Below are 57671 nucleotides of genomic sequence, written 5' to 3'. Positions count from 1 at the left end.
TGGCGACCCTGCTCCCCGGTGCCGAGTTCTCCACCCGCGCCGAGTGGCCGAACGCCCGCAGGCTGATCGACGCGGGCGTCACGGTCGCGTTGTCCACCGACTGCAACCCCGGCTCGTCCTTCACCTCGTCCGTGCCCTTCTGCGTCGCGCTCGCCGTACGGGACATGCGGATGACCCCGGACGAGGCCGTGTGGTCGGCGACGGCGGGCGGCGCGAAGGCGCTGCGCCGGGACGACGTCGGCCGGCTGGCGCCGGGCGCGTACGCGGACCTGGCGCTGCTGGACGCCCCCAGCCATGTCCACCTCGCCTACCGTCCCGGCGTCCCGCTGGTCACAGGCGTCTGGCGGCGCGGCGTCCGCGAGGTCTGAGGGGCGAAGCCCCGGGCGCCGGAAGTCCGGGCGTCGGAAGCCCGGGGTCGGAAGACCGAGGGCCGGGGGCCCGGAGACCGAGGGCCGAGAGGCCGGGGACCGGGCGCCCGGAGACCGGGCGCCCGGAGACCGGGGGCCCGGAGACCGGGCGCCGGAGGTCTGAGGGGTCTCGGTCCGAGGCGTCGTGGTCCGAGGCGTCGCGGTCCGGGGGTGGAGGGGCGAGGGGGCCCGTCAGGCGGCACCCGCGCGCCATCGCTGTCCGGTGCCGCCGTTCAGCGGCACCAGCGACAGCCCGCCGTCGCCGTCCGGCGTGACCGCTGTCTCGATGGCCACGGCCGGGCGGATGACGCCGTCGCCGTCGACGGTGAACCGCAGGTTGTCGCCGTGGTCGCCGTCGAGCGACGAGCACGCCCAGATGCCCACGCCCTTGTCGACGGAGCCGCGGCTGTCCAGGCAGAAGTCGTCGTCGGCGGCCGACCGGAGCGCACCGAGGTCGGCGTCGACGCGCCAGCGCTGGGTGGAGGAGGAGGTGCAGGGCGCCGTGACGACGTCCGTGCCCTTCTCGAGGTCACCGTCCCGGATGTCCAGGCACAGGCCCGAGGCGACGTTCACCACCTGGGCGTAGCCGCTGCCGGGAGGCCGGAACGTGACGGTCGGGGTCGGCTTCGGGCTCGACGGCTTCGGCGGCTTCGGCGACTTCGAACGGTGGGCCGGGGAGGGTGACGCGGAGGTCGCCGAGGGTGAGGGCGCGGCGGCCGACGGGGTGACCGGGACCGTCGCCGTCACCGTCACCGGGGGCCGGCCGGACGGTGTGGAGACGGAGCCCGCCGTGTCCGTGGAGGGCGTTCCGGTCGTGGAGAGCAGGAAGAACAGGACCGGCGCCAGGGCCACGCCGAGCGCCGCGGCCGAGGTCAGGACGAACCGGCGGGACGGCGGCCAGGGCAGCGCCGGCGCCCTGTGTCCGGTCGGGGGCGCGGAGGGGGCGGGCTGCGTCCCGGACACGTCGTCCGCGGCATACGCCGTACCGGCCCAGGGCAGCAGGCCCTCGGCCAGGGCGGAGCGGGGGTGGTCGCGCAGGGCGGTCAGTTCCCCGTACGCGGTCGAGCAGTGCCCGCAGTGCGCCATGTGGGCGTGCAGGTCCTTGCTGGAGCGGGGGTTGTCGGGCCGCACCGACTCCTCGATCAGCCGGCGGAAGTCTCCGCAGCGCGGATCGTCGGAGGCGGCCAGCCGGGACTTCAGACAGGCCTGGCCCAGCGACTGGAGCGCCTGGTCCGTGCCGTAGGTGATGTCGCCGGGGGCGAGGCCGAGCAGGACCGCCGTGCGTTCCGCGGGCTCACGCTCGACGATCGCGTACCAGATGAGGCCCTGGGCCCGGGACGGGAGGGACTGGAAGGCGGGGAGCAGGGAAGGGACGGGACCGTCGGGGCCCGCCGTGCTGAGGACGAGGAGGAGGCCGGGGTCCAGTCCCGCGGCCCGCTGGTCCCGGGCCCACGAGGCGGCCACCCGCCCGGCCAGCAGCAGGAGTTGGTGCCGCCAGGGGACGTTCGGGTCGATGCCGCGCGCCGTCTCGCGGGCCGCGAGGGTGAAGGTCTGCGCCGCGAGCTGTCCGGCTCCGGACTCACCGGTGGTGCACAGCCGCGCGTAGGCGAGGACCGAGGCGCGGTGGCGTCCGCGGAGCTCCTGGAGGGCGGCGTAAGCGGTCGAGGTGCCGCCGCGCAGCAGCTCGGTCAGCCGTGTGTCGGACGCGTCCGCGGGCAGTCCGTTGCCCTCGGCCGCGTCGTTTCTGTCGGCCGGGTCGCCCTGCGCCATGTTCGTCCGCCTCCTTGCACGTGGTGCTCCACTCGCCCCGTCCTGACGTACCAGCCAGTTTGGGGTGCCCATAGTGGCGGGGATGGCCCTCCGGGGAAAGAGTTGAAGAGTGGAATTTCGCGGACCGGCGCCGAACTGTTCTGTCCGGCGCCGACGTTCCCTGGGCGGCACCGAACCTTCCCGCGTGGTGCGGAAGCCGCCCGGCGGCGCGGAAGTCGCCTGTGCGGCGCGGAAGTTCTCCGGAGACGGGGCGGGCGGCCGGAAGGAGACCGGGGTGGCCGGAAGACGGAGCGGTCCGGCGCCGTCGGCGCCGGACCGCTCCGATGCGCGGCCTCACGGGCCGCGAAGCCCTGTCACTCCTCGACGGTCAGGCCTTTCCGGAGTCGCACGAGGGTGCGCGACAGCAGCCGGGAGACATGCATCTGGGAGATGCCGAGTTCGTCGCCGATCTCGGACTGGGTCATGTTCGCCACGAACCGCAGCGAGAGGATCTGCCGGTCGCGCTGCGGGAGTTCCGCGATCAGCGGCTTGAGGGACTCCACGAACTCGATGCCCTCGAGTCCGTTGTCCTCGTAGCCGATGCGGTCCGCGAGCGCGCCCTCGGAGTCGTCCTCCTCGGGCTGGGCGTCCAGCGAACTGGCCGTGTAGGCGTTCGACGCGGCCATGCCCTCGACGACCTCGTCGTTGCTGATGCCGAGGCGTTCCGCCAGCTCACCCACGGTGGGGGCGCGGTCCAGCTTCTGGGCGAGCTCGTCGCCTGCCTTGGCCAGGTCGAGCCGGAGCTCCTGAAGCCTGCGGGGTACCCGAACCGACCAGGAGGTGTCGCGGAAGAAGCGCTTGATCTCGCCGATGATCGTCGGCATCGCGAAGGTGGGGAACTCGACGCCGCGGCTCAGCTCGAACCGGTCGATCGCCTTGATCAGGCCGATCGTGCCGACCTGGATGATGTCCTCCATCGGCTCGCTGCGGGAGCGGAAGCGGGAGGCGGCGAACTTCACCAGCGCGAGGTTGAGTTCGACGAGCGTGTTGCGGACGTAGGAGTAGTCGTGCGTGCCCTCTTCGAGGGACTCGAGCCGCGCGAAGAGTGTCTTGGACAGGGCGCGTGCGTCCACCGGCCCCACCTCGTCGTACGGGGGGATCTCCGGCAGTCCGGCGAGTCCGTCGACTTCGTCGGTTCCGGCGTCGTCGACGTGCTCCGGGCGTTCCAGAGAAGGTGTCGACGTCGCCGTCTGGGTCTGCGATGCGTCGAGCCGGGGTGACATGGGTGTCCTCCATCGTTCTCGGCATATGGCCGCCGATGCCAATACGTGCACTGCGGTGTGCGGCGCCTCCAAAGCCGGCCGTGTCGGATAGGTGTCTCTACTAGCCCTACCCGCTTTCGTGAACTCGCCGCAAGTGCCTTCTGTGGCGAAATGTCCACTTCAGGGGGGTTGTTCGGGTGTCGGGTGACGTAGAGAAGGCGTAGTGTTCGAGTGCGTACATCGGTAGTAGCGACGCTCGGGAGAGAGACGGCATGGACCGCGGGACGGTCGGCAGCGCACAGTCTGGCCGGCTTCTTGTCGAGGTGCGGGAAGAGGGCACAAGTGCCGTCGTGACCCCCGCGGGTGAGTTGGATCACCACACGGCCGATTTGTTGCGTGAGCCACTCGAAGGGTGCCTCGAAAAGGGGTACGCGCGGCTCGTCGTCGACTGTTCGCGCCTGGAGTTCTGTGACTCCACCGGGCTCAATGTGCTGCTCGGCGCCCGGCTGAAGGCCGAGGCCGCGGGTGGCGGGGTCCATCTGGCCGCGATGCAGCCCGTGGTGGCCCGGGTCTTCGAGATCACCGGGGCGGAGGCCGTCTTCACTGTCCACGACACGCTTCAGGCGGCCCTGGCCGACTGATCCGGCGGGCCTTTGATCATGAAGCCGTTATGTCCCAGTTGCCCCTGCGTGATCGACGCGTTACTCGCGTCACAGGTTCCGTGCCGAAAAAGTGGGTGTTCGGACGGTTCCGTCGGGCAGGAGACATCCTGGACGGGTCGGCGGCGCACGTGTCGGCAGTCGGCGCGGCGCAAGTCGTTGATCCACAAGCGGCGAAAGCCGTTGATCCATCCGTACTGAGTACTGCGTACTGAGTCTTGAATCGTGAACCGGTGAATCGGTGAGGTGAAGCGCTGATGAGCACCACCCGGCCCTGCTCGCCGGGCGACCGCGGCCCGGAGTCGGGCGACGGCGGCGCTTCCGGGGTGTCCGCGGCAGGCGTGACACCCGTGGACGGCGGGGCGCCCGGCGACGCCGCCTCCCCGGACGGCGCGGCCCTCGCCCCCACCGGCCGCCAGGCCCGGAGACTGGACTTCGACGGTGAGAGCGGCGTCGTACCGCTCGCCCGCGACTTCGCCCGCCAGGCGCTGAACGCGTGGGGCTGGCTGCCCGCCGCGAGCGCCGACCGGCGGGCGGCGGCCGAGGACGTCCTGCTGGTCGTCTCCGAGCTGGTCACCAACGCCTGCCTGCACGCCGAGGGCCCGGACGAACTCCGGATCTCCTGCGACAACAAGGTGCTGCGCGTCGAGGTCTCCGACCGGGGTGCGGGCCAGCCCGCCCCGCGGACCCCGCACCGTGCCGGGCGCCCCGGCGGCCACGGCATGTTCATCGTGCAGCGGCTCTGCCTGGACTGGGGGGTCGTGCGGACCCCCGGTGTCGCGGGCAAGACCGTGTGGGCGGAGCTCGGCGCACCCGCCTAGGGGGCCCTCCTTCGGTTACCCGCGGTTCGAACCCTTCTTCGTACGTCACCCGGTGCGCGCCGGATCCCCACGGATCCGGCGCGCACTTTGTCTTCCCTCCACAAGTCCCCGGGCGTACCTTGACGGCCGATCTGATGTTCCGTCAGGAAATCGCCAAGGATGCCGTCAGGAATGAGGGGCAGGCCCGTGTCGTACCGGACGTACCAGAAACGAACCGCCGCGCTCGCGTTCGCCGCGGCCCTGGCCGGCTCGGCGGTGCTGATGGCCGCCCCCGTAGCCCAGGCCGACGTGGTGGACGTCAACTACCAGTGCAAGACGCCGATCGGGGACAAGAGCGCCGTCTCGCCCATCGACATCAAGGGCGTCAAGAGCGGCAGCGGCTACAAGCTCACCATGTCCTGGCAGAAGGGTGTCTCCTCCAGCCCGGTCGAGCTCGGCAAGGGCGCGATGACGCCGAGCGCCGTCATCAAGGTGGGCGGCGCGGACAGCGGGACGGTGGCGGTCAGCGGACCGGCCAACGCGGCCGCGATCCCCGCCAACACCCCTATCAAGATCAATGACTTGAGCGGCACGTACACGCCGAAGAAGTCCGGCAAGGTCACGTTCACCGCGGGCGTCCTCACCATCAAGGCCCTCGGCACCACGACGACGTGCACGCCCTCCAACAGCCCCAAGCCCTCGCTGACCCTCGACGTCACGGCCGCCGGCGGTTCGGGTTCGTCGAGTTCGGGTTCGTCCGGTTCGGGTTCCAGCGGGACCCAGAGCGGCGCCGACTCCGGCGGTCAGCTTCCGCAGACCGGCCCCGAGGACTCCGCGATCGCCCTCGGCACCCTCGGCGGCACGGTCCTGCTCGCGGGCGCGGCGGGCGTGCTGTGGCTGACGCGCAGGCATCAGGCGGTACGCCGCTGACCTTCCCGCACCACGACCTGGAGCCGCCGCATGCCGTACGCACTCCCCGCTGCCCGCGCGCTGGGCCTGACCCTGGTGCTGCTGGGCGCGGCACCGACGGCCCTGGCCGCCGAGGGCTGGTCCGTCGTGCCGGCCGCGGGCGGGGCGGCCGACGGGCGGCCCTCCGTCTACGCGGAGGGCGCGCCCGGCACGGTCCTCCAGGACTCCGTGTCCGTTCTCAACCCGGGCACGCGCCCCCTCACCGTCCGGCTGCGCGGCGCCGACGCGGACAACACCGCGGACGGGGCCTTCACCGTCCGCGAACGGCCGACGGACACGGGCGCGTGGATCGCCTTCGCCGGACGCGCGGACGGCCGCCGGACCGCGGTGCGGGACCTGTCCGTACGGGTACCGCCGCGCACCCGCGCCGATGTGCCGTTCACGGTCGCCGTCCCGGCCGGCGCGGCGCCCGGCGACCATCCCGGCGCGATCGTCGCGAGCGGCGGCGGCCGCACCACGGCGGTCCGGGTCCAACTGCGGGTGGCCGGACCGGCGTTGTCGGCACTGACCGTCGAACACGTCAGGGTGCGCGGCGGCCGGATCTCCTACGAACTGGTGAACCGCGGCACCACGGTCCTCGCTCCGCGGCTCGCCGTGCGCGCGGACGGTGTCTTCGGCACCCTGCTCGACCGTGCCCCGCGCGCCCTGCCCGTCGAGCTCCTGCCGGGCCGCCGCGTCACGCTCCACGAGCCGTGGACCGGCCCTCCGGCGCTCGACGCGGTCGACGTGCGGCTGACGGTGACGGCGGCGGGCGGCGTGCGCTCCACGGCGACCGCGTCGGTCCGGTTCGTGCCGTGGGGCGCGGTGGCCGGGGCCGGGGGCGCCCTGGCGGCGGTGGGCGCCTTCTTCGCCGTACGGCGTCGGAGGCGGACCGGGGCGTGGGGGCCGTGGCGTCGCGGGCGCCGGACGGGTGACGACGGGGCGAGGGAACAGCCCCGCACGGAAGTCGAGTTGACGGGAGCGGTGTCGTGAGCGTCCTGGGCGGCAAGGTGCGGATGGCGGTGCTGGGGGCGGTGCCGGCCCTCGTCCTGGTCCTGTTGGCGGGGACGGCCTCGGTGTTCCCGGCGTCCGCCGCCGCGGGACCTAGCGTGAAGCTGTCCAAGTCCGAGGCCGGGAGCGGTGGTTCGATCACCGTGACCGGCAGCGGCTGGCGGCCCGGGGCGCTGCTGATGATGCTGATCTGCGGGCAGTCCGTGCCCTCGCGCGGGGTGATCGGCGGCACCAACTCCTGCGCCAACGCCGACGGCCGGGCCGTCACCACCGACGCCAAGGGCGGCTTCAGCAAGAAGCTGCCGGTCGCCGAGCCGCCCAAGCCGTGCCCGTGTGTGGTGCATGTCGCCACCGTCACGGGCGAGAAGGCCGAGGCGGACGCCCTCTTCATGGTGGCCGGGCACTCGGTCGAGCCGCTTCCGAAGGAGGAGAGCGGCGGCCGGCTCTCGGTGCTGACCGACACCCGGCTCGACGGGTCGAGCGGTCTGCTGACCTGGTTCGGCTCACCTCCCGCGCGCACCCTCGTCCTCACCGTCGGCAACGTCGGTACCGCCCCCGTGAAGAACCCCGTCTTCCAGGTCGGCACCGCCCACGGGGTGTTCGCCCCGCAGTGGGAGGAGCAGGAGTGGCGGGGCTCCATCGCGCCCGGCCGCAAGGCGCGGATCGAGCTCCCGGTCGAGCTGGCGGCCGGGGCGCACGGCGACTACACGGTCTCGCTGAAGTACGGCGGGAAGGTGCTCGCCGAGCAGCCGTGGGGCGTGGGGCGCCCCTGGGGCGTCACCCTCTTCTGGATCCTGCTCTGCGTGGTCGTCCCGGCCGCGGTGTTCCGGGTCGGCATGGCCGTGGTGGACCGGGTGCGCCCGCACAGGTCGACCGGCCGGGCCGGCCGGCACCGGGGTCTCCGGCTGGCCGAGCTCACCCTGCGCCTGCCCAAGGCGGGCTCCACCCCGCAGACACCGGAGAGCGCCTCGGCCTCTCCGGTCCCGGCCCTGCCGTGGTTCACCCCGGACAACGATCCGGGGACCGCGACGAACGGTCAGCTCTCCGCACCGCAAGAGAACGGTCCGACGACGCAGACGAGAAAGGGACACACGTGAGCACGCAACGGAGAGTGGTACCGGCCGGCGGACGCAGAGCGAGCGCGGCCGGGGTCGCGCTGATGCTCGGCGGTGCGGGCATCCTGCTGGGCGTGGCCGCCGCCCCGGCCCAGGCCGCCGAGGTGTCGTACAAGACGGAGTGCGTTCCGCCCTCGATCTCCGGGCTGCCCCCGGTGCAGGGCACCACGAAGGTGGAGATCACCGCGCCCGCCGAGGCGAAGGTGGGCGACGAGGTCACCATCACCTGGAAGTTCACCCAGGCCGCCTCGAAGAACCCCGATGTCCTCGACCTCGACAAGGACACCGTCAAGCCCACCGGCACGCTCAAGGCGGGCGGCGCGCAGACGGCGGACATCGCGATGGAGGGGCCGCGCCAGAACCCCGCGATCCCCAAGAACAGCGACATGAAGCTGTCCGACATGACGGGCAAGCTGAAGCTGACGGCGGCGGGTGATGTCACGCTCACCCCGGACGCGTACAACATCAACGTCAGCAAGCCGATCTCCACCGACACCAAGTGCACGCCCAAGGAGACGGTGAAGTCCTCCGCGACCATCAAGGTGACGGGCGGCGGGACGGGCGGCACCCCGACCCCGACCCTCCCGACGGGCCTGCCGACCCTCCCGACGGGCCTGCCGACCCTGCCGACCGGTCTGCCGACCCTCCCGACCGGCTCGGCCACCCCGTCGCCGAGCGGCAGCGGGACCGACGGCGGCGGTGACAGCGGCGGCTCCGACGGGCAGACCGACTTCACGGGCAAGGAGGTCTCCGTCCCCTACGCGTGCAAGACGCCCATCGGAGACAAGAACGCCACCTCTCCCGTGCAGATCAACGCCAAGAAGAACGGCGGGAGTTACGACCTCACCGTGCAGTTCAAGAAGTCCGTGATGGACAGCCCGGCCGACATCCCCGCCGACTCGGTCAAGCCGTCGATGGAGGTGGCCCTCGGAGGCGCCGACAAGGGCACCGTGCATGTCGAGGGCCCGACCAACTCCGCGGCGATCAAGTCCGGCGACCCGATCGAGGTCCCGGACCTGACGGGCACCTACAAGCCGGGCGCGACCGGTGAGTCGACCCTCTCCCCGGGCGTGCTGACGGTGAAGGCCCTGGGCACGACGACGACCTGCACCCCGACCAAGTCCGAGGTCTCCCTGACCCTGGACACCTCGGAACAGGCGAGCGGCGCTTCGGGCGGCGGGTCCACCTCGTCCGGCTCCGGCTCCTCCGGTACCTCGGGCGGCCTCGCGGAGACGGGCTCCGGCAGCCACAGCGCGCTCAAGGCGCTCGGACTGGTGGCGGGCACGGTCATCCTGCTGGGCGGCGCGGTGTTCACGTTCATGCCGGGACGGCGGACGCGCTGACGGGTGAGAACCCGGCCCGGCACGTCCTTCGCGGGCGGGCGGGTCCCGCGGGCCCTCCCCGGCAGGCCGCCCGCCGAGACGGCGAAGGGCCGCCGCACCGGACGGTGCGGCGGCCCTTCGCCGTGGGTACGGCCCGACGTCAGTGGACGTCGCCCATGAGCTGCTTGACCTTCTTGCGGTACATCCACACCGCGACACCGGCGATCACGGCGAGCGTGGCCTCCAGAGCGACGATGCCCGTCTTGTTGAGGTCGACCTCGGCGATGGAGAGCAGACCGGTCGTGGCGTCACCGGCGGTGACGGCCAGGAACCAGACACCCATCATCTGGGAGGCGTACTTCGCCGGAGCCATCTTCGTGGTGACGGAGAGGCCGACCGGGGAGAGCATCAGTTCACCGACGGTCTGCACGAAGTAGATCGCCACCAGCCACATCGCGGCCGCCTTGTGACCGCCCTCGGCGATCGTCAGCGGGGCCAGGAAGAGGAAGAACGACGCACCGACCAGGATCAGACCCGAGGCGAACTTCGTGGCCGTGCTCGGCTCCTTGCCACGCTTGTTCAGCCACAGCCACGCCCAGGCGAAGACCGGGGCGAGCGCCATGATCATGACCGGGTTGACGGACTGGTACCAGGAGACCGGGAACTCCCAGCCGAAGATGGTGTTCTCGGCGGAGGAGTCGGCGAAGATCGACATCGTCGAGCCGCCCTGGTCGTAGATCATCCAGAACACGGCCGCGGCGACGAAGAACCAGACGTACGCGGACATCCGCGACTGGTCGGCACGGTTCAGGGACTTGTCGCGCTTGATGCGCCCGATGACCATGACCGGGATGATCAGACCGGCGAGCGTGATCGGGACCAGCAGCCAGTTCAGCGTGTAGTGGCCCGAGAAGCCGACGATCGCGTAGAAGACGACGGCGACGGCGGCCCACAGCGCGGACTTGCGCAGCGTCGTGGCCTTCTCCTCGGCCGACAGAGGCGTGGGGACCTCGTGCGAGCGGGCGCTGAGGTGACGGCCGCCGAGCAGGTACTGGGCGAGACCGAGCGCCATGCCGAGCGCGGCGAGGGCGAAGCCCAGGTGCCAGTTCACGTTCTCACCGACGGTGCCGATGATCAGCGGAGCGGCGAAGGCACCGAGGTTGATGCCGATGTAGAAGAGGGTGAAGCCACCGTCGCGGCGCGGGTCGTCCGGGCCGTCGTAGAGGTGGCCGACCATCGTGGAGATGTTGGCCTTCAGCAGACCCGAACCTATGGCGACGAGACCGAGGCCGCCGTAGAACGTGCCGGAGGAGGGCAGAGCCAGCGTGAGGTGGCCCAGCATGATGATCAGACCTGCGACGGCGACCGTCTTGCGGGGGCCGAGGACGCGGTCGGCGAACCAGCCGCCCGGCAGGGCGAGCAGGTACACCAGGGACAGGTACACCGAGTAGATCGCGGTCGCGCTGGCCGCGCTGAGGTGCAGACCGCCAGGTGCCACCAGGTACAGCGGGAGCAGTGCCTTCATGCCGTAGTAGGAGAAACGCTCCCACATCTCGGTCATGAAGAGAGTGGCCAGTCCGCGGGGGTGGCCGAAGAAGGTCTTCTCGGAACCGGGGGTGCCCGGAGTCACCGAGTCCTTCGTCAGGCTGGACGCCATGGTCGTTCCTTGCTGGTCGGGACGCGCTGTGGGGGTCCTCCCGCTCGACCGGAGTCGAGAGCCTGGAGGAGTCGCGCGCCCATGGGGGGCGGCCGGCACCGGCGGGGTTCGGCGTCCGTCCCCACGCCCACGGGGAGTCCGCTCCGGATTACGAAGCGGTGGACGGCGACCACCGGGATCCACGCCCGTCACGCGTCAGTGCGCTCGGGCCCGGCCACAGGTCATTCCTTTCAAGGCTGGCGAATACCAGCCCGCACACAAAAGAGACCTTCAGCATCAAGCCAGCGCCAAAGGTCCTCATGTGGTGCTACAGGCGTTCGGTCACCATACGACATGGCAATGCGGCATATGGAAGGACTTGAGAGATGGATCACAGGCGATCATGGAACCGCAGGCGATCATTCGAAGGTCCTCGGCATGATTGCATCCCACACCCACAGGTAAGAAACACTCGGATGGCGGGTGTGAATCACGGAGGCCGATCACTGCCCGGGCGCCGCGCGCGGCGGACTACCATCACCCCATGACCCGTGTACTGCTCGCCGAGGACGACGCGTCCATCTCGGAGCCGCTGGCCCGTGCCCTGCGCCGGGAGGGTTACGAGGTCGAAGTGCGCGAGGACGGACCCACCGCGCTCGACGCCGGGATGCAGGGCGGTGTCGACCTGGTCGTCCTGGACCTCGGGCTGCCCGGCATGGACGGCCTGGAGGTCGCCCGCCGACTCCGCGCCGAGGGGCACACCGTGCCCATCCTCATCCTGACCGCGCGCGCCGACGAGGTGGACACCGTCGTCGGTCTAGACGCGGGCGCCGACGACTACGTGACCAAGCCGTTCCGGCTCGCCGAACTCCTCGCCCGGGTACGGGCCCTGCTCCGGCGCGGCTCGGCCGAGCCCCAGCAGCCGCCCGCCACCCACGGCGTGCGCATCGACGTCGAGTCGCACCGCGCCTGGATGGGAGACGAGGAACTCCAGCTCACGGCCAAGGAGTTCGACCTCCTGCGGGTGCTGGTGCGTGACGCCGGCCGCGTGGTCACCCGCGACCAGCTCATGCGCGAGGTCTGGGACACCACCTGGTGGTCGTCCACCAAGACCCTCGACATGCACATCTCCTGGCTGCGCAAGAAGCTCGGCGACGACGCGGCGAACCCCCGCTACATCGCGACGGTACGAGGAGTCGGCTTCCGCTTCGAGAAGAGCTGAGGCCCCACCGGACCGGGCACCGGCCGGAAGCGCCGGCTCCCGGCGCTCGAGGCCGGCCGTGACTCCGGTCCCGCATCCCCCGCGAGGACGCGGCCCCGCGTCGTCGGCGGGCCGGGTCCGGAACCCCGCGCAGGGGGACCTGGCGGGGCGGTGAGGCCTCCTCCCGGTCCGGACCCCGTGTCGCGCGTACGGGGGCACGCCGCCCGAGCCCGGCTCCTCTCCGGCACCCGTGCACAGGACGGGGCGGGGCGGCGGCGGAAAACCGCGCCCCGGCCCGGCGCCCCGCCGGGGCGACCCGGCGAACGTGCACACTGGTCCCCGTACAGCCACCTGCCCGGAGGGCCCCGTGCGTCGCCGTCTGATCCAGTCCACCCTCGCCGTCGTGCTCGTCGTGATCGCAGTCTTCGGCGTCTCCCTCGTCCTCGTCGAGACCCGCACGATCAGCAACAGCGCCCAGGAGCGCGTGGACTCCGAGGCGCTGCGCCTGGCCAGCATCGTGGACAGCCGCATCCTCGGCGACGAGAACATCTCCAGCGCCACGTTCAAGAACCAGGTCACCGACCAGCGCTACGCCGTCATCAGGATTCCGGGCCGCGATCCCATCGAGATCGGCAAGGAGCCCACCGGCGACGTCATCCACTACACCGCCAAGGGCGAGGAGGGCGAGACGGTCACCGTCCAGGAGCCCCGCTCCTCGGTGACCAAGGAAGTCGGCCGCACGCTCCTGATCATCGGCGCGGTCGCCCTGCTCGCGATCATCGCCGCCGTCCTCCTGGCCGTACGCCAGGCCAACCGGCTCGCCTCCCCGCTCACCGACCTCGCCGAGACGGCCGAACGGCTGGGCTCGGGCGACCCCCGCCCGCGCCACAAGCGGTACGGCGTCCCCGAGCTGGACCGGGTCGCCGACGTCCTGGACGGCAGCGCCGAACGCATCGCGCGGATGCTCACCGCCGAGCGCCGGCTCGCCGCCGACGCCTCCCACCAGCTGCGGACGCCCCTCACGGCGCTCTCCATGCGTCTGGAGGAGATCACCCTCACCGACGACCCCGACACGGTGAAGGAGGAGGCGACGATCGCGCTGACGCAGGTGGAGCGCCTCACCGACGTGGTCGAGCGCCTGCTCACCAACGCCCGCGACCCGCGCACCGGCTCCGCCGTCTCCTTCGACCTCGACGAGGTCATCAAGCAGCAGCTGGAGGAATGGCGCCCGGCCTACCGCAGCGTGGGCCGCGCGATCGTCAGCTCCGGCAAGCGCCATCTGCAGGCGGTGGGCACCCCGGGCGCGGTCGCCCAGGTCCTCGCGGCACTGATCGAGAACTCCCTCATGCACGGCGGCGGCACGGTCGCCCTGCGTACCCGCGTCACCGGCAACCAGGCCGTCGTCGAGGTCACCGACGAGGGACCCGGCGTCCCCACCGACCTCGGCGCCCGCATCTTCGAGCGCACCATCAGCGGCCGCAACTCCACCGGCATCGGTCTCGCCGTCGCCCGCGACCTCGCGGAGGCCGACGGCGGCCGCCTGGAGATGCTCCAGGCCCAGCCCCCGGTCTTCGGCCTGTTCCTGTCCCGCACCCCGCTGAAGCGGCCGGCGCGGATCCCGGAGGACGGCGAGGAACGGACGGTCAGGTAGGAGTGGGCTGTCAGGCAGGAGCGGGCGGACAACCGCCCTCACCGGGCCCGGCCGGTCCCCCTGTCCCGGTGTCCGCCGGGGTCAGTTCACCCGTGCCCCGGCCCGCCGCGGCTCGGGCTCCTCGTCCAGGAACGATTCCGCACTGGCCACCGCTTCCCGGGCCGGAAGCGTCCGGAACACCCAGGTGCGGTAGGACCAGAAGCGGAACAGGGTCGCGACGCCGATGCCGAGGAACTTGAACATGTTGCTCTGCAGCGGGCTGTCCCAGCCGAAGCCGTACGTCGCCGCGTAGAGCACGCCGTTCTCGATGACCAGTCCCACCGCGCTGAACAGCAGGAAGAGCGTCAGCTCCTTGGTGCGGCCACCCTTGTCGCGGTCCCGGTAGGTGAAATAGCGGAACCCGATGTAATTGAAGACGATGGCGACGACGGTGGCGATGACACTGGCCCGCACGACCTGCAGGCCCGTGACATGGCGTACGAGGTTGAACACGAGCAGGTTGACCAGCAGGCCCGCGCCACCCACCGCACCGAACTTGGCGACCTCACGAAAGAGCAGGTCGAAGCGGCGGCGAAACGCGCTGCGAGGCCCCGCTTGAGGCCCCGAGGTAGCACTGCCCATGGTGTCGCCAGCCCCCGTCGGTGGGTCATGTCGTCAACTGAGTGGATGAATACGTCAACCAGGCCATGCTAACCAGCGCCCCTGCGCGGCGCCTGTGCATGGGCTCACAGGTAAGAAAAGACAAGGTCACCGGTACGGAAAATCGGGCGTATCGGTGCGGAAACCAGCCACCGCGGCGTGGCCGATACTCTTGGAGCGTGACGTTCCCGGTAGTCGGCATGGTCGGCGGTGGCCAGCTCGCTCGTATGACACACGAGGCGGGCATCCCGCTCGGCATCAAGTTCAAGCTCCTCAGTGACACTCCCCAGGATTCCGCGGCGCAGGTCGTCGGTGATGTCGTCGTCGGCGACTATCGCGACCTCGACACGCTGCGTGACTTCGCGCGGGGCTGTGACGTGATCACCTTCGATCACGAGCACGTCCCGACCGAGCACCTGCGGGCCCTGGAGGCGGACGGCATCCCCGTCCGCCCCGGCCCCGACGCGCTCGTGCACGCCCAGGACAAGGGCGTCATGCGCGCGAAGCTCGACGCGATCGGCGTGCCCTGCCCGCGGCACCGCATCGTGACCGACGTCGAGGACGTCGCCGCGTTCGCGGCGGAGGGCCTCGCCGAAGGGGCCGAGGGTGACGGCTTCCCGGTCATCCTGAAGACCGTCCGCGGCGGCTACGACGGCAAGGGAGTCTGGTTCGTCCGCTCCCTGGAGGAGGCCGCCGACCCGTTCCGCGCGGGCGTGCCCGTCCTCGCCGAGGAGAAGGTCGACTTCGTACGGGAGCTCGCGGCGAACGTCGTCCGCTCCCCGCACGGCCAGGCGGTCGCGTACCCCGTCGTCGAGTCCCAGCAGGTCGACGGCGTCTGCGACACGGTGATCGCCCCGGCGCCCGGCATCGACGAGGAGCTGGCCCTCCAGGCGGAGGAGCTGGCCCTGCGCATCGCCAAGGAGCTCGGCGTCGTCGGACACCTGGCCGTCGAGCTCTTCGAGACCCACGACGGACGCATCCTCGTCAACGAACTGGCCATGCGCCCGCACAACTCGGGCCACTGGACCCAGGACGGCGCGATCACCTCGCAGTTCGCCAACCACGTCCGCGCGGTTCTCGACCTCCCGCTCGGCGACCCGCGCCCGCGGGCCCGGTGGACGGTCATGGCGAACGTCCTCGGCGGCGACTACCCCGACATGTACTCCGCGTACCTGCACTGCATGGCCCGCGACCCGCAGCTCAAGATCCACATGTACGGCAAGGACGTGAAGCCCGGCCGTAAGGTCGGCCACGTCAACACCTACGGCGACGACCTGGACGACGTGCTGGAGCGCGCCCGTCACGCTGCCGGCTACCTGAGAGGGACCATCACCGAATGAGCCCGGTTGTAGGCATCGTCATGGGTTCGGACTCCGACTGGCCGGTCATGGAGGCCGCCGCGCAGGCACTCGACGAGTTCGAGATCCCCTACGAGGTGGATGTCGTCTCCGCGCACCGCATGCCGCACGAGATGATCGCGTACGGCGAGCAGGCCGCGGAGCGCGGGCTCAAGGCGATCATCGCGGGCGCCGGCGGCGCGGCCCATCTGCCGGGGATGCTGGCGTCCGTCACCCCGCTGCCCGTCATCGGCGTGCCCGTCCCGCTCAAGTACCTCGACGGCATGGACTCGCTGCTCTCCATCGTGCAGATGCCCGCCGGTGTGCCCGTCGCGACCGTCTCCGTCGGCGGCGCCCGCAACGCCGGTCTGCTGGCTGCCCGGATGCTCGCCGCCCACGACGAGGAACTCCTCGGCCGGATGCGGGAGTTCCAGCAGGAGCTGAACGACCAGGCCACCGAGAAGGGCAAGCGGCTGCGCGCCAAGGTCGAGGGCGCCGGCGGCGGTTTCGGCTTCGGGAAGTGACGCGTATGTCCTCGTCCTCCTCGTCCTCCCTGTCCTCGGTCGACCTGGCCCGTGCCCTGCTCGACGAGTTCCCTGTCGTCGACGGGCACAACGACCTGCCCTGGGCGCTGCGCGAGCAGGTCCGCTACGACCTCGACGCCCGGGACATCTCCGTCGACCAGAGCGCCCACCTGCACACGGACCTGGCCCGGCTGCGCTCCGGCGGCGTCGGCGCCCAGTACTGGTCGGTGTACGTCCGCTCGGACCTGCCCGGCGCGGTCACCGCGACGCTCGAACAGATCGACTGCGTACGGCAGCTGATCGACCGTCACCCGGCGGACCTGCGGGCCGCGTTGACCGCCGCCGACATGGAGGCGGCGCGTGGCGAGGGCCGTATCGCCTCCCTCATGGGCGCGGAGGGCGGTCACTCGATCGACAACTCCCTCGCCGCCCTGCGCGGGCTGTACGCGCTCGGCGTCCGCTACATGACCCTCACCCACAACGACAACATCGCCTGGGCGGACTCGGCGACGGACGTTCCCGTGGTGGGCGGCCTGTCGGCCTTCGGCCGTGAGGTCGTACGGGAGATGAACCGCGAGGGCATGCTCGTGGACCTCTCGCACGTGGCCGCGACGACCATGCGCGACGCGCTCGACACCTCCGTCGCGCCGGTGATCTTCTCCCACTCCTCGGCGCGCGCGGTGTGCGACCACCCGCGCAACATCCCGGACGACGTGCTGGAGCGGCTGCCCGCCAACGGCGGAGTGGCGATGGTGACGTTCGTGCCGAAGTTCGTTCTTCAGGCGGCGGTCGACTGGACGGCCGCGGCGGACGAGAACATGCGCGCGAACGGCTTCCACCATCTCGACACCACCGCCGAGGGCATGAAGGTCCACCGCGTCTTCGAGGAGGACAACCCGCGCCCCATCGCCACGGTGTCGACGGTCGCCGACCACCTCGACCACATGCGGGAGGTCGCCGGAATCGACCACCTCGGCATCGGCGGCGACTACGACGGCACGGCGTTCACCCCGGACGGCCTGGACGACGTCTCCGGCTACCCGAACCTGATCGCCGAGCTCCTCGACCGCGGCTGGTCGCGCACGGACGTGGCCAAGCTGACCTGGCAGAACGCCGTGCGCGTGCTGGGAGCGGCGGAGGACGTGGCCCGCGACCTGCAGTCCAGGCGGGGCCCGTCGAACGCGACGCTGGAACAGTTGGACGGCTGACGGCTGACGGCTGACGGCTGACGGCTGACGGCTGACGGCTGACGGGGCTCAGGGCTCCAAGGCTCCCGAAGGCGCCCGGGCTGCATGCCCGGGCGCCTTCGGCATGCGCGCGAGGCCAGTGCCGGGTAGCTTCCCCTGCCGCATCCGTCGATCACGGACCGCCGCCCGTCCAGGGCCGGCGCCCGCTCCGGCGCGGGGGCACCGGGTCCGCGCCCGCGCGTGACGCGTCGGGCGCGCCCAGGGACGTACCCCCGAACGCGCCGTCCACCAGGAAGCCCCCCGGGCCCCGTGTCACGGTGGCGGTACCGCGATCACCGCCGTCCACCTCACGGAGCCTGTCATGGCAGACCTGCAGGACGAACTGCACACCGCCGTCGAGGTGGGAGAGCTCGACCCGCCCGCTGCCTGGCCCGAGTCCGAGCCGCTGCCCTCCGACGCCCGCCTCGACGGCGGCACCCCTCTCCTCACCGCTGTCGGCCCCGGTGTCCCGGACCGCGGCCCGGGAGCCGACCCGTTGGCGCGGGCCCGCATGTTCCTGGCGGACAACCCCGTCGCCGACGGCTACAGCGGGCTGGCGTGGGCGCTGCGCCACCTGCCCTGGTTCGATCTCGAGCTGGGCGAGAGCGCCGTGGACACCGACGTACCGCGCCTGCGCGAAGGGCACGTGGGCGCCCTGTTCTGGTCGCTGCACCTGCCGGAGGGCCTCGCCGGGGACCGGGCCGTCGGCGCCACCCTGGAGCAGCTGGACCTGGTGCAGACGGTGGTCCACGCCCACCCCGAGGGCCTGCGCATGACCCGCGGCGCCGCCGAGATCGCCGACGCCCGCAACTGCGGCCGCGTCGCGGTCGTCCTCGGCCCCGCCGGAGCGGCCGCGCTCGGCGACTCGCTCGGCATCCTGCGTGCCCTGCACGCGCTCGGCCTGCGCGTCCTCACGCTCGCCGGCGCCTCCTGGGCGAGCGAGGCGGGCCTGACCCGGTTCGGCGAGGAAGTGCTCCGCGAGATGAACCGGCTCGGTGTGCTCGCCGACCTCTCGGGCACCTCTGACGCCACCATCGGCCGTGCCCTCGCCGCCTCCAAGGCCCCGGTCCTGTTCACCCGCTCGGCCGCCCGCGCGCTGCGCCCCCACCCGTCGAACCTCCCCGACGAGGTCCTGGCCGAACTGGGCGTCGCCAAGGGCTTGTGTCTGGTCCCGCTCACGGCCGAGCAGACCGGCCCGTCCGTCCGGGACGTCGCCGACCACCTCGACCATGTCCGCAGGCTCGCGGGAGCGGAGTGCGTCGGGCTCTCGGGCACGTACGACTCGGGGGCCGCGCACCCGCAGGACCTCGCCGACGCGTCCTGCTATCCGCATCTGATCGCGGAGCTCATCACCCGCGGCTGGTCCGCGTCCGACCTCGCCCTGCTCACCTGGGGCAATGTCCAACGCGTCCTGCGCGGCGCGGACTTCACGGCCCGCGCCGCCCAGCAGCGCCGCGAGCCGTCCTCCGCGAAGATCGCCGACCTGGACGGCTGACCGCCGCCGGCCCGCCGGGCTCACCCCGGGGGAGCGGGGTGAGCCGGGCGGGAGGCTAGAAGGTGTCCTGGGCCGGGTCGATCAGGCAGAGGCAGAACGGGTGCCCCGCCGGATCGGCGTACACCCGGAAGTCCTTCCTGCCGTCCTCGTCGTCCAGATCCAGCGGGCGGGCGCCCAGCGCGAGCACCCGCTCCTGCGCGGCGTCGACGGCCTCCCAGGTGGACCCGGCGTCGAAGTCGAGATGGAACTGCTGCGAGTCCCGGTCGGCACTCGGCCACTTCGGCGGAACGTGTCCGGGCGCCCGCTGGAAAGCCAGCCGCGGCCCGTCCGGGATCCGCAGGACGACCCAGTCGCCGTCCTCCGCCTGTGGCTCGCCGCCCGCGACGCGCGCGTAGAACGCGGCGAGTGCCCGGGGATCGGGGCAGTCGAGGACGACGGAACGCAGACGTGCGACGGGCTGATCCATGACGTGCTCCTCGCTCGGGTGCGCTCAGCAGGCGCAGAGGCAGAACGGGTGCCCCGCCGGGTCGGCGTACACACGGAACGAACGCGACCTGTCCTCGGTGTCCAGCGGCCTGGCGCCGAGCGCCAGCACCCCCTTCTCCGCCAGGTCCAGGTCCTCGACGGTCAGGTCCAGATGGAACTGCTGCGAGGCGTCGGGCGCGGGCCACCTCGGCGGCACGTGTCCGGGGGCGGCCTGGAACGCCAGCGTCCGGCCGCCGGGCAGCTCCAGGTCGGTCCAGTCGTCGTCGCCCGTGACCGAGCCGCCGAGCACCTCGGCGTAGAACGCGGCCAGTGCGCGCGGGTCGGGACAGTCCAGGACGACGGCACCCAGCTTGGCGAGAGCCATGACTTCCTCCGTGGGATTCCAGCAACACCGATGAGTTACCCGTAACCCGCTTCAAGAGGTAACGGTTACTGCATGCTCCCGCATAAGAGGTAACGTCGCAAGCATGAATGACCGAGCGCCCGCACCCGGCGGCCTGGCCCTGGTCCAGGCCCTGGTGAACACCCTGGACCTCGAGTCGGGCGCCGACTCCCTGGACACGGCCGAAGGACTGGCGCGCTTCGGCCTGGCGGCGGGCGAGGCGGAAGGGGCGCGCGAGCTGCGCGAGTCGCTGCGGGCGGTGTGCCTGGCGCACGCGGGTCATCCGGCGCACCGCGACGTGACCCCGCTCGGGGAACTCCTGGCCCGTGCACCCCTGTGTGTGACGGTCGACGAGGAGGGCGGCGGCGCGCGTCTGGTCCCCGCCACCGCGGGGACCTCCCCGGCCCCTCTGGCCTCCCGGATCGCCGCCGCCATCGCCGAATCGCTGGTCGAGGGCGGCTGGCCGCGCCTGAAGGCCTGCGAGGCCCCGACCTGCCACTGGGCGTACTACGACCGCTCGCCCGCGGGGCGCGGCCGCTGGTGCTCGATGTCGGTGTGCGGGGCGCGCGCCAAGATGCGCCGCTACCGCGCCAAGTAGCACCCGGTCGGCCCTCGGTTCACGGGAAGCCGGACCGGGGCCGGCGCGGGGCGCCGGACGGAGTCCGTAGGTCACCGGTCACCGCACAGCGAAGTGGTGCAGAATGCAACCGACGCCGGTCCGGCCGACTGAGCCTCGGCCGGACCGGCGTCGCCCGCGACAGCCTGCTCAGGCGGTGGGCCGGCCCATCGCCCGGTACGTCCAGCCCGCCCGGCGCCACACCTCCGGGTCCAGCGCGTTCCGCCCGTCCAGCAGCACCCGGGACGTGACCGCCTCGCCCAGCACCGCCGGGTCGAGCTCGCGGAACTCGCGCCACTCCGTCAGATGCAGGACGACATCCGCGCTCCGTACGGCCTCCACCGCGGAATCGGCGTACCCGAGCGTCGGGAAGAGCCGCTTGGCGTTCGCCATGCCCTTCGGGTCGTAGACGGTGACCTGGCCGCCCTGGAGGTGGATCTGCCCGGCGACGTTCAGGGCCGGGGAGTCGCGCACATCGTCCGAGTCGGGCTTGAAGGTCGCGCCGAGCACGGCGACGCGCTTGCCGAGGAACGAGCCGCCGCCGAGCGCCTCGCGGGCCATCTCCACCATCTGGCCGCGGCGCCGCATGTTGATGGTGTCGACCTCGCGCAGGAAGGTCAGCGCCTGGTCGGCGCCCAGCTCACCGGCGCGCGCCATGAAGGCGCGGATGTCCTTGGGCAGACAGCCGCCGCCGAAGCCGATCCCGGCCCGCAGGAACTTCTTCCCGATCCGCTCGTCGTGCCCTATGGCCTCGGCCAGCTTGGCCACGTCGCCGTCGGCGGCCTCGCAGACCTCGGCCATCGCGTTGATGAAGGAGATCTTCGTGGCGAGGAAGGAGTTCGCGGACGTCTTCACCAGCTCGGCGGTCGGGAAGTCGGTCACGACGAAGGGCGAGCCGTCGGCGACCGGCGTCACGTAGACCTCGCGCAGCAGCTTCTCGGCGCGCTCGCTGCGCACGCCCACCACGATCCGGTCGGGGTGCAGCGTGTCGTTCACGGCGAAGCCCTCGCGCAGGAACTCGGGGTTCCAGGCCAGCTCCGCGTCCTCGCCGGCGGGCGCGAGCTCGACGAGCCGGGCCGCAAGCCGGGCCGCCGAACCGACGGGCACGGTGGACTTGCCGACGACGAGGGCGGGGCCGTGCAGATGCGGCGCCAGCGACTCGAAGGCCGCGTCGACGTACGACATGTCACAGGCGTACTCGCCGTGCTTCTGAGGCGTGTTCACACAGACGAAGTGGACGTCTCCGAAAGCCCCGACCTCGGCCCAGTCCATGGTGAAGCGGAGCCGGCCCGTGGAGCCCTCGATCCCGGCCACGTGCTTGCGCAGCAGGTCCTCGAGACCGGGCTCGAACATCGGGACCTCGCCCCGCTGGAGCATCTCGATCTTCTCCGGCACCACATCGAGCCCGAGCACCTCGAAGCCGAGCTCGGCCATGGCGGCGGCGTGGGTGGCGCCGAGGTAGCCGGTGCCGATCACGGTGATCTTGAGGGCCATGGATGCTCCTGAGGTGTGCGGCGTAGGTGCGCGCCCGAGCATAGTCGGGGCGTGGGGGAGCGCTTTCACGGGCACTTTTCCCCCTGTCGCCAAGCTCACGTATCCCTCCCGCGGGCGGGCCCTTAAAATTTGTGTTACTTAACGGTAGTTAGCGTCGCCAGCACAGCATCCCTTGGAGCGTGAGAGACCTTGGCCGGATCGGCTGATTTCGACCTGTACCGCCCGTCCGAGGAGCACGACATGCTCCGGGACGCGATCCGCTCGCTGGCCGAGGCGAAAATCGCGCCGTACGCCGCGGCGGTGGACGAGGAGGCCCGCTTCCCGCAGGAGGCGCTGGACGCCCTGGTCGCCAACGACCTGCACGCCGTGCACGTCCCCGAGGAGTACGGCGGCGCGGGCGCCGACGCCCTCGCGACGGTCATCGTGATCGAGGAGGTGGCCCGCGTCTGCGTGTCCTCCTCGCTGATCCCCGCGGTGAACAAGCTGGGCTCGCTGCCGGTGATCCTCTCCGGCTCCGAGGAGCTGAAGAAGAAGTACCTGGGCCCGCTCGCCAAGGGCGACGGAATGTTCTCGTACTGCCTCTCCGAGCCGGACGCAGGTTCGGACGCCGCCGGCATGAAGACGAAGGCCGTGCGCGACGGCGAATTCTGGGTCCTGAACGGCGTCAAGCGCTGGATCACCAACGCGGGCGTCTCCGAGTACTACACGGTCATGGCGGTGACCGACCCGGCGAAGCGCTCCAAGGGCATCAGCGCGTTCGTCGTCGAGAAGTCCGACGAGGGCGTCTCCTTCGGCGCTCCGGAGCGCAAGCTCGGCATCAAGGGCAGCCCGACCCGCGAGGTCTACCTCGACAACGTGCGCATTCCCGCCGACCGCATGATCGGCGAGGAGGGCACCGGCTTCGCGACCGCCATGAAGACCCTGGACCACACCCGCATCACCATCGCGGCCCAGGCCCTCGGTGTCGCCCAGGGCGCCCTCGACTACGCCAAGGGCTACGTCAAGGAGCGCAAGCAGTTCGGCAAGCCGATCGCCGACTTCCAGGGCGTCCAGTTCATGCTCGCGGACATGGCCATGAAGATCGAGGCCGCCCGCCAGCTGACGTACGCGGCCGCCGCCAAGTCGGAGCGCGGCGACAAGGACCTCACCTTCCAGGGTGCCGCCGCCAAGTGCTTCGCCTCGGACGTCGCCATGGAGGTCACCACGGACGCCGTCCAGCTCCTCGGCGGCTACGGCTACACCCGTGACTACCCGGTCGAGCGCATGATGCGCGATGCCAAGATCACACAAATCTATGAAGGCACGAACCAGGTCCAGCGCATCGTGATGGCGCGCAACCTGCCGTAGTACGCCGCCGGTCGGCAACAGAAGGTGAGAGGCACGCGGTGTGCCTCTCACCTTTCTTGTTTTTCCGTCCTGCCGCACGGGAAGAGGCGGCGGGTGCCAGGAGTTCATGCGCGGAGCGTGTCGGCTGGAGTACTCTCTGTGCCCTCGGTCGCGCGTCTGGTGCGTGTGAACCGGCGGGGGCGCGGGGGCACGTGACACGGGTGGGGATCCATGGCTGCCGTCGACGCACCCCCGCGTCCGTCGTGTTGTGGGGGTGGGCATGCCGTCAGGCGCCCTGATGGACCGTCATGTGATCGCGCAGAGCATCGAGGATCTCGCGGAGCGGCCGGCGCTCGGAACCCGGAAGGAAGAGCTGGCGGCGCTCGCGGCGGCGCTACGGGACCAGGACGTCACCGCGCTGGACCCCTGGTCCGAACTCGATCTCCTCGCCGCCTACGCCCGCCCCGAGAGCCTCGGGGCCACCGGTGACCGGGACGGGGGGCATCAGCTCTGGTCCTACGCCGAAGCGGTGCTGGGCGCGCTGGTCTTCGTCCCCCTGATGCTCACCTGGTACGGGCTGACCCGGGCGTCGAGCGCGTACGGGGCGCTGACCGGCGCTGATCCGGAAGCCGCCTCCCGGCCCTTCCTGCAGCTGTGGCAGTCCGGTTTCGAGGGGCACCTCACCGGCGCGTTCACCTTCGGCCATGTCGCGATGAGCGCCACCGTCGCCATCGTGGTGCTCTTCGCCCTGGCCCTCGCGCACGGCGTGCGGCGGTCCGCCGTCGCCCGCCGCGAGGAGGGCGCCGACCGGGGCTCGGGGGAGCTGATGGCGGCGCTCGTGCCGGTCCTGACCCGTGCCCAACTCGTCCTGAACCAGCAGCGGTCGGGTTCCCCGCAGCGTTTCGCGGCCGAGCTCACCGGAGCCGCCGCGACCCTCAAGCGGCTGGGCGACAAGGCTGTCCGGGTCCACAAGGACCTGGCGTCGGCAGCCTCGGCCGTCGGCGAGGCTGTGGAGTCGGCCGAGCGCAGGCTGGCCGGGGTCGACACCTCCGTCAAGCCCCTGGAGGCCGCGGTGGGGCGCGTCGAGGCCGCCGTCAGCGACGGCGGATCGCAGGTCCGCAAGGCGCTCGAGGACGTCCGCGACGCGAGCGGCGAGGTACGGCTCGCGGTGGCGGGCGCCGGGGACCGCGTCGAGGACTCCGTCACCGTGCTGGCCGCCTCCCAGCGTGCCTACGCCACCGGCATCGAGGTGGCTTCGGACATCTCCGCCCAACTTCTGGGCCGATACGGCGAGGTGGCGGAGGGGACGGCCCGTGCGGTCGAGGAGTCCCAGCATGCGGTGCGTGAACTCAGTGCCCAGAGCGGTGCGTTGCGGGCCACGGCCGACGAATTCGCCCGGTTCGTAGAGGAGTTGCGGGCGGGCATTTGGATGCGTGCCGACCTGGCAGACCGGCCGGGCCGGCCCGGCCACGCCGATCGGGCGGAGAGCGGTACCGACCGGGGCGCCCGCCCCACCGACGCCGACCGGGGTGGCCACCCCACCGACGCCGACCGGCGCGGTCGCCCCACCGACGCCGAGGGGGGCGGCCGCCTCACCGACGCCGACCGGGGCGGACACGACGCCGACGCCGACCGAGGCGGACACCCCGCCGACGGGACCGACGGTCCCCCCGCCCCCCGCCCGCGCGACCCCCGCCGGGAGCCGCCGCACCTGCCTCCCGCGTCCCTCACCGAGGCCCGATGAAGCGGGGCGGAAGATTTCAGCCGTTGCACCTGGCGGGCTGGCTGTTCGCGGACATGCTGCTCGTCCTCGCCCTGGTGGCCATGGGGGACCGGGGCGATCCCCAGGCGGCGGAGCGGCGCCCCGACCCTTCGTCCTCCGCGTCGGCCGCCGCGAAGAAGACGCCGCGGCACACCGGCCCGCGCGCGGTGGTCCGCACACCGGTCAGGGTGGCCGTCGACGCGCGCGCCGGGGACGAGGAGGGCATCGTGCGCGCGCTGCGCGGGGCGACCGCGCGCTACCGGGGCCGACAGGCCGCCTTCGTGCTGACCTTCGGACGCCACACCGACCCGGGCGCCGGAGGCCGCTACGCGCACGACGTCAACGCCCTGCTGGAGAAGAGCCGTCCGGACATGTTCCGCGCCGCCACCACCCGCGACTTCTGGAAGGGCGGCGCCTCCTCGGGGCACGCCGACATCGAGATCTACTTCTACACGTACTGACCCGGAGGTACGAGAAACCTTGCAGATCCTGCCCTTCTACCTGCTCTGCGACGAGTCCGGGTCGATGATCGGCGAGCCGATCGACGCCATCAACGGCGCGCTCCCGGACCTGCACCACGAGATCAGCACCAACCCGACGGTCGCCGACAAGACGCGCTTCTGCCTCATCGGCTTCTCCGACACCGCCACCGTGCTGCAACCGCTCGTCGACCTCAGCGACATCGACTCGGTCCCCGCGCTCGCCGCGGGCGGGCTCACCTCGTACGGCGACGCGTTCCACATCCTGCTGCGCTGCGTCGAGGACGATGTGGCGGGGCTGAAGGCGGAGGGCCACGAGGTCTACCGCCCTGTGGTCTTCTTCCTGTCCGACGGCATTCCCACCGATCCGGACTGGGACCAGGCGTACAAGGAGCTCACCCAGTCACGGTTCTGCCCGAAGATCATCGCCTTCGGCATCGGCGAGGCGCAGGAGTCGACGATCGCGCGGGTCGCCAACTTCCGGGCGTTCATGCAGAAGGACTCCTCGGTGTCACCGGCCCAGGCGCTGCGCGAGTTCGCCTCCAGCCTCACGCGGTCGATCGTCCGGTCCGCCGGGAGCATCGGGGCGGACGGCGGCAACGGGTTCACGCTGGCCGTGGACGACACCGTGCCCGGCTTCTCCATCGTCTCTCTCGACAAGCTGTGAGGTCGCACCGATGGGGAACGACATGAACTCCGCCGGACCGTCCCGGACCAGCCCGCGGGAGCAGGCCCAGTGGGAGCCGGACGGGGGCCGGGCCCGGGCGGGCAGGCCGGACGGGGGCCGACCCGATGCAGGTCGGTCCGATGCGGGCCGACCCGATGCAGGTCGGGCGGATGCCCGGCAGCCGGATCTCCGCTGGCCGGACGCGCGGGAGCCCGACCCGCTGGACGCGACCTGGCAGAGCGCCCACCAGGTCTTCACCGACCAGCCGGAGCCCGACACGGCCGTCACCGCGCCCGAGCCGTCCGCGACACCGCCCACCGGGCCGACCTGGCAATCGCCACCGCCCTCGTCGTACGAACCGACGCCGTCGGGGCCACTGCCCGGCCTCGCCCAGCAGCCGCCCCGGCCCCGGTTCGAGAAGGCACCACCGCCCTCGTCGTACGAACCGACTCCGCCGGCGCCCGGGCCCGGGTCGGGATCCGTAACCGGGCCCGCCCCCGAGAAGCCCGCCGCGCGCGTCATGACCCTCCCGACGCTCGGGGCGCCGTTCCACTCCGGTCCCAAGCCCCCGCTGTACGCGCCCGAGCCCCTGGAACTGCCCTCGGTCCGGCAGGACCCGACCGCCGCGCTGACGCCCGACATGGTGGTGGACGGTGCCGGGTACGGCGCCCTGACGGTGCGGGCGGCGTCCGTGCGCGGCGACTCGCACCGCTATCAGGGCGAGCCGCGCCAGGACTCCCTGGCCGTGGTGCGGCTCGGGGCGCCCGGCGCCGAAGGGTTGCTGCTGCTCGCGGTGGCGGACGGCGTGGGGTCGGCGGCCCGTTCGCACGTCGGCTCCCAGGAGGCCTGCCGGCTGGCCGCGATCGAGCTGGACAGCCTGTCCGCGGAACTCTCCGAAGCCCTGCGCTCGGGCGATCAGCCCCGTTTCGCCGTGCTGGCGGACACCGCCGTGGGCCGGGTCGCGACCCTCCTCGCGCACCGCGCCCGCGAGCACGGCGACGACCCCGCCGCGTACGCCACCACCCTGCGCGCCCTGCTCGTCCCGCTCGACCTACGCGTCCGTACCCGCGGCTTCCTGGCCGTCGGTGACGGCGGCACGGCGCTGCTGCGCGACGGCGCGTGGAACCTGTCCCTCACGGACCCCGAGCACGACGGCGACGGAATGATCGACACCCGCACGGCCGCCCTGCCGCACGGGCACCGCGCCCGCGCCCGGTTGCTCGCCCCGGCCCTGCCCGGCGACGTACTCGTGCTGTGCACGGACGGCCTGTCCACGCCCCTCGCGGGGGACGCCGGGATGCGGGACTTCCTGGGGTCCGGGTGGGGGAACGGCACCGCGCCGGCACCGGCCGACTTCCTGTGGCAGCTGCAGTACCGCGTGAAGTCGTACGACGACGACCGCACCGCCGTCGTCCTGTGGGAGGCCGCCCCGTGAGCCCCGCCGACGGCGCGGACGTGTCCCTCGGCTCGCTCACCCTCGGGGTGCGTGTCGGTGACGGCGGTCAGGGCGAGGTGTACGACGTCATCGGTCCGGGCGGGCTGCTGTACAAGAGCTACCGCGAGCCGGGGAAGGCCGTCGGCGGGGAACTCGCGGCGCTCGTCGCCCTGCGGCAGGGGCTCGCCCCCGCCGACCGGGACCGGCTGGACCGGGAGACGGCGTGGCCGCTGTGCCGGGTCATGGACGGCGCAAGGACGACGGGCTTCCTGATGAACCGCGCGCCGGACTCCATGACCTGGCGCACCGCGCGCGGCGAGGCCCGGCTGACCGACCTGTCCTATCTGCTCCGGGCTCCCAAGTCGGCCTGGCAGACCGTCGCCCAGCCGTCGCCCGCCGAGCGGTACGCGCTGGTGGTCGCCGTCGTCGGGCTCTTCCAGTGGCTGCACAGCCTGGGGCTGGTGGTCGGTGACGTGTCCCAGGCGAACGTGCTGTGGACCGTCCGGCCCGCACCGGGCCCGTATCTCCTGGACTGCGACGGCGTACGCCTGGCCGGCAGGCCTCCGGTCCTGGAACAGGCGGACACCCCCGACTGGCACGACCCGCTGGCCGCCCCCGGCACCGTCACGGTGGACAGCGACCGCTACAAGGTGGCCCTGGTGGTCGGCCGTGTCCTGAGTCAGGACGCGTACGTGGCCCCCGGCAAGCCCCTGCAACCGCTGACCGGTGTACTCGACGACCGGCGGGCCGAAGCGGTCCGAGCCCTGTGGCAGCAGGCGTCCGGCCCGCGTGGCACGCGTCCCCACCTGGCCCAGTGGAGCACCGCCCTGGCGGGCCGCGACACCATCCGCCTCATGGCCGCGGAACCCGCTCCGAAGCCCGTCGTCGACCGCTCCAAGTTCGACGGCCCCCGCACCAGGGGGCGCATCACCCTCCGCAACTGACCCGTCGACAACAGGAACGGAGGCCGGAGGCGGGGCCGAGGGCGGGGGTCGGGGCGGTCATGACCGCCCCGGTCCTCACAGCCCCCGCAGTGCCCGCCGCAGATCCCCGGCCTCCCGGTAGTGCACGGTGCGCATGCCCAGCGCGGTGGCCGTCTCGACGTTCTCCCAGGTGTCGTCGACGAACAGACACCGGTCGGCGGGGACGCCGGCGCGGGCGACGGCGAGGTCGTAGATGCGGCGGTCGGGCTTGGCGAGGCCCACGCGGGCGCTGCTGACGACATGGTCGGCGAGGCCGGTGAGGCCCAGCGCCGCCAGGTCCCGCTCCAGCTGGACGGACGCGTTGGTGACGAGGACGAGGGGCATCCGGGCACGGGCCCGCCGCAGCAGCGCGACCACGTCCTCGTCGGCGTGGAACGGGGACCGGGCCAGCGCGGTACCCAGTTCCAGGGCCGTCGCCCCGGACACGAGCCCGGTGAGGGAGCGCGCTGTCGACCGCGCCCACTGGTCGGGCGTGATCCGGCCGAGTACCAGCGGAAGCGCCGTCTCCGGCGCGAAGGCCACCTTCATGGTGGTGCCCTCGGCCAGCCCGGCGGCCCGTTCCAGGGCCGCCAGGGGCGAGGGGTCGTAGATCCGGATCACGTTGTCGACGTCGCAGAGCACGGCGTCGAAGGGCCGTCCGGTCGAGACGGGGGACACGGTGGTGCTCAGTTGCCCGACACCGTGACCTTCTCGTCGTTCTTGAGCTCGTCCACCAGCTGCTTCACCTTCGCCTTGTCCCAGACGAGGTTGCCGCCGGAGGAGCCGGAGATCGGCATGTTCATGGACTTGCCGTCGCCACCGGTGACGCCCTTCATCGCCCAGAACATGTCGGCCAGGTCCCACAGGCTCATGTCCTTGTCGACGACCAGCGAGTCGAGGCCCGCGCCCATCGTCGGGTAGAGCTTGAACGGGTTCAGGACGGTCGACGGGGTCGCGACCTGGTGGGCCAGGGCGGCCAGGAACTTCTGCTGGTTCTTGGTGCGCTCCAGGTCGGAGGCGGCGAAGGCGTGCCGGGTACGGACGAAGGCGAGGGCCTGCTCGCCGTTCAGCGTCTGCTTGCCCGCCTTGAAGTCGGCGCCCGAGTACTTGTCCTTGAAGCCCTTGTCGAGGGTCATCTCGACACCGCCGACCGCGTCGACGATGCTCGCGAACCCGCCGAAGCCGATCTCCACGTAGTGGTCGATGTGCAGGCCGGTGTTGGCCTCGATGGTGCGCACGAGCAGCTCGGGCCCGTCCATGGCGTAAGCGGCGTTCAGCTTCAGGTGCTTGCCGGTGCCCTGGTACGTCTTGCCGGATTCGGAGCCCTTGAAGGTGGGGATCTCGACGTCGGAGTCACGGGGCAGCGAGACCAGCGTCGAGCCGTTGCTCCCGGTGTGCAGGATCATCATCGAGTCGGTGCGCTTGCCCTCGGCGGAGCCGGTGTGCAGCTTCTTCTTCTCCTCGGCGGACATGCCGGCGCGGCTGTCGGAACCGACGATCAGATAGTTCGTGCCCTCGCCGGTCTCCGGCCGGTCTATGACCTTGGAGAGATCAACGTCACGGTGGAGCTTGGAGTCCGCCCAGAAGTACGTGCCGACGGAGACCACGACCAGCGCGGTGACCAGGGTGATCGCGGTCCACTTGATCCGGCGCCGCCAGTTCGGCGCGGGACGCCGCGGGTACGCGCCGCCGTCGCCGGGGCCCTGCGGACCGCCGGGCCCGCCCGGGGTCCCGTACACATGGCCCGTGTTGTAGCCGGAGTCGTACCCGTTGTCGTAGCCGTCGTCGTGGCCCTGACCGTCGACGTAGGACGGCTGCCGGGGCACCCCGCCGCCGTACGGAGGCGCGTCCTGGCCCGGTGCGGGTGCCGGTCCGCGGCGGACCTGGCGCATGACGCGGGCGCTCTCAGGCTGTGCGCCTGCGCTGCCGCGTCCGTAGCGGTTGCTGCGGTTGTCGTCGGACCACCCGTCGGGCCAATCGTTCATGCCGACCAGTGTGCAGCTCTTCACCATGTGTCTTACAAGAGAGCAGGGAGATCTGGGTCACGCCTGTTGCAGAGCTGATGCAAAGAGACCGGCGCGTGCCCGGCATAAGGTGGAGGACATGACAGACCAGGCCCCCAACCCGGAAAACGACATTCCGGGCAAGCCGACCTCCGCGTCCCGGACCACCCTCAGCCACATCATGACCCACAACGACACGAACCTTCTGGGCTCGGTGCACGGTGGAGTGATCATGAAGCTCGTCGACGACGCGGCGGGAGCGGTGGCCGGGCGGCACTCCGGCGGGCCCGCGGTCACCGCCTCGATGGACGAGATGGCCTTCCTGGAACCCGTCCGCGTGGGCGACCTGGTCCATGTGAAGGCCCAGGTCAACTGGACCGGCCGCACCTCGATGGAGGTCGGTGTCCGGGTCCTCGCCGAGCGCTGGAACGAGTCCACACCGCCCCAGCAGGTCGGCTCCGCCTATCTCGTCTTCGCCGCCGTCGACGCCGACGGCAAGCCCCGCCGGGTCCCGCAGGTCATCGCCGAGACCGAGCGCGACGAGCGCCGCTACCAGGAGGCGCAGATCCGCCGCACCCACCGCCTGGCCCGCCGCCGCGCGATCATGGAGCTCCGCGAGAAGCGCGCGGCGGAAGGCCTCGACGACTAGGACCTGCCCGGTCGGACACGGTGGAGGGGCGGGGGGTCAGGGGCCGGGAGGCCCGGGTCGGGCGCCCGTGGTCACGGACACACCACCTGGTCTCCCGTCACCACCCCGAACTCTCCCTGATGCTGGTCCTCCGCCCGTACCCGTGCGACCCGCTTGAAGTCCGCGCCGGCGATCACCTTCAGCAGCGGGCCCTGTCCGGGAACGGCGCGCAGTTCGGAACCGGGCAGCGCGGTCGCGAGGGACTTCGCGGAGCGGTCCCAGCGGGGGTCGTACGCGACGACGGTGCGCCGGACCGCGTGGTCCTTGGCCGTTGTGGGCCGGCCCGTCGTCCGGAACCCGGTGGCGGCGAGCGCGCTGTCGACCCGCTTGCCGAGGCCCGTCGTGGCGGTCCCGTTCTCGACCTGGACCCGGATCTGCTGCGGGGCCACCGCGACCCGGACGGCCTGGGGCCGCGGGGCCCGGCGCTCGGCGAGCGGCTTGTCGTCGCGCAGGGCCCGGAAGAGGTTCCTGGCCTTCGTGTCGTCCCACTTCAGGGTCGAGCCGATGCCCTTGACGACGTATCCCATCTGCCCGATCGGCACGGTCGTGAACTCGGACGAGGACGGGGAGAAGTTCCGCATCGCCCGGCCCAGATCCAGCAGTTCGTCCGTGCCGAAGCCCTTGTCGGCCCGCACCGAGCCCAGCACCGCCCGTGTCACGTCGCGGAACTTCATCGGGTTCAGCAGCACCCCGGACGAGGTGGCGTGTTCGACGAGCGCCGCCAGGAAGCGCTGCTGGCGCTGCATCCTGCCGAGGTCGGAGGAGCCGTCGGCGTGCCGGGACCGTACGTACTGAAGGGCCTGTCCGCCGCCCAGCAGATGCGAGCCCGCCGCCAGGTCGAGGCCGGTGTAGCTGTCCTTGAGCGGCTGTGCGGTGCAGATGCGGACGCCGCCGAGCACGTCCACCGTCTTCATGAAGCTCGTGAAGTCGACCTCCAGATAGTGGTCGATCTTCACGTGGGTCATGTTCTCGACGGTCCGCACGGTCAGGTTCGGGCCGCCCTCCGCGTACGCCGCGTTCAGTTTGAGGGGGTGGGGGCCGTGCCGTCTGCCGGTGACCGCGTCGGTGTGCTCGGGCGTCTCGGCGTACGAGTCGCGCGGCAGGCTGACGATGCTGGCGCGCTCCCGGTCCTCCGAGATGTGCACGATCATGACCGTGTCGGTGCAGTGGCAGGGCGCGCCGCCGAGCCGGTACTTCCGCCGCTCCGCCTCGGTGATCTTGTCCCGGCCATCGGTGCCGACCAGCAGCACGTTCATGCCGTTGCCCGCCTGGGGCCGGTTCTTCATGTCCTTGAAGGGGTCGACCCGGGCGATGTCCGCGTCCAGGCTGGTCACCACCGCGTGTCCGATGCCCGCCGAGGCGAGGACCACCACGGAGATGGTGGTCACCACCCGCATGGCCCAGCGGGGCTTCTTGCGCCGTACGGGGCGTGCGAGGCGTCCGTCGGGCCGCCGGCCGGGGCGCCGTCCGGGAGACGGCCGCGGGGGGCGCTGAGGGCGGACGGGGGAGCGGGGCGGCGTGGGCAAGGGGGACACCTCCGCGAGGCTGGACGGGGGAGGGATGCGTTCCGCGAGGCCGGCCGGGGCCGCGTTCCGCTGGCGTGGGGATCCGTGAGCACGGTAGGCCCATACGATCTGCGGCCCGGTTCTTACGCCGGGCGGCGCGCGCCGGTGTCCCCCGTTCGCGGTAACGTGACGTCCGATGAGCGAGAAGTCTGACGTGCGGTCCCCCGCCGTTTCTGTGATCATGCCCGTCCTCAACGAGGAGCGGCATCTGCGCGGGGCCGTCCAAGCGATCCTGGCGCAGCGGTACGACGGCGAGATGGAGGTCGTGATCGCCATCGGTCCCTCAACGGACCGGACGGACGAGATCGCCGCCGAACTCGTCCGCGAGGACCCGCGGGTCCACACCGTGCCGAACCCGACCGGCCGCACGCCCGCGGCCCTGAACGCCGCGATCAAGGCGTCCCGGCACCCCGTCGTCGTACGCGTCGACGGGCACGGCATCCTCTCCCCGAACTACATCGCCACCGCCGTACGGCTCCTGGAGGAGACCGGCGCGCAGAATGTCGGCGGCCTCATGCACGCCGAGGGCGAGAACGACTGGGAGCACGCCGTGGCCGCCGCCATGACGTCGAAGATCGGTGTGGGCAACGCGGCCTTCCACACGGGCGGCGACGCGGCCCCGGCCGAGACCGTGTATCTCGGGGTCTTCCGGCGCGAGGCCCTGGAGCGGCAGGGCGGCTACAACGAGGAGTTCATCCGTGCCCAGGACTGGGAGCTGAACTTCCGGATCCGGGAGGCGGGCGGGCTCATCTGGTTCTCGCCCGAGCTGAGGGTGTCCTACCGGCCGCGGCCGTCCGTCAAGGCTCTCGCCAAGCAGTACAAGGACTACGGCCGCTGGCGGCATGTCGTCGCCCGCTACCACGAGGGCTCCATCAACCTGCGCTACCTCGCCCCGCCGACCGCCGTCTGCGCGATCGTGGCGGGCGTGGTCGTCGGCGCGGCGCTGACCCCGTGGGGCTTCGTCGTCCCGGCCGGCTATCTCGCGGCCATCGGGCTGGGCTCGCTGCCCGCCGGCAAGGGGCTGCCGCCGAAGGCCCGCCTCCAGATCCCCGTGGCCCTCGCGACGATGCACATGTCGTGGGGCTGGGGCTTCCTCACCAGCCCGAAGGCGCTGGCCAGGAAGGTCATCGCGTCCCGGCGTCCCGCGGTCCTCACCGCCGACTGAGCCCACCCGGCTCGGACGAGGCCGCCGTCGGCTGCAACCCGGCCGACCCGTACATGAGTTGGGCCCCTCTCGGCTTCGAGAGGGGCCCAACTGCTTTTTTGCCGTCGGTCCTACGACCAGGTGTAGTCCGGGTCGACCTTCATGCACTTGCCGGCGTCCAGCTCCTCGGCGGACGGCTTCGAGTCGTCGTCCGACGGTGCCTTGTACGTCGTGCCGTCCCGCCAGTCGGCGCCGACGACGAGCGTGACGCCGGAGACGTTCACCGACTTCTCCACCGCGCTCGTCGGAATCCCGAGGGACTTGGCGACGCGCAGGGCGTCACCCTCCAGATCGTCGCTCGGGTAGCGGATCACCGTGGTGTCGTCGGCGGTCGCCACCGCCAGGTCGGCCTTCGACGCCGTGAAGCCCTTGCCGACGAGCAGTTCGGTCACCGCGTTGGCGCGTCCGGACACCGGCGCCAGCGTGCTGGTGCGGGTGCCGTTCTGCACCTGCACCGCGATCTTGTCGTCCGCGGCGGCCGGGTCCGACGACGTCCTCTCGGTGGCCTTCTTCTTGCCCTTGCCGTCCAGCGCGACGTCCTCGCGCATCAGCCGCCAGACATTGTCCGCGGCCTTGGCCTTGGGGAGCACCCGGTTGCCGTCGGCGGAGTACACCCACGGCATGGTCATCATGTTGATGCGCTTCGAGGGGACCTTCTTCAGCTCTTTGCTCAGGTCGTAGAGCTTGGTCACCGTGCCCAGGCCGTCGTCGACGGTCAGTGCCTCGGTGGCCGTCTCCGCGAGGCTCTTCAGCTTGCCCGGGTTGCTCAGCGTGGCGTTGTCGCGCAGCTGCTTCACCATCGAGTTCATGTACTGGTGCTGGGCCCTGGTCCGGCCGATGTCGCTGCCGTCCTCGAAGCCGTACCGCGTCCGCAGCCACTGCAGGGCCTGCTTGCCCTTGATGGACGTCGTGCCCTTCTCGAGCTTCAGCCCGGAGCCGTGGCCGGTGGAGGTGTGCGAGTAGATGTTGGCGTCCACACAGACGGGGACGCCGCCGATCGCGTCGGCCATCGACACCACGCCCGCGAAGTCGACCATGATGAAGTGGTCGATGTGGATGTCGGTCAGCTTCTCCCAGGTGGCGACCGTGCAGCCGGGGCCGCCGCGGCGCAGCGAGTCGTTCGTGATCACGGGGATCGTGCTCGCGGCGTACGCCGTCCCGGTGTCGGGATCGGTGCACTTGGGTATGTCCAGCAGCGTGTCGCGCGGCATGCTCACGACCGACATGTTGGAGCGGTCCGCCGACAGGTGCAGCAGCATCTGGACGTCCGCGCGGGCCGGCCCGTCGAACGTGTCCTTCGCGCCCCCGAGCTTCTGGTTCGCGGTGGAGTTCCGGGCGTCCGAACCGATCAGCAGAATGTTCAGCGGGGTCTGGCCCGCCGCGTTCGGTTTCGACTTGGCGGCGCGGTCCTTCGCGTCGCCGATGTTCAGGTCGTCCTTCTTGATGTTGGCGTTCAGATGCCGGTAGTAGAGATAGCCGGCGCCGGCCGTGCCGAGTATCAGGAGCGCGAGCACCATCGCCGACCAGCGCAGTATTCGACGTCTGCGCCGGGGACGGCCGCCGCCCCCGTGCCGTCTTCCGCCGCCGCCCCCGCCGTGCCGGCGCTGCCCCTGCGGACCGGTGGGCGTCGTGTCGTCGGACGGGCGAACGTTCTCGCCGTCTGACTCGCCGTCGAGCCGGGCGGGACCTCCGTCAGCTGTCCGGACGGGCTCCCCGCCCTCCTCGTACATGCTGTCGTCCCAGCCCAGTTCGCCGGCCCGCGGGACACGTGGTCGTGCTCCCTCCCCACGCACACTGCTTTGCGCCATCTCCCCAGCCCCTCCCCACCCTGCGCCTGACAAACGGGTCCGTCGTACGTCGGCCGGACGCTTTCGCGCCCGGCCGTACGCTTCTCGCGCCCTGTAGGACGCTCGACAGACCCGTCAGGTCATCACTTGGCGCACACCGATTTGTCCGCCGTGGACTTGTCCACGTCGGGCGCCTTCGTCGGAGTGGTCAGTGACACTCCGGCGCCCTTGAAGTCCTTGCCCAGGGTCAGCACGATCGCGGGCAGCCCCTGTGAGTTCTTCTCGCTCTCGCCGGGCTTCATCGCCGAAGCGGGCAACCCCATCAGATCCGCCAGCTTGCGTGCCTGGTCGGCCTGGTCGGGAGAGTACTCCAGCGTCGTCTTGCCGAGGGTTTCGTCGGCGTTTCCGAGCTGGCTGGACTTGAGCACGCCCTCATCATTCTGCAACCAGTTAAGAGTCTCCTGTGCGGAGCCGGCGGCGGCGCCGCCGTTGTAGATGTCGACGCGGATGTCGGACGCGTCGGAGCGGGAGCCCTTGAGGCGGGCGGCCACCGCGGCCTTCTCCTTCTTCGCCTTCTGCTTCACGGCGGTGAAGGAGACGTCGTTCTTGATGGCGTCGAAGACCGGCTGGGACGCCGTCGGGCTGACCACGACCGTGACGGGCGTCTTCTCGGCCGGGTTGTCGATCACCGGAACCGTGGTGAAGGTGATGTTCTTCGTCGGCACCTTCTTCAGCTCCATGGCCATGTCCTTGAGCGTGTTGACCTTGCCGATGCCGGTGTCCACGGTCAGTGCCTTGGTGGCTGCCTCTGCCAGCTTGTACAGCTTGGTGGGGCTGGTGAGGGTGTTGCCCGAACTCATCTTGCGCATCAGGGAGCCCAGGAACTGCTGCTGCACCTTGATGCGGTCGAGGTCGCCATGGTTGCCGAAGCTGTGCCGGGTGCGCACGAACGCGAGGGCCTGCTCGCCCTCGAGGGTGTGCTCGCCGGCGGAGAGCTTGAGGTGCGAGTCGGGGTCGTTGACGTCCTTGGCGACACAGACCTCGACACCGCCCACCGCGCTGGTCAGCGTCTTGACGGCGTTGAAGTCGGCCATCATGAAGTGGTCGACGGTGATGCCGGTGACCGCCTTGACCGTGTCCATCGTGCAGCCGGGGTTCCGGCCCGCCTGGCCGAGGCTCGTGTTGAAGCGGACGTTGTCCGTACCCCTGATGAGCTTCTCGGAGCCGTCCTCCTGCTTCGCCTTGCAGTCGGGGACGTCGACGATGAGGTCGCGCGGGATGCTCATCGCGGTCGCGTTCGTGCGGTCCTTGGAGACGTGCAGCAGGATGTTCGTGTCGGCGTGCCCGACGCTGTTCTTGTCGCCGTAGCCCTCGTTGCCCGCACCGGTGCGCTTGTCGGTACCGATGATGAGGAGGTTGAAGGCCTCGTCCTTGCTGAAGCCGTCCTTGGCCGAATCGCCGACGTCCTCGGTCTGGACGTTGCCCTCGAGGTGTTTGAGATAGGCGTAGGCGGCGCCCGACACGGCCACCAGCACCAGCGCCATGGTGCCGCCGGTCCAGAGCACTATCTTCTTCGCCTTCGACTTCTTGGGCGGCCCGGAACGCCCACGCCGCCGCCCCGGAAGGGGCTCCGGCGGTTCACCGCGGCGTCTGCGCGGTCCCGGAACATCGGTTCCGGGCGCGTCACGGTCACGCCCCGGCGCGTTACGGTCCCGGCCCGGTGTCGCGCGATCCCTGGCGGGTGCGGTTCGGGTGCGTGCCGCTGCGGAGGGTGTGGCCCTCCGCGGTCGCGGCACTCCCGACTGCGCTCCGGAAGGGGTCAGTCGCAGTTCGTATTCACCGGTGTTCGGGTTGAGCACCCACTGGTCTGCGGGATCGATGTTGTCCGCCCGCCCACGGCCTTGCGCGTCCACGGTTGTCTGAATCCTCCGTCGGGGCCACGCGGCGCCTTTCCCCCTCAAAAGGCGCTCGGGTCTCGGTCAAACAGTGCGCGACCCCCAGGACGAACCTCGTGGCCGGGTGCACCGGATCGCTCACACTATCCGCCCAGTTCAGCGTCGAGCGACGACCGTGACAAATTCAACGTCCCTACAACTGGGCAATCCGCCCCATTTCTCGGAGACTCTTAGCTCAGCTGTTCCCCACCTTGGTGTGCGCTTTACCCGCAGGCGTCCTCGGCCGCCGTGTTACCCCGGAAAGTCGGTGCCGGATCGGGTGTCCCGGAGAGTAGGACGGGCCCTATTGCCCTCGACTTTCCGTTGCCGGACGACTCCTCTTCGTAGTCGTGGGGGGAGTTCCCGTACGGGCTTGCGGAAAGCGGCGACTGACCTTGGGCGAGCTTCTGGGGCGGTTCTTTCGCGACCGCCACCGGCTCGTCGGCGCGCAGCCGCGCGAAGAGCCGGGCCGCTTCGGGCTCCACGAGTTGGTCGCGGTTGGCGTTGAGGACATAGGACGTCCGGGGCACCGTCAGGAACTGCACGCTTTCGGTGGGAATGTCGCGCATGCCGCGCACCAGGTCGTACAGGCCGCGCAGGCTCGCGAGCCCCGGGTCGGTGGTCAGCGACGAAGTGGCCGCGTCCAGCACCGGATACAGCTTCGCCGGGTTGAGCAGGACGTCGTTGCTGCGCACCTTGTTGACGAGCGCGCCGAGGAATCGCTGCTGCCGGTCCATGCGGTCGGTGTCGCTGCCGTCGCCGATGCTCTTGCGGGCACGGACATAGCCGAGGGACTGCTCGCCGTTGAGCACGACCTTGCCCGCGGGCAGCCGCAGCTTCGCCGCCTTGTCGTCGATGGGCTCGCTCAGGCACACCTCGACTCCGTCCACGGCGTCGACCATGTCCTTGAAGCCGTGGAAGTCCACCACCATGTGGTGGTCGACGCGGATGTTCGTGAGCTTCTCGACGGTACGGATCGTGCAGGCCGAACCACCCACCTGGAAGGCGTAGTTGAACATCGCGAACATGGGCTCGGTGCGGGTGCCGTCGGGGCGCCGGCAGCTCGGCACGTCCACCATCAGGTCGCGGGGCAGTGACATGGCGGTCGCGCTCCGCCGGTTCGCGGAGAGATGGAGCAGGATCGTGGTGTCGGACCGCTCGGTCCCGGAGTCCCGTCCGTACTTCTTGTTCCCGGCCCCGGAGCGCGAGTCCGATCCGATCAGCAGGATGTTCTGCGCGTCGCGCACCAGCGCGGTGGGCCGTTCCTTCTCGTACCGGGCGAGCTCGGCGGCCGCGTCGTTGTCGGCCGTGATGTTCCCGTTCAGCTTCTCGTACGCGGCCCAGCCGACCCCCACGGCGCCGAGGACCACCACGGCCACCCCGGTCGCCGTATAGCGCAGCCAGCGGCGCCGCCGGCGTATGACCCCGGCCCCGGTGGGCGACGCTCCCAGTCCCGGCCCTTCCCGGCGCCCGGAGGACGGGCCTGCGGTGTCGGTCACGTCGGAACCACCACCCCTCATGGCGTACGAGCGTGTCTGGCTGCTCCTACGACCATGTCCCGAAGTGGCTGGTGAGGGGGGCCGGTGATGGGCCGAACGGGGGACGCGCCGACCCGCGGAGCAGGCCCCGCACGGGCCATCCGCACGGCCCGGCCCCTGCCCGCACGGGCCGTACGGCCCCTGCCCGCCCCGTCCGACGCGCGGCCGGTCGGTGTCCGGCTAGCGGGCCGTCGCCGTCACGCGCTCGCTCTCGATCCGCTGGGCGACCGAGTCGTCCCCCAGCCGGTCGAGATGGCGGCACAGGACCACTGATCCGCCGGTGGCGAGCGGCGCGTACAGGCCGGAGGACAGGCCTTCCCACGTGTCGTACGAGAGCGCCGACAGGATGCGGGATCCCGGTCCCGTCAGATCCAGCCCGGGAGCGTCGGCACGGGCCTGCTCCACGACCTCCGCGCCCGTGTAGGCGGCCCCGGCGACGACCAGCGCCCGCTCCTCCGGATCGACGGGCGCGTACGGCGCGAACCGGTCGCCCTGGCTCGGCACCTCCACGGCGTAGTCGGCGTACCCCGCGGGCGGTGTCGGGAAGCGGCGGCCGAGCGGCGCGAGCGAGAGGGCGACGCGCTCACCGGAACAGGCGAGCCCGGCCTCGAACTGTCCGGGGCCCGCGACGACGTGGTCCGCGGCGGCCGGGTCGCCCCCGACATCCGCGACGACGCCCACCGAGGAGCAGGCGAGCAGCCACACCGCCGTCTGCCAGTGCGCGGGCAGCAGCAGCGCGACCCGCTCGCCGGGCTCGGCGGACAGCTCGCCCTGGAGCAGGTTGGCGGTCTTGGCCACCCAATTGGCGAAGGTGGCCACGGACAATTCGACCCGTTCGCCCGTCGCGTCGTCGTAGAAGGTCACCAAGGGGCGCGCCGGGTCCGCGGAGAGCGCGGATCGCAGCAGGTCGGCGGGGGTGCGGTCGGTGGCATTCACGCGGGCAAGCGTACGCGGGGCCGCCGGGCGCCGCGGACCGCGCGCGCCACCGGTTCGGCCGAGCCGCTCCGACTGCCCGTCAATTCCGCGATGGACAGATATATATGACTATGTTCAGGATCAGGAGCATGCGTGGATTCCTTGCTTCCTCGATCGGCGTCACCTGCGCGGCGGCTCTCGCCCTTCCTCTCGCCCTGCCCGCCCCGGCACAGGCCGGGCCGTCGGCGGTGACCTCCGAGACCGCCGTCCCCGGCAGCACCCAGTCCCTGCCACTCGTCCCGCTCACCGGTGAACGGGCCCTCGGCCCGGCCGCCCCCGAACAGGGCCTCGCCCGCCGGGACGTACGGCCGTTCTCCCTGGTCGGCGTCGTCTGGGACGACCCGAACAGTGAGTTGAACGGCCGCGTCCAGGTCCGTACCCGGGCGGCCGGCAGCGGCCACTGGTCGGGCTGGCAGGACGTCGAGACCCACAACCACGAACACGCCGCCGACCCGGACACCGCCGAGGGCGCGTCGCACCGGGTGCACGGCTCCACCGCCCCGCTGTGGGTGGGCGACTCGGACGGCGTCGAAGTCCGCGTCGACGCGGAGCGCGTGGCGCGGGAGATCGCGGAGATTCCGGAGGAGGGCGCGCGGGACAGCCCGGGGGAGGACCGCGCGACCGGCCTGGCGGACTCCCCGCTCCCCAGGGGCCTGCGCCTCGAACTGGTCGATCCCGGCGGGGACCCCCCGCGGACGGCAGGACGGGAGGGGGGCGCTCCCGCGGATGCGCGCGCGGGGAGCGGACGCGCGGGCGCGTCGGACGGGGCGGGGGGCGCGGGCGCCAAGGAGATCGCCGCGCTCACCCAGGAGGAGACGGAGCGCGAATACTTCCCAGACACCGCCTACGAGAAGCGCGCCCAGCCGTTCATCGGCCCGCGTCCCCGCATCGTCACGCGCCGCGGCTGGGGCGCCAACGAGAACCTGCGCGAGCGCGGCTTCGTCTACACGAAGAAGGTCAAGGCGGCCTTCGTGCACCACACGGCGTCGGGCAACAAGTACTCCTGCTCGCAGGTCCCTTCGCTCATCCGCAGTATCTACCGCTACCACGTGGTGAGCAGCGGCTGGCGCGACATCGGCTATAACTTCCTCGTCGACAAGTGCGGAAACATCTACGAGGGCAGGGCCGGCGGCGTCGCGAAGGCCGTCAAGGGCGCCCACACCCTCGGGTTCAACACGAACAGCATGGGCATCGCCGTCCTCGGCAACTTCGGCAGCTCGAAGCCGACCGACGCGGCGCTCAAGGCCATCGCGAAGCTCACGGCATGGAAGCTCGGTCTCTACGGTGCCAATCCGCGTGGCAAGACATACCTGACGTCGGCCGGTGGCAATCTCTACCGAAAGGGAAAGAACGTACGACTGAATGTGATCTCCGGCCATCGGGACGGGTTCGCCACGGAGTGCCCCGGACGGCTTCTCTACGGCAAGCTCGGCTCGGCCAGGAAGACGGCGGCCCGCTACCAGGGCCGATAGGCGGGACCCGGAACCGGCAAGGCCGACACGGCTCGGCCGGGCCGGAACCGGCAGAGATCACCTGACGTCACGACAGAGGCCCGTCGAAGGACACCGCACGGCCATCGAAGGCGCCATCGAACGGTCTGCATACACTGGCCGGCCGAAAGAAAGTTCGGCCGGTCCCGGCAGGAAGCAGAGACGACAGGTGACAGAAGCGATCCTCCTGGTCGGCGGCAGAGGCACCCGGCTGCGCCCGCTCACGGTGCACACGCCCAAGCCCATGGTTCCGGCGGCCGGGGTCCCCTTCCTCACGCACCAGCTGGCGCGGGCGCGCGCGGCGGGCGTCGAGCACATCGTGCTGGCGACGTCCTACCTCGCCGAGGTCTTCGAGCCCTACTTCGGTGACGGCTCCTCACTGGGCCTCCACCTCGAGTACGTCACCGAGGAGGAGCCGCTCGGCACGGGCGGCGCCATCCGCAACGTCGCGTCCCGGCTGCACTCGGGCCCCGACGACCCGGTCCTGATCTTCAACGGCGACATCCTCACCGGCCTGGACATCCCGGCCCTGGTGGCGACCCACGAGACGACGGGCGCGGACGTCTCCCTCCACCTCACCCGGGTGGAGGACCCGCGCGCGTTCGGGCTGGTGCCCACCGACTCCACCGGGCGCGTCACGGCCTTCCTCGAAAAGCCGCAGACCCCCGAGGAGATCGTCACCGACCAGATCAACGCGGGGGCGTACGTCTTCCGCCGCTCGGTCATCGACACGATCCCCGCCGGCCGCCCGGTCTCGGTCGAGCGCGAGACCTTCCCGGACCTCCTGGCCACCGGCGCCCACCTCCAGGGCATGGTGGACTCCACCTACTGGCTGGACCTGGGCACCCCGCAGGCCTTCGTCCGCGGCTCCGCCGACCTCGTCCTCGGCCGCGCCCCGTCCCCGGCCGTTCCCGGCCGCTGCGGCGACCGCTTGGTCCTGCCCACGGCCACGGTGGCGCCCGACGCCAAGCTCACCGGCGGCACGGTGGTCGGCGAGGGCGCCCGCATCGGTGAGGGCGCGCGGATCACCGGCAGCACCGTCCTCGCCGGAGCCGTCGTCGAACCCGGCGCGGTCGTCACCGACTCCTTCGTCGGCGTCGGCGCCCGGATCGGCGAGCGCACGATCCTCACCGGCGCGGTCATCGGCGACGGCGCGGTCGTCGGCCCCGACAACGAACTCCGCGAGGGAGTCCGCGTCTGGTGCGACGCCCGCATCCCGGGCGGCGCGGTGCGCTTCTCGTCGGACCAGTAGAAGCCCCGCCCTGAACGCCGGAGGGGCAGGATTCCAGCCCCTCCGGCGCTCTTTTCGGGGGGCAAGTTTCAGCCCCCCGGCGCCCTCTACGGGTGCGGGCCAAGTGTCGGCCCCCCGGCGCCCTTTACGGGTGCGGGGCAAGATTCCAGCCCCTCCGGCGTTTGAGGAGCGGGGTCTGGGGCGGAGCCCCAGGTACGGGACGGGCAGGGGCGGAGGGGGCGAAACTCGGCTTGGGCGGGGACGGCCCGAGGGCGGCGACGGAGGCCCCCTGGAGAGGGGGACACCGACGAGGGTGGCACCCCCGGCGCAGACAGGCGGGAGCCAGATCCGCCTACAGCCGCCCGATGTCCCCGCGGGGCATCTTCGGCGTCCGCCGCGGCGGCGTACGCCCGGCCAGCAGAATCAGCCGGGCGGCCCGGTGCCGCTGCCCGGCATAGGGCTCCAGCAACTCCAGCATGGCGGCGTCGTCCGCGTCCCGGTCCCCCGCCAGCGCGTACCCGACGATCCCCGGCAGATGAAGATCCCCCACGGTCACGGAATCCGCCGCACCATGACTGCGCTGCACGACTTCCGCGGACGTCCACGGCCCGATCCCGGACACCAGCTCCAGCCGCTCCTGCGCCCGCACGGGATCGAGCCCCACGGCCTCCTCCAGCCGAGCGGCGACCCGTACGGCCCGCAGAATCGTGGAGGCCCGCTTGTCGTCGACCCCGGCCCGGTGCCACTCCCAGGACGGGATCAGGGCCCACGTCCGCGGCGCCGGCATGACGTACATCCGCTCGGGCGCGGGCCCCGGCGCGGGCTCCCCGAACTTCCGGACGAGCAACCGCCACGCGCGGTACGCCTCGTCGGTGGTGACCTTCTGCTCGAGGACGGACGGAATCAGCGACTCCATCACGAGCCCGGTCCGCAGCAGCCGCAGGCCGGGCCGCCGGTGCCGGGCGAGCGCGACGAGCCGGTGCCGTGGTGCGAAGGCGTCGGGATCGTCCGCGGCGCCGAGGAGTTCGGGGAGCCTGTCGAGCATCCACTCGGCTCCCGGCCCCCAGGCCTCGCCCCTGACCTCCCCGCCGCGCAGCGCAACCCGAAGGGTCCCGGGCCCGGCGGGCGTACGGCTGACCCGCCACACGGAGCCGTCGGGTGTCGTCCTGAACGTCGGATCACCCGGTCCGCGCCGCAGCGGCCCGAGCACGAGCCCCAGATCGAGCGGCCCTTCCGGCGTCCAGGCACGGGCGCGTCCGGGCTCGGCCGCCTGACGGGGCACTCCGCCCCGAACGCCGCCGGGCGCCCCTCCGGGCACCACGACATGCCCGCCGCGCACGGTCGTACGCGTCGGCCGGGGAGCGAAACGTCCAGCCACGGATGAGGTCCTTGAGGTACTCGGGGTGCCCTACGAGAGTAGGCGCTCCGCCCCCGCCGACGGCATCGAACGGCTCGGCCGACCGCCCCGGGACGAGCCACGCCGCTCCGGACCGGACGGAGCGGCGCCTCGGACGGAGCGGCGCCTCAACCGGTCAGCGCACCTCGATGAAGGCGGCGGCGTCCCGCTCCGGCCGGGCCCTGGGCTCCTCCGCCGCGTGCCCGACGGCCACGGCCCCCATCGGGTCCCAGCCCTCCGGCAGTTCCAGCACCTCGCGCACGACATCACGGCAGAACATCGTCGACGACACCCACGCGGACCCGAGCCGCTCCCCGGCCAGCGCGACCAGGAAATTCTGCACGCCCGCCCCGGTGGCGACCACGAACATCTCGCGCTCGGCGCCGTCCCGTCGTGCGTCGCCGTAGCCGTGCGACCCGTCCATGACCAGGCAGGGCACCACGAGATACGGCGCCTTGCGCAGCACGTCACCCCGGCGGACCCGCTTGGCGATGGACTCCTCGCTCTTCCCGTCACGCCGCAGGTCCGCGATCCACGCGTCCCGCATGGCGTCGAGCAGCCGCGTCCGCGACTCCTCGGACTCCAGGAGCACGAACCGCCAGGGCGTCGTGTGGTGCGGCGCCGGAGCGGTCACCGCCGCGGCGACCGCACGGCGTACGGCGCCGGGGTCGACGGGCTCATCGGTGAAGGCCCGTACGGTACGCCGCTGGGTCACAGCCTCCCGTACGGCCTCCGAGGTGCCCAGCCGGAACATGTCGTCGCGCGCGTCACGCACCATCGCCCGCGCTCCGTCGCCGTCGCCCTCGGTCACCAGGTGCGCGAGCCCGCGCACGACGGCGACGGGCAGCCCGGAGGCCTTGCCCTTGACCAGGTCACCGGCGGCGGCGAGCTCGTCGGCCGTGGCGACGACGGTCGCGCCGAGCGGATTGCCGTGCGCGTCGGTGCCGCCGCGCAGATCGTCCAGCACATGGACGCCCGCGGCGCCGATGGCGACATCGGTGAGCCCGGTGCGCCAGGGCCGCCCGAACGTGTCCGTGATCACGACGCCGACATCGACGCCGAGGGTGTCCCGCAGCCCATCGCGGATCGCGCGCGCGGAGGCGTCGGGGTCCTCGGGCAGCAACAGCACGGTCCCCGCGGGGGTGTTGGAGGCGTCGACCCCGGCGGCGGCCATCACAAGGCCCTGCCGGTTCTCGACGATGCGCAGCGGACCGCGCCGTGCCACCACCCGCACGGTCTCGGCGTCGATGGCCGCCTCGCGGTCGGTGGCCTCGACGATCCGGCCCTCCGCCTTCGACACGATCTTGGAGGTGACGAGGAGTACGTCCCCGTCGACGAGCCCGGGCTCGGCCGCGGCGATGAGCTTCGCCAGGTCGTCCCCCGGGCGGACCTCGGGCAGCCCGTCCAGCGCCCGGACCCCGTAGCCCGCGCCCGCGTGCCGCTCCGGGCGCGCCCCGTCGGAGGGCGTCGCGGCATCGGTCCTGTCGGTGCTCACGGTGTCCGTACCTCCTCCGCCAGTGTCAGCGCCTCACGCGCCATCTGCGCCGTGGCGTCGAGGTCGGACATCATCAGCGGTACGGCCCGGCACCGGATGCCAGCGGCCTCGACGCGCTCCACGCAGGAGGCGTCCACGGTGTCGACGAGCCAGCCGTCGAGGAGCCCCGAGCCGTAGTGCTCGGCGACCGCGGCGGCGGTGGACTCGACGCCCACGGCGGCGAGCACCTTGTCGGCCATGCCGCGCACCGGCGCGTCGCCGACGATGGGGGAGAGGCCGACGACGGGCACGCCCGCCTCGGCGATGGCCTCCCGGATGCCGGGCACGGCGAGGATGGTGCCGACGGAGACGACGGGGTTGGACGGCGGGAAGAGGATGAGGTCCGCCTCCGCGATGGCCTCGAGCACGCCGGGCGCCGGCTTCGCCTGCTCGGCGCCGACCGGGACGATCGCCTCGGCGGGCACGGAGGCCCGCAGCCGCACCCAGTACTCCTGGAAATGGATCGCCTTGCGCTCGCCCGCGGCCCCGGCCGGGTCGCCTTCCGGCAGCGTGACGGCGACGTGGGTCTCGACGCGGTCGTCGGACATGGGGATGAGACGCACGCCCGGCTTCCACCGGTCGCACAGGGCCTCGGTGACGGCGCTGAGCGGATAGCCCGCGCCCAGCATCTGCGTCCGCACGATGTGCGTCGCGAAGTCGCGGTCGCCGAGCCCGAACCACTCGGGTCCGACCCCGTACGCCGCGAGCTCCTCCTTCAGACGGAAGGTCTCGTCGGCCCGCCCCCAGCCCTGCTCCTCGTTGATACCGCCGCCGAGCGTGTACATCACCGTGTCGAGGTCCGGGCAGACCTTCAGCCCGAAGAGGTGGATGTCGTCGCCGGTGTTGCCGATGACCGTGATGTCCGCGTCCGGCACGGCCCGCTGGAGACCACGCAGGAACCGTGCACCACCGATACCGCCTGCCAGAACCACAATGCGCATGGGGTTCAGTCTCGCAGGCGGGTACGACAACGCGTCAGCCGGTCGCGGGTCCTCAGGGACGGTGGGTCCGCGCTCCGGCGCGAACGTGTCACACGGTTTCGGCCACCGCGCAACGCGCCGCGTGCATCGGCATCTCGGTGAGACCCGGGTAGTAGACGTGCAGACTGACGGCCGGTTCGAGCGAGTCGTTGACGACTTCGTGGACGTAGCCGGGCGCGAACACACGCTGCGCGCCGGAGCCCAGGGCGCGTGTGCCGCGCTCGGTGCGTTCGGTCAGCGCGCCGTCGAGGACGGTCAGCACGCCGGAGGAGCCGCCGTGGTCGTGCAGCCCGCTGCCCTGTCCGGGCACCCAGGACAGCAGCCACACCTCATAGCCGGGCCCCGTGCGCAGCCGGTGGTACCAGCGCGAGGTGGCGTCGTACCGGACGAGGTGCTCCCACTGGGAACGGTCGGCGGCGATGGAGCGCGCCAGGCCGACGAACTCGGCCACGGTGGCGGGGTGTTCGCGCGGCGGCTGGAGCAGGTGCGGGACTTCGAGGATGTCGCCGGCGATCTGGAGGTCGTTGTCGCTGTTCATGGATGCGGTGGTTCCTCGGCGGGAGAGTGCTGGGGTGTCGCTGGCCATTTCCGCCCGGGTCACGAGCGGGGATTCCGTCCGGGTCACGGGCGGGGAGAGGAGCCCTGGTGCGGGCGGTCGCCCCGGTGCGGGGCGGGGATTCGCCTCAGTGGCGGCGAGGCAGCCGGAGCGCGGTGAGGCTCAACAGCTGGAACAGCAACAACAGCTACAGCGAACGTGGGCAGCACCGTGGGACCCGGCGGTGCGGGTCGAGGTGAGTGCCAAGTTCACGAGCATGCCCACAAGGACACCGGTTCATACCCCCACTGTCAACTTCATGTCCGCTATGTGGGAGATGTTTCACCTCATCCGGTTCATCTGGCAGGCGAAAGGTTTGTTCAGGAGCCTCCCCGGACACATGGCGCACAACCGGGTGAACAAACCTCGCCGCGGCCCCGTGATCCAAATGTGATCAGATTCGCTTCGGAGCCCGCGTCGGAACGAGATCGAACTCCTGGACGTCCTCCCCTGCGAGGGGGCGGGCGTCTGACCTGGACCTCTTGGGCTGTCGGGGTTTATGCCGATTTGAACACTTTCCGCATAGCCTTGGTTCCGCAGAGTGAATAAGGGGCCCAATAGCAGATCTCGGCTTGACTGGCCCGGATCGGCACACTTGTAATTTCACTCGTGTCGTTCAGCCGAAATCGGTAACGGCAGCATCACGGGGACGCGAAAGACAGACGAGGGGCGCACATGACCGAGCTGGTGCAGCAACTGCTGGTCGACGACGCGGACGAGGAACTCGGCTGGCAGGAGCGCGCGCTGTGCGCCCAGACCGACCCCGAGTCCTTCTTCCCCGAGAAGGGCGGCTCCACCCGCGAGGCCAAGAAGGTCTGCCTCGCCTGTGAGGTCCGCTCCGAGTGCCTCGAATACGCGCTCGCCAACGACGAGCGGTTCGGCATCTGGGGTGGTCTGTCCGAGCGGGAGCGGCGTCGTCTGAAGAAGGCTGCTGTCTGAAATCAGTCGCACAGGAAAACGGACGCGGAACAGTCGTCCGCACATGTGGGTGCCGCCGAACAAACGGCACACACGCTTACGTAACGAACGGCCCGTCGCATGTGGGTTATCCACAGGCGGCGGGCCGCCGTCTTGCCCAGCCGTTAGTGTGGGCCCTCGTCCGAGACGTCCCGCTGTCCCCGCCGGACACAGACGTCCACCGCAGTCCATCGAACCGGGGCCCGTACCTCGATGTCCGTGCACAGCCATTCGGCAGCCCGTCACGACGCCGCTGCCGCCCCTGAGTTCCCGCGCCACGTGGTGACCGCGGTGCTCGTCTCCCATGACGGCGCCCGCTGGCTGCCCGAGGCGCTCGCCGGGCTGCTCGGCCAGGAACGCCCCGTACAGAACGCGGTGGCCGCCGACACCGGCAGCGCGGACGACTCCGCCGAGCTGCTCACCGAAGCGCTCGGCGCCGACCGCGTGCTGCACCTGGCGCGGCGCACCGGCTTCGGCCAGGCCGTCGAGGAGGTGTCCCGCACCGCCGGTGTGCTGACCCCGGACGACCTGCCGTACCTCAAGCGTCCGAGCGGCTGGGACCCCGTCACGCGCAGCTGGCGCGACGACGCCTACGACCTGCCGGACCTCCCGCACGGCGAGCCCGAGCAGTGGCTCTGGCTGCTGCACGACGACAGCGCCCCGGAACCCGACGCCCTGGCACACCTGCTGAGGGTCGTGGAGAACGAGCAGGAGCTCGGCCACGACGTGGCCGTCGTCGGCCCCAAGCTCCGCGGCTGGTACGACCGCAGGCAGCTCCTCGAGGTCGGCGTCACCATCGCCAACTCGGGCCGCCGCTGGACCGGCCTGGACCGGCGCGAGCAGGACCAGGGCCAGCACGACCACGTCCACCCCGTCCTGTCCGTGTCCACCGCCGGAATGCTGATCCGGCGCGACGTCTTCGAGGAGCTCGGCGGCTTCGACCGCCGACTGCCCCTGATGCGTGACGACGTCGACCTGTGCTGGCGCGCCCAGGCCGCCGGCCACCGCGTCCTCGTCGCCCCGGAGGCCGTCGTACGGCACGCCGAGGCCGCCTCACGCGAGCGCCGCACCGTCGACTGCGTGGGCCGCACCTCCGCGTCCCCGCACAAGGTCGACAAAGCGGGCGCCGTCTACACCCTCCTTGTCAACGCGCGCACCGCGCAGCTCCCCTGGATCCTGATCCGGCTCGTGCTCGGCACCCTGCTGCGCACCGTCGCCTACCTCGTCGGCAAGGTCCCCGGACAGGCCGTCGACGAGATCCGCGGCCTCCTGGGCACCCTGCTGCGCCCCGAGCGGATCATCGCCGGGCGGCGCAGGCGCGGTCGCCCGCAGGTCGACAAGGGCGAGCTGCGGGCCCTGTTCCCGCCGCCGGGCGCCACTCTGCGGGCCACCGTCGAACAGGTCGCCGGCAATCTGGTGAACCGCTCCGACGCCGAGCTCGTCACGGGCGCCGGACGGCACGGAGGCGCCGTCGAGTCCGGACCGGGCGACGACGACGGCGACTTCCTCGAGATCGAGCAGTTCGCCCGGATCAAGCGCATCGCGCGCAACCCCGGCCCGATGCTCTTCCTGGTGCTGCTGTTCGTCTCCCTCCTCGCCTGCCGTGACCTGCTCGGCGGCGGGGCGCTCGCGGGCGGCGCCCTGCTGCCCGCGCCCTCCGACGCCTCCGAGCTGTGGGCCCGCTACCTCGACGGCTGGCATCCGGTCGGAGCGGGCGACACCCGGTCCGCCCCGCCCTACCTCGCGCTCCTCGCCCTGCCGGCCTCCGCGCTCCTCGGCTCCACCGGGCTCGCGGTCACCGTGCTCCTCGTGGGATCCGTGCCGCTGGCCGGCTTCGCCGCCTACTTCGCCTCGCGCCCCCTCGTCGAGTCGCGCCTGCTGCGCGCCTGGGCCTCCGTCGCGTACGCCTTCCTGCCCGCCGCCACCGGCGCGCTCGCCGGCGGCCGCATCGGTACCGCCGTCCTCGCGATCCTGCTGCCGCTCATCGCGCGCGCGGGCATCGCGGCGAGCGGTCTCGCGCACGCCTCCAAGGCGCGCGGCAGCTGGCGCGCGACCTGGGCGTACGCACTGCTGCTGACGTTCACCACGGCGTTCACGCCGATCGTGTGGCCCATCGCGCTGGTCCTCGGCATCGCACTCCTCGTCGTACGCCGCAGGGAGATCCTCGCCTACGGGCTGCGCTTCCTGGCCCAGCTCGGCACCCCGCTGCTGGTCCTCGCGCCCTGGTCGCTGACCCTGCTGCCGTTCGGCTTCTTCAAGGAAGCGGGCCTGGAGTACGGCAGCGGCGCGGCCTCCGCGCTCGACCTGCTCGGCGCCAGCCCCGGCGGGCCGGGCACCGTCAGCGGACTGATGCTCTTCGGCGTCGTGCTCGCCGCGCTGGCCGCCCTGACGCGCACCGAGCGCCAGGCGGGGATCTGGACCGCCTGGGCCGTCGCCGTCGTGGCACTCGTCTTCGCGGTCCTCTCGAACAGCTCCACCTGGGCCGGACCCGCGACCCTCGTCTACGGCCTCGCGCTGCTGGCCGCCGCGGCCGTCGGCGCCGACGGGGCACGCGCGCGCGTGGCCGAGCAGAGCTTCGGCTGGCGCCAGCCGGTGGCCGCGCTCATCGCCTTCGCCTGCGCCGCGGGCCCGCTGCTCGTCGCCGCCGGGTGGATCATCCGCGGCGCCGACGGACCCGTGGAACGCCGCGACCCGGTACAGGTGCCCGCGTTCGTCGCCGAGGAGAGCGGCACCCGCGACCAGGCCCGCACCCTCGTCCTGGACAGCCGCTCGGCCGCCACGGTCGGCTATGTCCTCGTCCGCGGTTCCGGCGCCCGTCTCGGCGACGCCGAACTGGCTTCGGCGAGCGGCGAGAACAAGAAGCTCGACAAGGTCGTCGCCAACCTCGTGGCGGGCTCCGGCGCCGACCAGGCCGACGAACTCGGCGGCTTCGCCGTGCGTTACGTCCTGGTCCGTAAGGGTGCGCCCCGCGAGGTGAGCCGTGTCCTGGACGCCACCCCGGGCCTGACCCGGCTGAGCCAGCAGGACGGCAGCGCCCTGTGGCGCGTCGACCAGCAGGTCGCGCGCGCCGCCATCGTCCCCGCTTCCGGTGACCCGGAGTCCATCGCGGCCGGACCGGTCGAGGTGCACACCACCGTCCCTGCCGGAGCCGACGGCCGCGTCCTGCGCCTCGCCGACAGCGCCGACGCGGGATGGACGGCGACCCTCGACGGCAAGCCGCTCACCCGCACCACGGTCGACGGCTGGGCCCAGGGCTTCGAACTGCCCGCCGGCGGCGGCAGGCTGGACGTCACCTTCGACGCCCCGCTGAGCCACACCGCGTGGCTGTGGGCCCAGGGCGGGCTCGCCCTCGTCCTCGTGGTGCTCGCCCTGCCCGGGCGGCGCCGGGACGTGGACGACGACCTTCCCGAGGAGGAGGCCGTGCCCGCCCAGGACGTCACGGGCGACGGCCGCCGCGCCCGCCGTCTGCGCGCTCAGGCCGAGACGGAGGCCGAGCAGTCGGCCGAGGACCTCGACGGCGAGTCGCCCGCGGACGAGGAGTTCCCGGCCGCCGCCGTCCCCCACCAGCAGGCGTACGGCGAATGGGACACCCCGAGCTACGCGGGCGCCGAGTACGGCACGTACGGCGAAGAGCAGTACGAGGGCCGGCAGCAGTACCCGGCGGGCACCTACGAGCAGCCGTACCAGGCGGACCCCTACCAGGGCGGCCAGGGCGGCCAGTACGACCCGTACGCCTACGGAGGCACGACGGCGTACGACCAGACGTACGGCCAGGGCTACGACGCGAACGGCCAGGCCTTCGACGCCCGGGGCCAGGGCTACGAAACGGGCGACCAGGGCTACGACCCGCCGTACGACCCCGCACGGCCCCCGCACGGCACCGACAGTGAGCGCCCCGACGGGAGCCAGCAGTGAACCGCACCACCCTGTCCCTGATCGCCGGCGCGACCGCGCTCGCCGCCGTCACCGGATTCGCGACCCTCAAGACGCCGGACGCCGCCGCCGACCACACCGCCGGGGCGGCCGCGCGGCTGCCCGTGGAGCGCACCAGCCTGCTCTGCCCGCAGCCGAGCACCTCCGACATCGCCGACACCGCGTACACGTCGTTCACGCCCGTCGCGGAGGGCGCCGGCGACCGCGGCAAGGCCGAACTCCAGGCCGCCACCGCGGAGTCGGACGGCAGCACCGTCGGCAAGAAGAGCGGCGGCAAGGCCGCCAAGCCCGTCGTCCGTCCCAAGGAGCCCGGCAAGCCCGCAACCGGCGACACCTCGGGCGCGCAGACACCCGCCCTCGTCGGCATCGCCGAGGGCAAGTTCGCGCCCGGCTGGACGGTTCAGGAGACCACGGACGTCGCCGTGGGCACCGGGCGCGGTCTGCTCGGCACCAACTGCACAGCCCCCGACACCGAGTTCTGGTTCCCGGGCGCCAGCACCGCCGAGGACCGCAGCGACTATGTGCACTTGACCAACCCCGACGACTCCGCGGCCGTCGTCGACATCGATCTGTACGGCAAGGACGGCAAGCTCAAGTCCTCGGTGGCCGACGGGATCACGGTCCAGCCGCACGCCAGCGAGCCGATCCTGCTGAGCACGCTGGCCGGCGATCCGCAGACCAACCTGACCGTGCACGTGACGGTGCGCAGCGGTCGCGTCGGAGCCGCCGTGCAGGCGCTGGACGACAAGATCGGCGGCGACTGGCTGGCCGCCTCCACGGACCCCGCCGGGACCCTCGTCCTGCCGGGCATCCCCAAGGACGCGACCTCCGTGCGCCTGGTCGCCTTCGCGCCCGGCGACACGGACGCCGACCTGAAGGTGCGCCTCGCCTCGCCCACCGGGCTGATCACCCCGGCGGGGAGCGAGACGCTGCACGTGAAGGCCGGTATGACCTCCGCCGTCGACCTCGGGGACGTCACCCGCGGCGAAGCGGGCTCCCTGGTGCTCACGCCCACCGACTCGTCCGTGCCGGTCGTCGCGGCCCTGCGGGTCGTGCGCGGCAAGGGCGACAAGCAGGAGACCGCGTTCATTCCGGCCACCGCCCCGGTCTCCGCGCGCGCGACGGCCGCCGACAACAGCGCCAAGGGCTCCACGCTCGCCGTGACCGCCCCCGGCGAGGGAGCCAAGATCAAGGTCACCGCGTCCGCGGGCTCCGCGCGCGGTACGGCCGTGACGAAGACGTTCACCATCAAGGGCGGGACCACCCAGAACGTCGAGGCGCCCGTCCCGAGCGGCCTCAAGGGCACGTACGCCCTCACCGTCGAGCCGGTCTCCGGAGGCCCGGTCTACGCCTCCCGGATGCTCGCGTCGACCCAGGACGGCGTCCCCGGCTTCACCGTCCAGACCCTTCCGGACGACCGCGGCACGGTCGCGGTGCCGGAAGCGGAACAGGACCTCTCGGTGCTGCTCAAGCAGTGATCCGGCACCGGTGATCCGGCACCGGTGATCCGGGCCCGCGGGGCCCGGACCCGCGGGGCCCGGACCGTCCTCAGTCCTCGCCGTAGCGCGGGTCCACCGTCTCCGGTGTCAGACCCAGCAGTTCCGCGACCTGTTCCACGACGACCTCGTGGACCAGGGCGGCGCGCTCGTCGCGGCCCTTGGTGCGGATCTCGACGGGGCGGCGGTACACGACCACGCGCGCGGGATGTCCCTCGCGTGCCGCGATGGTGCCGCCCAGGGGCACCGCCTCGTCGCTCCACCCCTCGCCCGAGCCCTCCAGGCGGGGGACCTCGAGGACCATGAAGTCGATGTCCGCGAGCTGTGGCCAGCGTCGCTCCAGTCGCTCCACGGAGTCCTGCACCAGATCCGCGAACACGTCGGAACGGCTTGCCGCGAGCGGCACCTGGGGCGGCGCCACGGGGCCGCGCATGCCCCTGCCGTGGCGGTCACGACGGCGGGGACCGGCTGCTGCGGCGCGGGGCGGTACGGGGTTGTCCATCACTGACGAAGAGTAGTCCCCGCCCGGCCCGGCCGCCCGGCCCCACGCGGCCGTCGCCCAGGGACCGGGGGACCGGGGGTCCCCGGTTCCGAATCCGTTCCGGATGTCGCCCGATGACCATTCCAGCCAAGCTTGGGCTCGATTCCGTATCCTTCCAAGACCGTCTTTGACATGGCAATTGACATGGTTCGTACCAAGTGGTGACCGGATTCAGGTCTGTTCGGCATTTCGACGCATGATCTCGCCCCAGGTCAGGGCCTGATGGCCGGAGAGCGGTGTGGGGCGTCTCACAGCACGACACGGTGGGGTGACCTGGGGGAGAGTCGTCGCGGCCCGCTCAAGAGTGCGGTACCGTCCAACGTCGTGAGCCCTGTACGTCGCTGTTCGCGCACCGCTTGCGGCCGCCCCGCCGTCGCGACGCTGACGTACGTCTACGCCGACTCGACCGCGGTCCTCGGCCCGCTCGCCACCTACGCCGAACCCCACTGCTACGACCTGTGCGCCGAGCACTCCGAGCGCCTCACCGCGCCGCGCGGCTGGGAGGTCGTCCGGCTCGCCGACACCTCCGGTCCCTCGCGCCCCAGCGGCGACGATCTGGAGGCGCTGGCGAACGCGGTGCGCGAGGCGGCCCGTCCGCAGCAGCGCGCGGCGGAGGCCGGCAATGGCCGCTCGGCGGACCCGATGGAGGTCGCGCGCCGCGGCCACCTGCGGATCCTGCGCTCGCCCGACAACTGAGCACCGCTCCACGCGCGACCGCATCCCCGTTCTCCCTTCTCGCCCCCTCTGCTCTCCTCTCCGCATCCCGTTCCCCTTCGGCGGGCCGCCTTCTCGCTGTGAGCCGGACGCCCGGTGCCCGGCGCCGCGCCTCCCGGTTCGCGGCTTCCCGGCGTACGCGGCCCGCGTCCTCCCGGCCCGCCCCACCGCACGTCCTTCCCGGATGCCGATTCCACTGAGCGACGCACGCCCATTGACGTGAAGTTGTCGCGGACACGACCATTCCGTCTGCCCTGAGAAATCGCTTTCCGCATCACGGAAACCGGGGAGGCGTCCGTGTACGTCCAGGAGCTGCAACCCGTCGCCGACTCGCTCGGCCTGTCCGCCCTCGTGGCCGCCCTGCCCCTCGTCATCGTGCTGATCCTGCTCGGCGGCTTCCGAGTGAAAGCCCACCTGGCGGGCCTGACGGGCCTTCTGGCGGCCTCGCTGGTCGCCTGGCTCGCGTACGGCATGCCGGTGACCCAGACGCTCTCGGGCGCCGTTCAGGGCGCCGCGTTCGGTCTCTTTCCCATCCTGTGGATCGTCGTCAACGCCCTGTGGGTGTACCGGATGACCGTCCGCACCCGGCACTTCGACATCCTGCGCCGCTCGTTCGGGCGGCTGTCCGACGATCCGCGCATCCAGGCACTCGTGGTCGCCTTCTGCTTCGGAGCCCTGCTGGAAGCCCTCGCCGGCTTCGGCGCACCCGTCGCGATCTGCTCGGTGATGCTGGTCGCCCTCGGTTTCGACCCGGTGCGTGCTGCCGTCGTCGCACTCGTCGCCAACACCGCGCCGGTCGCCTTCGGCGCGATGGGCACCCCGGTCGTGACGCTCGCCCAAGTCACCGGCCTGCCCCTGGACTCCGTCGCCTCCGTGGTCGGGCGGCAGACCCCGCTGCTCGCGCTGGTCGTGCCTCTCGTCCTCGTCGGCCTGGTCGACGGCAGGCGCGGACTGCGCGAGACCTGGGTGCCCGCCCTGGCGTGCGGAGTGGCCTTCGCCGCCGCCCAGTTCGCCGCCTCGAACTACGTCTCCGCGCAACTCGCCGACATCGGCGCCTCCTTGGCCGGTGCCGCGGCGCTGGTCGCCGTACCCCGCGCGCGCGTGCCCGCCACCGAGTCCGTACGCGCGTCGGTCCTGACCGGTGCGCGCAGCGAGGACCTCGACGAGGAGGACCCGCGCCGCGAAGTCGTGCGCGCCTACGCCCCGTACGCCCTCATCGTCGTCATCTTCTCGATCGCCCAGATCCCGGCCGTGAAGCAGTGGCTTGCGCGGGCGACCCGGACGTACGACTGGCCCTTCCTGGACGTCGTCGACCCGAACGGCAAGCCGGTGGGCGGGAACGTCTTCACCTGGCCGATCGTGGCGACCGGCGGCACCCTCGTGCTGCTCGCCGGACTCTGCACGGCCGTGGTGCTCGGGGTGCACGCGCGCGTGGCGGTCCGGGAATGGCTGGCGACCGTGCACGAGTTGAGGTTCGCGATCCTCACCGTGACGTCCGTGCTGGCCCTCGCCTACGTCATGAACCTCTCCGGACAGGCCGCGACCATCGGTCACTTCGTGGCTGCGGCCGGTGCCGGACTCGCCTTCCTGTCGCCCGTTCTGGGCTGGTTCGGCGTGGCGGTGTCCGGCTCCGACACCTCGGCGAACGCGCTCTTCGGGGCCCTCCAGGTGAGCGCAGCCCGCGAGTCGGGGCTGTCGCCCGAACTCCTCGCCGCCGCCAACAGTTCGGGCGGCGTCCTCGGCAAGATGATCTCGCCGCAGAACCTGACCATCGCCTGCGCGGCCGTCGGACTCGCGGGCCGCGAGGGCGATCTGCTGCGCAAGGTGCTGCCCTGGAGCCTCGGGCTGCTGCTCGTCATGTGCCTCGTCGTGGTGGGGCAGAGTTCACCGGTCCTGTCCTGGATGCTGCCCTGATACGGCTCGGACGCCCCCTTGAGACGGGCGGGTTTCCCCCGGATGACGGGGACTGTCCGCAGGTCACGGATGCGCGCCACTCGGGCTCGCCACGGCTCGCCGCCTTCCCGGACGGGTAGTTTGGGGTGACCGAAGTGGACTTCTGGAGGGTTGGCCGTGACTGCTGATCTGTCGCAGCTCGTGAAGGCGTACGACGTACGCGGGGTGGTCCCGGACCAGTGGGACGAGCCGCTGGCCGAGCTGTTCGGCGCCGCCTTCGTCCAGGTGACCGGAGCGGACGCCATCGTGATCGGGCACGACATGCGGCCCTCGTCGCCCGGACTGTCCCGCGCCTTCGCGCGCGGTGCGGCGGCGCGCGGGGTCGACGTGACCGAGATCGGCCTGTGCTCGACGGACCAGCTGTACTACGCGTCGGGCGCGCTCGGCCTGCCGGGCGCCATGTTCACCGCCTCGCACAACCCGGCCCAGTACAACGGCATCAAGATGTGCCGGGCCGGCGCGGCCCCCGTCGGCCAGGACACCGGCCTCGCGGAGATCCGCCAACTCGCCGAGTCCTGGCTGGACTCCGGTGCTCCGGCCTCGGACGCGACGCCCGGGACGATCAC

Annotated in this window: 49 protein-coding genes (2 of these 49 only partly in view); 30 read left to right on the top strand and 19 right to left on the bottom strand. The window is 71.8% G+C overall.

Translation table 11 applies throughout. The annotated features are described in order from the left end of the window. Window positions 1-368 carry the 3' portion of an imidazolonepropionase gene (gene hutI, locus OG788_RS19725; protein ID WP_406372416.1) on the top strand. Its footprint begins 808 nt before the window's first position, so only the last 368 of its 1176 coding nucleotides appear in the window; its start codon lies off the left edge, out of view; it ends in the stop codon at window positions 366-368. 231 nt (window positions 369-599) lie between these two features. On the opposite strand, the gene OG788_RS19720 is transcribed toward hutI, so the two are convergent. Both OG788_RS19720 and OG788_RS19715 read right to left on the bottom strand, forming a co-directional pair. Continuing rightward, complete coding sequence (locus OG788_RS19720) at window positions 600-2177, bottom strand: ricin-type beta-trefoil lectin domain protein (protein WP_406372414.1); 1578 nt, start codon at window positions 2175-2177, stop codon at window positions 600-602. Window positions 2178-2530: 353 nt separating this feature from the next. Further along, complete coding sequence (locus OG788_RS19715; RefSeq protein ID WP_351555988.1) at window positions 2531-3439, bottom strand: RNA polymerase sigma factor SigF; 909 nt, start codon at window positions 3437-3439, stop codon at window positions 2531-2533. Between the two features lie 251 nt (window positions 3440-3690). On the opposite strand from OG788_RS19715, the gene OG788_RS19710 reads away from it, so the two are divergent. From OG788_RS19710 to OG788_RS19685, 6 genes are all read left to right on the top strand, one after another. Then, entirely contained in the window at window positions 3691-4059 is a 369-nt protein-coding gene (locus tag OG788_RS19710) for an STAS domain-containing protein (RefSeq protein WP_406372412.1), read from the top strand. A 275-nt stretch (window positions 4060-4334) separates the two neighbouring features. Beyond that, window positions 4335-4898: an ATP-binding protein gene (locus OG788_RS19705; RefSeq protein WP_406372410.1), complete on the top strand. Its 564-nt coding sequence runs from the start codon at window positions 4335-4337 to the stop codon at window positions 4896-4898. 171 nt (window positions 4899-5069) lie between these two features. Continuing rightward, window positions 5070-5807, top strand: coding sequence for an LPXTG cell wall anchor domain-containing protein (locus OG788_RS19700; RefSeq protein WP_351556000.1), 738 nt, complete (start codon window positions 5070-5072; stop codon window positions 5805-5807). Window positions 5808-5837: 30 nt separating this feature from the next. After that, on the top strand, window positions 5838-6818 hold the full coding sequence (locus OG788_RS19695) for a hypothetical protein (protein WP_406372408.1): 981 nt from the start codon (window positions 5838-5840) through the stop codon (window positions 6816-6818). Window positions 6819-6841: 23 nt separating this feature from the next. Next, on the top strand, window positions 6842-7933 hold the full coding sequence (locus tag OG788_RS19690) for a neocarzinostatin apoprotein domain-containing protein (protein ID WP_406376790.1): 1092 nt from the start codon (window positions 6842-6844) through the stop codon (window positions 7931-7933). Window positions 7934-7995: 62 nt separating this feature from the next. Next, entirely contained in the window at window positions 7996-9294 is a 1299-nt protein-coding gene (locus OG788_RS19685) for a hypothetical protein (RefSeq protein WP_406376789.1), read from the top strand. Window positions 9295-9433: 139 nt separating this feature from the next. Here OG788_RS19685 and OG788_RS19680 read toward each other — a convergent pair whose 3' ends face one another. After that, a complete protein-coding gene (locus OG788_RS19680; RefSeq protein WP_406372406.1) occupies window positions 9434-10930 on the bottom strand; it encodes an oligopeptide:H+ symporter in 1497 nt (498 codons plus the stop codon). A 523-nt stretch (window positions 10931-11453) separates the two neighbouring features. Here OG788_RS19680 and OG788_RS19675 point away from each other — a divergent pair. Together OG788_RS19675 and OG788_RS19670 are read left to right on the top strand one after the other, a co-directional pair. Further along, window positions 11454-12131, top strand: coding sequence for a response regulator transcription factor (locus OG788_RS19675; protein WP_037628240.1), 678 nt, complete (start codon window positions 11454-11456; stop codon window positions 12129-12131). A 346-nt stretch (window positions 12132-12477) separates the two neighbouring features. After that, a complete protein-coding gene (locus OG788_RS19670) occupies window positions 12478-13761 on the top strand; it encodes an ATP-binding protein (RefSeq protein ID WP_351550598.1) in 1284 nt (427 codons plus the stop codon). Between the two features lie 81 nt (window positions 13762-13842). Here OG788_RS19670 and OG788_RS19665 read toward each other — a convergent pair whose 3' ends face one another. Beyond that, entirely contained in the window at window positions 13843-14382 is a 540-nt protein-coding gene (locus OG788_RS19665) for a GtrA family protein (protein ID WP_356752789.1), read from the bottom strand. 197 nt (window positions 14383-14579) lie between these two features. On the opposite strand from OG788_RS19665, the gene OG788_RS19660 reads away from it, so the two are divergent. The 4 genes from OG788_RS19660 (at window position 14580) to OG788_RS19645 (ending at window position 18982) form a co-directional block, all read left to right on the top strand. Further along, window positions 14580-15740 (top strand): 5-(carboxyamino)imidazole ribonucleotide synthase, encoded by a 1161-nt coding sequence (locus OG788_RS19660; RefSeq protein WP_406372403.1) that lies wholly within the window; start codon window positions 14580-14582, stop codon window positions 15738-15740. Then, window positions 15737-16261: a 5-(carboxyamino)imidazole ribonucleotide mutase gene (gene purE, locus OG788_RS19655; RefSeq protein ID WP_266759502.1), complete on the top strand. Its 525-nt coding sequence runs from the start codon at window positions 15737-15739 to the stop codon at window positions 16259-16261. Before OG788_RS19660 ends, purE begins: the two co-directional genes overlap by 4 nt. A gap of 5 nt (window positions 16262-16266) precedes the next feature. After that, entirely contained in the window at window positions 16267-17469 is a 1203-nt protein-coding gene (locus tag OG788_RS19650; RefSeq protein ID WP_406372401.1) for a dipeptidase, read from the top strand. A gap of 340 nt (window positions 17470-17809) precedes the next feature. After that, window positions 17810-18982 (top strand): dipeptidase, encoded by a 1173-nt coding sequence (locus OG788_RS19645; protein ID WP_406372399.1) that lies wholly within the window; start codon window positions 17810-17812, stop codon window positions 18980-18982. 55 nt (window positions 18983-19037) lie between these two features. On the opposite strand, the gene OG788_RS19640 is transcribed toward OG788_RS19645, so the two are convergent. Beyond that, a complete protein-coding gene (locus OG788_RS19640; RefSeq protein WP_406372397.1) occupies window positions 19038-19448 on the bottom strand; it encodes a VOC family protein in 411 nt (136 codons plus the stop codon). 24 nt (window positions 19449-19472) lie between these two features. Then, entirely contained in the window at window positions 19473-19832 is a 360-nt protein-coding gene (locus OG788_RS19635; RefSeq protein ID WP_406372396.1) for a VOC family protein, read from the bottom strand. 103 nt (window positions 19833-19935) lie between these two features. Here OG788_RS19635 and OG788_RS19630 point away from each other — a divergent pair, with 103 nt between their 5' ends. Further along, complete coding sequence (locus OG788_RS19630; protein ID WP_406372394.1) at window positions 19936-20448, top strand: CGNR zinc finger domain-containing protein; 513 nt, start codon at window positions 19936-19938, stop codon at window positions 20446-20448. 168 nt (window positions 20449-20616) lie between these two features. Here the strand turns inward: OG788_RS19630 and OG788_RS19625 are convergent, their stop codons facing one another. Then, window positions 20617-21960, bottom strand: a complete 1344-nt coding sequence (locus OG788_RS19625) for a UDP-glucose/GDP-mannose dehydrogenase family protein (RefSeq protein ID WP_351550615.1) — start codon at window positions 21958-21960, stop codon at window positions 20617-20619. Between the two features lie 189 nt (window positions 21961-22149). On the opposite strand from OG788_RS19625, the gene OG788_RS19620 reads away from it, so the two are divergent. The 6 genes from OG788_RS19620 to OG788_RS19595 all read left to right on the top strand — a co-directional run bounded on the left by OG788_RS19620 (window position 22150) and on the right by OG788_RS19595 (window position 28573). Next, window positions 22150-23307 (top strand): acyl-CoA dehydrogenase, encoded by a 1158-nt coding sequence (locus OG788_RS19620; RefSeq protein ID WP_406372393.1) that lies wholly within the window; start codon window positions 22150-22152, stop codon window positions 23305-23307. A 259-nt stretch (window positions 23308-23566) separates the two neighbouring features. Beyond that, window positions 23567-25030 (top strand): methyl-accepting chemotaxis protein, encoded by a 1464-nt coding sequence (locus OG788_RS19615; protein ID WP_406372391.1) that lies wholly within the window; start codon window positions 23567-23569, stop codon window positions 25028-25030. Continuing rightward, window positions 25027-25509, top strand: a complete 483-nt coding sequence (locus OG788_RS19610) for a hypothetical protein (RefSeq protein WP_406372389.1) — start codon at window positions 25027-25029, stop codon at window positions 25507-25509. Before OG788_RS19615 ends, OG788_RS19610 begins: the two co-directional genes overlap by 4 nt. 19 nt (window positions 25510-25528) lie before the next feature. Then, window positions 25529-26194, top strand: a complete 666-nt coding sequence (locus OG788_RS19605) for a VWA domain-containing protein (RefSeq protein WP_351550623.1) — start codon at window positions 25529-25531, stop codon at window positions 26192-26194. Window positions 26195-26204: 10 nt separating this feature from the next. Further along, window positions 26205-27629: a protein phosphatase 2C domain-containing protein gene (locus OG788_RS19600; protein WP_406372387.1), complete on the top strand. Its 1425-nt coding sequence runs from the start codon at window positions 26205-26207 to the stop codon at window positions 27627-27629. After that, on the top strand, window positions 27626-28573 hold the full coding sequence (locus tag OG788_RS19595; RefSeq protein ID WP_406372385.1) for a hypothetical protein: 948 nt from the start codon (window positions 27626-27628) through the stop codon (window positions 28571-28573). Before OG788_RS19600 ends, OG788_RS19595 begins: the two co-directional genes overlap by 4 nt. 75 nt (window positions 28574-28648) lie before the next feature. On the opposite strand, the gene OG788_RS19590 is transcribed toward OG788_RS19595, so the two are convergent. Continuing rightward, on the bottom strand, window positions 28649-29269 hold the full coding sequence (locus OG788_RS19590; protein ID WP_406372383.1) for an HAD family hydrolase: 621 nt from the start codon (window positions 29267-29269) through the stop codon (window positions 28649-28651). Between the two features lie 8 nt (window positions 29270-29277). Next, the gene (locus OG788_RS19585) at window positions 29278-30576 is read right to left on the bottom strand and encodes an LCP family protein (RefSeq protein WP_406372382.1); all 1299 of its coding nucleotides are present in this window, start codon (window positions 30574-30576) and stop codon (window positions 29278-29280) included. Between the two features lie 118 nt (window positions 30577-30694). On the opposite strand from OG788_RS19585, the gene OG788_RS19580 reads away from it, so the two are divergent. Further along, on the top strand, window positions 30695-31243 hold the full coding sequence (locus tag OG788_RS19580; RefSeq protein ID WP_356752764.1) for an acyl-CoA thioesterase: 549 nt from the start codon (window positions 30695-30697) through the stop codon (window positions 31241-31243). 71 nt (window positions 31244-31314) lie between these two features. Here OG788_RS19580 and OG788_RS19575 read toward each other — a convergent pair whose 3' ends face one another. Then, entirely contained in the window at window positions 31315-32679 is a 1365-nt protein-coding gene (locus OG788_RS19575) for an LCP family protein (protein ID WP_406372380.1), read from the bottom strand. A 304-nt stretch (window positions 32680-32983) separates the two neighbouring features. On the opposite strand from OG788_RS19575, the gene OG788_RS19570 reads away from it, so the two are divergent. Continuing rightward, complete coding sequence (locus OG788_RS19570) at window positions 32984-34012, top strand: glycosyltransferase family 2 protein (RefSeq protein ID WP_406372378.1); 1029 nt, start codon at window positions 32984-32986, stop codon at window positions 34010-34012. Between the two features lie 110 nt (window positions 34013-34122). Here OG788_RS19570 and OG788_RS19565 read toward each other — a convergent pair whose 3' ends face one another. The 4 genes from OG788_RS19565 to OG788_RS19550 all read right to left on the bottom strand — a co-directional run bounded on the left by OG788_RS19565 (window position 34123) and on the right by OG788_RS19550 (window position 40246). Next, complete coding sequence (locus tag OG788_RS19565; RefSeq protein ID WP_406372376.1) at window positions 34123-35859, bottom strand: LCP family protein; 1737 nt, start codon at window positions 35857-35859, stop codon at window positions 34123-34125. A gap of 122 nt (window positions 35860-35981) precedes the next feature. Continuing rightward, the gene (locus tag OG788_RS19560) at window positions 35982-37751 is read right to left on the bottom strand and encodes an LCP family protein (RefSeq protein ID WP_406372374.1); all 1770 of its coding nucleotides are present in this window, start codon (window positions 37749-37751) and stop codon (window positions 35982-35984) included. A 245-nt stretch (window positions 37752-37996) separates the two neighbouring features. Then, a complete protein-coding gene (locus tag OG788_RS19555; protein ID WP_406372373.1) occupies window positions 37997-39271 on the bottom strand; it encodes an LCP family protein in 1275 nt (424 codons plus the stop codon). Between the two features lie 219 nt (window positions 39272-39490). After that, window positions 39491-40246, bottom strand: coding sequence for a TIGR03089 family protein (locus OG788_RS19550; RefSeq protein WP_351550652.1), 756 nt, complete (start codon window positions 40244-40246; stop codon window positions 39491-39493). A gap of 128 nt (window positions 40247-40374) precedes the next feature. Here OG788_RS19550 and OG788_RS19545 point away from each other — a divergent pair, with 128 nt between their 5' ends. Both OG788_RS19545 and OG788_RS19540 read left to right on the top strand, forming a co-directional pair. After that, window positions 40375-41757 carry an N-acetylmuramoyl-L-alanine amidase gene (locus tag OG788_RS19545; RefSeq protein WP_351550655.1) on the top strand — a complete coding sequence of 461 codons (1383 nt, stop codon included), beginning with the start codon at window positions 40375-40377 and terminating at the stop codon, window positions 41755-41757. A gap of 187 nt (window positions 41758-41944) precedes the next feature. After that, window positions 41945-43027 carry an NDP-sugar synthase gene (locus OG788_RS19540; protein WP_356752749.1) on the top strand — a complete coding sequence of 361 codons (1083 nt, stop codon included), beginning with the start codon at window positions 41945-41947 and terminating at the stop codon, window positions 43025-43027. A 331-nt stretch (window positions 43028-43358) separates the two neighbouring features. Here the strand turns inward: OG788_RS19540 and OG788_RS19535 are convergent, their stop codons facing one another. The 4 genes from OG788_RS19535 to OG788_RS19520 form a co-directional block, all read right to left on the bottom strand. Next, complete coding sequence (locus OG788_RS19535) at window positions 43359-44384, bottom strand: DNA-3-methyladenine glycosylase family protein (RefSeq protein ID WP_406372370.1); 1026 nt, start codon at window positions 44382-44384, stop codon at window positions 43359-43361. A 154-nt stretch (window positions 44385-44538) separates the two neighbouring features. After that, entirely contained in the window at window positions 44539-45897 is a 1359-nt protein-coding gene (locus OG788_RS19530; protein WP_406372368.1) for a coenzyme F420-0:L-glutamate ligase, read from the bottom strand. Then, on the bottom strand, window positions 45894-46877 hold the full coding sequence (gene cofD / locus OG788_RS19525) for a 2-phospho-L-lactate transferase (RefSeq protein WP_406372366.1): 984 nt from the start codon (window positions 46875-46877) through the stop codon (window positions 45894-45896). Before cofD ends, OG788_RS19530 begins: the two co-directional genes overlap by 4 nt. Before the next feature lie 88 nt (window positions 46878-46965). Continuing rightward, window positions 46966-47454, bottom strand: coding sequence for a cysteine dioxygenase family protein (locus tag OG788_RS19520; protein ID WP_351550670.1), 489 nt, complete (start codon window positions 47452-47454; stop codon window positions 46966-46968). Between the two features lie 732 nt (window positions 47455-48186). On the opposite strand from OG788_RS19520, the gene OG788_RS19515 reads away from it, so the two are divergent. From OG788_RS19515 to OG788_RS19505, 3 genes are all read left to right on the top strand, one after another. Further along, window positions 48187-48450, top strand: a complete 264-nt coding sequence (locus OG788_RS19515; protein WP_003975777.1) for a WhiB family transcriptional regulator — start codon at window positions 48187-48189, stop codon at window positions 48448-48450. A 231-nt stretch (window positions 48451-48681) separates the two neighbouring features. Beyond that, a complete protein-coding gene (locus OG788_RS19510) occupies window positions 48682-52383 on the top strand; it encodes a glycosyltransferase (RefSeq protein WP_406372365.1) in 3702 nt (1233 codons plus the stop codon). After that, window positions 52380-53879 (top strand): DUF5719 family protein, encoded by a 1500-nt coding sequence (locus OG788_RS19505; RefSeq protein WP_406372363.1) that lies wholly within the window; start codon window positions 52380-52382, stop codon window positions 53877-53879. Before OG788_RS19510 ends, OG788_RS19505 begins: the two co-directional genes overlap by 4 nt. Window positions 53880-53949: 70 nt before the next feature. Here OG788_RS19505 and OG788_RS19500 read toward each other — a convergent pair whose 3' ends face one another. Beyond that, window positions 53950-54399: a metallopeptidase family protein gene (locus OG788_RS19500; protein ID WP_351550719.1), complete on the bottom strand. Its 450-nt coding sequence runs from the start codon at window positions 54397-54399 to the stop codon at window positions 53950-53952. 261 nt (window positions 54400-54660) lie between these two features. Between OG788_RS19500 and OG788_RS19495 the strand changes: the two genes are divergently transcribed. The 3 genes from OG788_RS19495 to OG788_RS19485 all read left to right on the top strand — a co-directional run. Continuing rightward, the gene (locus tag OG788_RS19495) at window positions 54661-55134 is read left to right on the top strand and encodes a DUF3499 domain-containing protein (protein ID WP_406372361.1); all 474 of its coding nucleotides are present in this window, start codon (window positions 54661-54663) and stop codon (window positions 55132-55134) included. 315 nt (window positions 55135-55449) lie between these two features. After that, window positions 55450-57066 carry an L-lactate permease gene (locus OG788_RS19490; RefSeq protein ID WP_406372359.1) on the top strand — a complete coding sequence of 539 codons (1617 nt, stop codon included), beginning with the start codon at window positions 55450-55452 and terminating at the stop codon, window positions 57064-57066. A 156-nt stretch (window positions 57067-57222) separates the two neighbouring features. After that, on the top strand, window positions 57223-57671 hold the start of the coding sequence (locus OG788_RS19485; protein WP_406372357.1) for a phosphomannomutase/phosphoglucomutase. 913 nt of this gene lie beyond the right edge of the window; 449 of the gene's 1362 nt are visible here — the first part of the coding sequence; it begins with the start codon at window positions 57223-57225; its stop codon lies off the right edge, out of view.

The sequence above is a fragment of the Streptomyces sp. NBC_00647 genome (assembly GCF_045207245.1).
Classification (GTDB): Bacteria; Actinomycetota; Actinomycetes; order Streptomycetales; family Streptomycetaceae; genus Streptomyces.
Note: the sequence above shows the minus strand (reverse complement) of the source record. Positions and strands in the feature narration are given on the sequence as shown.

Bases quoted from the DNA above. Each gene is read 5' to 3' on its own strand.
- OG788_RS19500 (WP_351550719.1), bottom strand. From the start codon at position 54,399: ATGGACAACCCCGTACCGCCCCGCGCCGCAGCAGCCGGTCCCCGCCGT.
- OG788_RS19685 (WP_406376789.1), top strand. From the start codon at position 7,996: ATGCTCGGCGGTGCGGGCATCCTGCTGGGCGTGGCCGCCGCCCCGGCC.
- OG788_RS19645 (WP_406372399.1), top strand. From the start codon at position 17,810: ATGGCAGACCTGCAGGACGAACTGCACACCGCCGTCGAGGTGGGAGAG.
- OG788_RS19570 (WP_406372378.1), top strand. From the start codon at position 32,984: ATGAGCGAGAAGTCTGACGTGCGGTCCCCCGCCGTTTCTGTGATCATG.
- OG788_RS19515 (WP_003975777.1), top strand. From the start codon at position 48,187: ATGACCGAGCTGGTGCAGCAACTGCTGGTCGACGACGCGGACGAGGAA.
- OG788_RS19510 (WP_406372365.1), top strand. From the start codon at position 48,682: ATGTCCGTGCACAGCCATTCGGCAGCCCGTCACGACGCCGCTGCCGCC.
- cofD (WP_406372366.1), bottom strand. From the start codon at position 46,877: ATGCGCATTGTGGTTCTGGCAGGCGGTATCGGTGGTGCACGGTTCCTG.
- OG788_RS19575 (WP_406372380.1), bottom strand. From the start codon at position 32,679: ATGCGGGTGGTGACCACCATCTCCGTGGTGGTCCTCGCCTCGGCGGGC.
- OG788_RS19640 (WP_406372397.1), bottom strand. From the start codon at position 19,448: ATGGATCAGCCCGTCGCACGTCTGCGTTCCGTCGTCCTCGACTGCCCC.
- OG788_RS19615 (WP_406372391.1), top strand. From the start codon at position 23,567: ATGCCGTCAGGCGCCCTGATGGACCGTCATGTGATCGCGCAGAGCATC.
- OG788_RS19580 (WP_356752764.1), top strand. From the start codon at position 30,695: ATGACAGACCAGGCCCCCAACCCGGAAAACGACATTCCGGGCAAGCCG.
- OG788_RS19600 (WP_406372387.1), top strand. From the start codon at position 26,205: ATGGGGAACGACATGAACTCCGCCGGACCGTCCCGGACCAGCCCGCGG.
- OG788_RS19705 (WP_406372410.1), top strand. From the start codon at position 4,335: ATGAGCACCACCCGGCCCTGCTCGCCGGGCGACCGCGGCCCGGAGTCG.
- OG788_RS19625 (WP_351550615.1), bottom strand. From the start codon at position 21,960: ATGGCCCTCAAGATCACCGTGATCGGCACCGGCTACCTCGGCGCCACC.
- purE (WP_266759502.1), top strand. From the start codon at position 15,737: ATGAGCCCGGTTGTAGGCATCGTCATGGGTTCGGACTCCGACTGGCCG.
- OG788_RS19720 (WP_406372414.1), bottom strand. From the start codon at position 2,177: ATGGCGCAGGGCGACCCGGCCGACAGAAACGACGCGGCCGAGGGCAAC.
- OG788_RS19700 (WP_351556000.1), top strand. From the start codon at position 5,070: ATGAGGGGCAGGCCCGTGTCGTACCGGACGTACCAGAAACGAACCGCC.
- OG788_RS19695 (WP_406372408.1), top strand. From the start codon at position 5,838: ATGCCGTACGCACTCCCCGCTGCCCGCGCGCTGGGCCTGACCCTGGTG.
- OG788_RS19710 (WP_406372412.1), top strand. From the start codon at position 3,691: ATGGACCGCGGGACGGTCGGCAGCGCACAGTCTGGCCGGCTTCTTGTC.
- OG788_RS19565 (WP_406372376.1), bottom strand. From the start codon at position 35,859: ATGGCGCAAAGCAGTGTGCGTGGGGAGGGAGCACGACCACGTGTCCCG.
- OG788_RS19520 (WP_351550670.1), bottom strand. From the start codon at position 47,454: ATGAACAGCGACAACGACCTCCAGATCGCCGGCGACATCCTCGAAGTC.
- OG788_RS19585 (WP_406372382.1), bottom strand. From the start codon at position 30,576: ATGAACGATTGGCCCGACGGGTGGTCCGACGACAACCGCAGCAACCGC.
- OG788_RS19675 (WP_037628240.1), top strand. From the start codon at position 11,454: ATGACCCGTGTACTGCTCGCCGAGGACGACGCGTCCATCTCGGAGCCG.
- OG788_RS19610 (WP_406372389.1), top strand. From the start codon at position 25,027: ATGAAGCGGGGCGGAAGATTTCAGCCGTTGCACCTGGCGGGCTGGCTG.
- OG788_RS19665 (WP_356752789.1), bottom strand. From the start codon at position 14,382: ATGGGCAGTGCTACCTCGGGGCCTCAAGCGGGGCCTCGCAGCGCGTTT.
- OG788_RS19635 (WP_406372396.1), bottom strand. From the start codon at position 19,832: ATGGCTCTCGCCAAGCTGGGTGCCGTCGTCCTGGACTGTCCCGACCCG.
- OG788_RS19495 (WP_406372361.1), top strand. From the start codon at position 54,661: ATGGCCGGAGAGCGGTGTGGGGCGTCTCACAGCACGACACGGTGGGGT.
- OG788_RS19690 (WP_406376790.1), top strand. From the start codon at position 6,842: ATGGCGGTGCTGGGGGCGGTGCCGGCCCTCGTCCTGGTCCTGTTGGCG.
- OG788_RS19545 (WP_351550655.1), top strand. From the start codon at position 40,375: ATGCGTGGATTCCTTGCTTCCTCGATCGGCGTCACCTGCGCGGCGGCT.
- OG788_RS19715 (WP_351555988.1), bottom strand. From the start codon at position 3,439: ATGTCACCCCGGCTCGACGCATCGCAGACCCAGACGGCGACGTCGACA.
- OG788_RS19630 (WP_406372394.1), top strand. From the start codon at position 19,936: ATGAATGACCGAGCGCCCGCACCCGGCGGCCTGGCCCTGGTCCAGGCC.
- OG788_RS19680 (WP_406372406.1), bottom strand. From the start codon at position 10,930: ATGGCGTCCAGCCTGACGAAGGACTCGGTGACTCCGGGCACCCCCGGT.
- OG788_RS19650 (WP_406372401.1), top strand. From the start codon at position 16,267: ATGTCCTCGTCCTCCTCGTCCTCCCTGTCCTCGGTCGACCTGGCCCGT.